Below are 57,671 nucleotides of genomic sequence, written 5' to 3'. Positions count from 1 at the left end.
TGGGACCTCGCGGGCAAGCGCAAGCTGCCGGTCTCCTCGCGGGCGGCCGTCATCGGCGGCGGCGAGACGGCCGGATCGGCGCTGGACGAACTGGTCCGCCACGGCATGCTGTCCATCTCGGTGATCTCGCCGATGGCCACCATCTACACCCGCGGCGAAAGCTATTTCGAGAACTCGCTGTTCAGCGACCCGATCAAGTGGGGATCGCTGAGCACCGAGGAGCGCAGGGATGTCATCAGGCGCACCGATCGCGGCGTGTTCTCGGTCCGGGTGCAGGAAAGCCTGCTCGCCGACAACCGGGTGCACCACATGCAGGGCCGCGTCGTGCGGGTCGCCGATCATGGCGACGGCGTCGCGCTGACGCTGCGCAACGAGATGCGCCCGGACCAGGTGCACAACTTCGATCTGGTGATCGACGCGACCGGCGGGCAGCCGCTGTGGTTCCTGGAGATGTTCGACGCCAACGCCGCCGATCTGCTCGAGCTCGCGGTCGGCGGTCAGCTGACCCAGGCCAGGATCGAAGCGTCGATCGGCTACGACCTCGCGGTCTCGGGGCTGGACGCGAAGCTGTACCTGCCGAACCTTGCCGCGCTGGCGCAGGGGCCCGGTTTCCCGAATCTCAGCTGCTTGGGCGAACTCTCGGACCGCGTGCTGCGCACCGAATCGGCGAAGGCCCGGTCGGCGGTGACGAGAAACCGGGACCGGGCCTTCGGCTGAGGTTCAGAGCCGGATCGCGGGCACGTCCGCCGCCGTGCGCGGCAGGATGTGCAGCGCGATCCGGCGGTCCGGCCGCACGTCGACCTCGCCGAGCTCGACCCAGCCGTTCTTCAACAGCGCCTTGCGCATCGGGGTGTTGCGGTAGTCGGGATCGCAGATCAGGCGCCTGCACTCCGGCTCGGCGGCGAAGAGCGCGGCGGCCAGCCGGTCCATCCATCCCGACATGACGCCGCGGCCGATCAGGTTCAGATCCGCTGTGGCGACGTGGAATCCCATGTCGAGCGGGTGCGCGTCGTAGAGACGGCCGCATTCGTCCTTGGCGGCGCGGTAGATCTCCACGTAGGCGATGTCGCGGCGGCCGAGGTCGGGGCGATCGACCGCGGCGAAGTCGTAGCTGAGAATGCACGGCCGCGAATAGGTTCCGGCCAGCTGGGCGAGGAAGTCGAGCTTGCGGCGCTCCGCGGGCCAGTCCTGTTCCCAGGTCTCCAGCAGGTGCGGCAGCGCCATCCACTCGGCGAGCATGTCCGGATCGCCGCCCTCGGGATCGGCGAGCCGTAGCTCGAAGGGCTCGTCGAAGCCGGGAACCACCGGGGCCGGTGCGCTGCGGACCTCCTCTGCGACATCGGTCAATTCGCGCTTGAGGACGTACGGCGTCCCGGTCTGGTTCATCGTGCTAGGGCTCCCGTTCGCTCGGCGGTTGGTCGCCGTAAGGTTACCCTAGGCTTATATCGGTAAGGTTACCCTATGCTAACGTCGCTGAGTTAGCGTTGCCCGGCCCGTCGCCAGTTCGACGGCGGCGTCGAGCGGCTAGCGCAGCGATACCGTGACGCAGGAGCCGTAATGCCGAAAACCCTTGGTTGGATTCGCAAATTCCACAAGCCGAGCTCGGACTCGAGCCCGACGTTGCTGATGTTCCCGCACGCGGGCAGCGGCGCCTCCGCCTACCGCGCCTTCTCGAAGGCGCTCAGCGAGAATTTCGATGTCATCGTCTTCCAGTACCCGGGCCGTCAGGACCGGGCCGCCGAGCCGATGCCGACGACCCTGCCCGAGGTGGCGGCGGGCGCGCTGAGCGCGTTCCTGGAGTCGGAATACCACCGCGGCGAGCCGGTCACGGTCTTCGGGCACAGCATGGGCGCGATGGTCGGTTTCGAATTCGTCCGCCAGGCCGAGGCCGCGGGCGTCGAGGTGAACCTGTTCGGCGCCTCGGGCGCGGTCGCGCCGTTCCGCGTCGTCGACATGCCGCAGCACCCCACCGAGGACGAGGAGCTGCTCGATCACCTCGCCGCGCTCAACGGCACCGGCGCGGATGTGCTCGGCAGCCGCGAGATCATGCGGATGACACTGCCCGCCCTCAAGGCCGACTACGCCGCCTTCGACCGCTACGTGTGCGGGCCCGAGGTCGAGCTGCGCGCCAGGCTGCACGTCATGGGCGGCTCCGACGACGAGCACGTCACCGCGCGGCACCTGCAGGAGTGGGCGACGCACAGCGAGCAGGACATCACCGTCACCCTTTTCGACGGCGGACATTTCTACCTGAACGACCATGTGGACGGCATCGCTGAATTGCTGACGTCCGAAGTTCTTTCCGCGAGATAGTTCGCGAATTCGCACGTTAGGTTTGGCATGGCACGCGCTGTTTCGGGGGAAGAAGATCACATTGTCATCGCCGGTATGGCGGTGGAGGCGCCGGGGGGCGTCGACAATCTGGACGATTTCTGGTCGGCACTCGCCGAATCGCGAGAATTGATCGGTCCTTTTCCCCGTGACCGGGAATGGCCGCTGCGCGAAGTTTTCTCCTTGCACCGCGAAGAAGGCTGGGGTTCGGTACCCGATGCCGGTGGATTCCTCACTGGGGCAACGGAATTCGATCCGCACTTCTTCGGTATCACGCCGCGCGAGGCGGTCGCGATGGATCCCCAGCAGCGGGTCGCGCTGCGGGTGGCCTGGCGCGCACTCGAGCACGCGGGGATCAACCCCGGCGCACTGGCGGGAGACGAGGCCGGCTGTTTCATGGGCGCCTCGTTCATCGAATACGGCCCGCGCGCAGGCGAAGTCAACGAGTACAACGGTTATCGCGCCGTCGGCACCGCGCTCGGCGCGGTGGCCGGGCGCATCTCGCACGGTCTCGGTCTGGTCGGTCCGTCGGTCACCGTGGACACCGCGTGCGCGTCGTCGCTGACCGCCGTGCACCAGGCGGCCGCCGCGATCCGGAACGGCGAATGCGACTGGGCCCTCGCCGGCGGCGTGTCCGTGATGGGTTCGCCCGGCGCGTTCTACGAGTTCGCCAAGAACAACGCGCTGGCCGTGGACGGTCACTTGCGCGCCTACTCCGCGAGCGCCACCGGAACCCTGTGGGGCGAGGGCGCGGGAGTCGTCGTGCTGGAACGTGAGTCGCGGGCCCGCGAGCTCGGCCACCGCGTGTACGGCAGGGTGCTCGCCACCAGGGTCAACCACAACGGCAAAGGGGCGCCGATCGCGGTGCCCAGCGCGCAGGCGCAGGAAGCGCTGGTGCGCAAGACGATCGACGCGGCGGGCATCGACCCGAGCCTGGTCGGCCTCGTCGAGGGGCACGGCACCGGAACGCCGGTGGGCGACCCGCTGGAGCTCACGGCGCTGTGCAACACGTACGGCGCCGACCCCGAGCGCGGTCCTCGGCTGGGCTCGGTGAAGACCAATGTCGGCCACGCCCAGGCCGCCGCGGGCATGCTCGGGCTGATCAAGGTGCTGCTGTGCGGCGCCAACGGTCACATCGCACCGACGCTGCACGCGGACGACCCCGCCACCGCGGTGGATTGGAGCGCGACCGGGCTGCGTCTGGCCACGAAGCTCGAGCCGTGGGAAGCGCACGAGGGCGTCCGCTACGCCGCGGTCTCGTCGTTCGGCGTCGCGGGCACGAACGCGCACGCCATCCTGGCCATGCCGGTTCTGGAGGATATCGATGCCTGATTACCGTCTCCCGGACGGCGCCGTTCCGGTGCTGCTGTCCTCCGACACCGCCGACGGGCTGCGCGCCGAAGCCGCCGCCGTGCTCTCCTACCTGGAGCGGCACGAACGCGTGACGCCGGATGCCGTGGCGGACATGCTGTTCCGTACCAGGATCGCGCGCCGCCGTCGCGCGCTCGCGATGGTGCGCACCCGCGACGACCTGCTCGACGCGCTGCGCGCCGTCGCCGCGGACGCGCCGCACGCCGCGGTGGTGAGCACCGTCGGCCTCGCCTCGCCGCGCCGGGTCGGCTTCGTCTTCCCCGGTCAGGGCAGTCAGCGGCCGGGTATGGGGCGGTCCTACTACGAGACCTCCCCGGCGTACCGCGCTGAGGTCGACGCTTGCGTCGAGATTCACGAGCAGCGCTACGGCCATATCGCGCCGTTCCACTATCTGCTCGGAAACGAGGGCGAATACCAGGACACCGTCTGGGAAGTGCAGCCCGCGCTGATGTTCCACATGTCCGGCTTGGCCGCCATGTGGCAGGCGTACGGTGTTCGCCCGGTCGCGACGATCGGTCACAGCCAAGGCGAACTGGCCGCGGGCTGGGTGTCGGGCATCATGACTCGGCGCGACGCGGTGCTGGCCGTGACCCACCGGGCGCGGTTCGTGGACGAGATCGTGTACCCCGAGCAGTACTCGATGGCCGTGCTCGGCATGGAACGCGAGGAGTGCGAGGCGATGCTGGCCAGGCATTCCGGCTGGGCCGAACTCGCCGTCGTGAACGCTCCGCACATCCTCGCCATCTCCGGCGATCAGGACACCGTCGCCGACATGGTGGCGATGGCGAACGCCGAGGGGAAGTTCGCCAAGGAGATCAAGGTCGCTTATCCGGCGCACACCACCTTCCTGATCAGGATCCGCAAGGAGATGGAGTCGGTGCTCGGCGACGAGATGAGCGCGCCGACGTTCTCGCCCACCGAGATCACCTGTTACGGCGGCACTCTCGGCGGACCGATCACACCGGACATCACGCACCGGCAGTACTGGTACTGGAACCTGCGCAACCGGGTCCGCTTCGATCGCGCCGTGGTGGCGTCCACCGCCGAGGTCGACACCTTCATCGAGGTGGCCGAACACCCCACGCTGCAGCTGGCATTGCAGGAGAACCTGGCCACCGTGCCGGACGACCCGGCCACCGGACCGCGCGACTTCCAGGTGCTCGGCACCTCGCGGCGCACCGCGGTCGGGCTGGAGGATTTCACGCGCAACCTCGCGACGCTCGCCGTGCACGACCTGAACTACGACTGGCAGAGCCTGCGGGTGGCCGGCTCGGCCGTCCGCCTTCCGCTGCCCAACTTCCCGCACACCCAGATGTCGCCGAAGCGGCTGTGGGCGCCCTACCGATCCGCGGAGACGGCCGGACCCGCCGAGGTCGCGCCGGTTCGCTTGGCGGAGAACTGGACTCGGCTCTCGCGACGCACGCTGACGCCGCCGCGCACGGTCGCGGTCGTCGACCGCGACGGGCGCTGCGCCGAGCTGGCCGCCGCGCTGCGCGAGCGAGCCGAACGGCACGGCGCGACGGTGACGATGTTCGACGGATCGCCCGTCGAACAGGCCGACACCGTCGTGGTGCTGCTGCCCCCGAGCAGCGCGCGAGACGAGGCCGCCGCGGTCGCCGAGTTCGCCGGCTTCGCCACCGATCAGGGCTGGCTCGCGGCGCTCGGCCCGCGCGTCACCGAGTGCTGGCTGGTGACGGCGGGCGCGGAAGCGGTGGCCGAGAACGAGATTCCCGCGCTCGCCGCCGCGGCGGCCGGTGCGGCCTTCCGCTGCGTCGCGCTCGAGCGCATCGGCGTCGCCTTCCGCCGCATCGACCTGCCCGCCGACTATCCGGCGCTGGAGCAGAAGCTGCCCGCCGACCGGATCCTGGAAGCCCTGCACCTGGCGGGTGAGCCCGAGCTCGCGATGCGCGACGGCAAGCTGCACGCCAAGCGACTCGTCGTGGCCGAGCCGGCCCCGACGGCCGCCGCGCCCGACCTCGCCGAAGTGCTGATCCTCGGCGGCACCGGGCACGTCGGCCTGGAGTTCTGCGCGCAGTTCGCCCGCGACGGCGCGCGCCGGATCACCCTGGTGAACCGCGGCGGTGAGACGGCCGCGCTGACCGAACGGCTGCGCGCCGTCCGCGCGCTCGGCGACACCGAGATCGATGTCCTCGCTTGCGATATCAGCGATCCCGCCGCGGTCGCCGAGCTGGCCGCCCGGTACGCGGATCGCCCGGTGAGCCTGCTCGCGCACGCGGCTGTCGACTACGTGTACTCGGCCGCGACGGACGCCGACGCCGCGGCCGTGGCCCAGGCGGGCGCGGCCAAGGTGATCGGGTTCGGCGAGGTGTTGCGGACCCTGCCGATGACGCCCACGGCCACTACGCTGCTGTGCTCGTCCTTCGCCGCCACCCTCGGCGGCTGGGGCCAGGCGCTCTACGCGGGCACCAACCGCATGCTCGACGCCATGGCTCATCGCCTGCGCGCCGAGGGCCGCGCGTGCACGTCGGTGCAGTGGGGTCTGTGGGTGCTGCCCGCCGAGGCCGACGCGGCGGTCGAGGCCAGGATCGAGGGCTCGGGTCTGCTGCCGATGGCGGCGGCCGACGCGGTGGCGGCCGGGCTGGCCGACACCTCCGCCAACAGCCTGGTGCTCGCGGCGGACTGGTCGAAGCTGCGCGGCGTCACCGAAACCGTCGGACTCGAAGCGGTTTTCGCCCCCGCGCTCGACGCGCTGGCGGAACTGGCTCCCGCTCCAGCGCCGACGACCGCACCGGCCGCCGAGCCGGAGCGCGCGGAGAGGACATCGGCCCCAGTGGTTTCCGCGCCGTCGATTCCGGAAGCGGGATTCGCCGAACGCATCCGCAGGGAGCTGGACCGCGTCATGCTCTCCGACGGCAGCGAGGCCATCGACGGCTCGGTACCGCTCGTCTCGCTGGGCATGGACTCGCTGCAGGCGCTCGATCTGCGCAAACGGCTCAAGGCCGAACTGAACCGCGACCTTCCGGTCGCCGCCATCCTCGGCGGCGCGTCCCTGGATGACGTCGTGTCGCTCATGTCCGAGAACAAAGGCTGAGGAGTCCGCTGGAATGTCGGAGACCACGCAGGCGCCCGAGCGCAAGGCGGCCCCGCCGCAGATCGAGGACGTGCTCGCCCTCAGCCCGTTGCAGGAGGGCTTGTTCTCGCTCGCCAAGCTGGCCGGTGACGACGATCTGTACAACATGCAGTTCGTGATCGAGGTCGCGGGCCCGGTCGACGTGGCGCTGCTGCGCCGCAGCGTCGAGGCGATCCTGCGCAGGCACGCCAACCTGCGCGCCGCGTTCTGGGACCGTGACGTACCCAAGCCGGTGCAGATCGTGCCCAGTTCGGTGGAGCTGCCGTGGTTCGAAAGGACCGCCGACGAAAGGGAACTCGAAGCGATCGTGGCCTCCGAGGCGCGCCACGGCTTCGACCTGTCGCGCGGACCCGCGCTGCGCGTCGCGGTGGTCGCGCTGCCAGACGGGTCGCACCGGATGATCGTGACCGCCCACCACATCCTGATGGACGGCTGGTCGCTGGGCGTGTTCTTCCGCGAGCTGTTCGCGGTCTACGAGGCGGGCGGCTCGGCCGCCGCACTGCCGGCCCCGCGCCCCTACCGCGACTACATCGGCTGGCTGGCGGCCCGCGACAACGAGGCGACTCTGCGCGGCTGGGCCGACTATCTCGCCGACGTCGACCCGCTGATTCTCGCCGACCGCGCCGACGCGGCGGTGAACACGATCGTGCCGACCATCCACAAGGTGGTCCTCGACGGCGCCGACACCGACCGGGTGCAGCGCTGGGCCCGCGCGAACGGGCTGACCATGAACACGGTCGTCCAGTTCGCGTGGGCGATCGTGCTCGGCAGGCTGACCGACCGCAGCGATGTCGTCTTCGGCACCACCGTCTCCGGCAGGCCGGACGAACTCGCCGGTGTCGAGACCATGATCGGCCTGTTCATCAACACCATTCCCGTGCGCATCCGGCTCGACGAGCTGGACGCCGCGGGCGGGGTGGCGCAAGGCTGCGCTCATTTGCAGCGCACGTCGGCGACCATGCGCGACAACGGATATCTGAGCTTGTCCGCCATCCAGCGGGCCACCGGGCGCGGCGCCCTGTTCGACACGCTCTTCGTCTACGAGAACGCGCCGGTCGCCGATGTGCTCCAGGCGATCACCACCGCGGACGGCACCACCTTCCGGCCGACCGCGTCGGAGAGCCTGACCCACTACCCGCTCGCGGTCGTGTCCTACCTGCTCGACGGCGAGCTGGCCGTGGTGGTGGAGGCCGTCGAGGCGGTGCTCGGCGAAATCTCGCCCGCCGACCTGGGCGCTCGCCTGGTGGAGGTGCTGCGCCGGCTGCCCGACATCGGTGACGCGGGCCAGGATTCGCTCGACGTGCTGCTGCCGGGGGAGCGGCCGCAACCGCCCGCGCCGCCCGCCGCCGACGTGCTCGGCGTGACGGTGCCGGAGCTGTTCGCCCGCCAGGTCGCCGCGACGCCGGACGCCTTGGCGTTGAGCACCGAAGGCGAGCGCTACACCTATCGGGAACTCTCCGAAGCCGCGCTGCGCCTGGCCGGTGGTCTGGCCGCGCGCGGTATCGGCTCGGAAGACGTTGTCGCCCTTGCCATGCCGCGTTCCGCCGAGTCCATCGTCGCCATCCTCGGCGTGCTCGCCGCCGGCGCGGCCTACGTGCCGGTCGACATCACGCTGCCCGCCGCGCGGATCGAATCGATCGTGCGTCAGTCGAATCCGCGTCTGATCCTGGTGGACAGCGCGGGCGTGCCCGCCCTCGACGAGATCGAGTCGCTGCCGCCCGTCGAGGCGTTCGGCACAGTCGTGACCGACTCCGCGGCGCTCACGGTGCCCGTGGCCACGCGCCCGGAACAGTGCGCGTACCTCATCTTCACCTCCGGCTCGACCGGAGAACCCAAGGGCGTCATGGGCACGCACGCCGCGTTGGCCTCCTACTTCGCCGACCACCGCGATCGGGTGTACCGGCCAGCGACGGCCCGGCTCGGCAGGCCGCTGCGGATCGCGCACGCCTGGTCGCTGAGTTTCGACGCTTCCTGGCAGCCGATGATCGGTCTGCTGGACGGTCAGTCGATCCACCTGTTCGACGCGGAGGAGATGCGCGACGCGCAGCGCCTGGTGGACGGGATCGGCAGGCACGGCATCGACATGATCGACACCACGCCGTCGATGTTCGCCCAGCTGGCCGCCGCGGGCCTGGTGCACGAGCGCGGGTCCGACCTCGCGGTCCTCGCCCTCGGGGGCGAGGCCATCGGCGTGCCGCTGTGGAAACAGCTCTGCGCCTTGCCCGATACCGCCGTGCACAACTGCTACGGCCCCACGGAGACCACGGTCGAAGCGGTGGTCGCGTCCGTCGCCGACCCCAAGGCGACGCCGACCATCGGCTCGCCAACCACCGGAATGACGGGCTACGTCCTCGATTCGCGGTTGCGTCCGACGCCGCACGGCGTCATCGGCGAGCTCTACCTCTCCGGAGCGCAGCTGGCGCGCGGCTACGCGGGCAAGCCGGGCATCACCGCCGAGCGTTTCGTCGCCGACCCGTTCCGGCCGGGTCAGCGCATGTATCGCACCGGAGACCTGGTGCGGCGCTTGCCCTCCGGCGATTTCGCCTACCTCGGCCGCGCCGACGACCAGGTGAAGATCCGCGGCTACCGCATCGAGATCGGCGACATCGAGGCCGCGCTGCACGCGCTGCCCGGCGTCCGCGAGGCCGCGGTCCTGGTGCTGCGCCGCCCGAGCGGACCGGTGCTCGTCGGCTTCGCGGTGGGCGCGGAACTCGAATCCGCCCGGCTGCGTGCCGAACTCGCCGACCGGCTGCCCGGCTATATGGTGCCGCACCGCATTCTCACGGTCGGCGGTTTGCCGGTCACCGGCAACGGCAAGCTCGACGCGCGGCAGCTCGAGGCGCTGGCGACCGCGGCGCTGGAGAGCGCGGCGGCGAGCACCGCGCCGACGACCGACACCGAACGCACGCTGTGCGCGACGGTCGCCGAACTCACCGGCGGCGCCGAGCCCGGTATCGATGAGCATCTCGTCGAGCTTGGTCTGGACAGCATCGTCGCCATCTCGCTCGTGAACGCCTTGCGCCGCAAGGGCATCGCGACGAGTCCGCGTGCGGTGCTGACCGCGGGATCGATCCGCGAGCTCGCGGCGGCCATCGACGCCGGCTCGGGAACCGAAAGGGCGAGTGCCGTCGCCGAATACGGCTCGGTCGGCCAGGTGCCGATCCTGTCCTGGATGCACGAGCACGGCAACTACCGCAGGCTGGCGCTGAACACCCTGCTGGAATTGCCCGCCGAGGTGGACGGCCCCCGCCTGGAAGCGGTGCTTCAGGCCCTGCTCGACGGCCACGACATGCTGCGCGCCCGCTTCGTCGAGACCGCGGCCGGATACGACGTCGTCACCCGCGAGCCGGGTGTGGTGCGCGCCGCGGACATCCTGACCAGAATCGAAGCGGGACCGAACTTCTCGACGGACCTCGGCGCGCACGGTCGAGCCGTCGCGGACGAGATCGACCCGCTCACCGGCGATCTGGTGCGCGCGGTCTGGTTCACCCGCGCCGACGGCCCCGGCCTGCTGCTGCTCAACATCCACCACCTCGCGGTGGACCCGGTCTCCTGGCACATCATCTGCGCGGACCTGGCCGCGGCCTGGGAACAGCTGTCGGCGGGCACGCCGGAACTCGCTCCGCCGGTGGAATACACCTCCTACCGCACCTGGGCCGAGCGGACCCGCGCCCGCGCGGGCAGCGCGGAGGTCGCCGCGCAGCGCGACTACTGGGTCGCGCAGACGACCGCGCCGGACCCGGTGCTGGCCGCCCGGCGGCCGGATCCGCGCACCGACACCTGGTCCTCCTACCGGGTGCAGCCTCTGTTCACCGCGCCGGAGACGACCGCCGCGGTGCTCGACGGACTCACCGGCGAACTCGGCGCGCGCGAGTTCCTGCTTGCCGCGCTGACCGCGACCCTGGCGACCTGGCGCCGCGAACGTGGCCAGGACGCCAGTGGCGGCGCCTATCTCGCGATGGAGGGCCACGGTCGCGAGGACCAGGTGCTCGGCGCCGACATCGACACCGCCCAGACGGTCGGCTGGTTCACCAGCGTCTTCCCCGCGCGTTTCGGCGTGGGCGCGGACGTGGTGGATGTGGCCGCCGCGGAACAGGATCCGGCCGCGGCGCGGGCATTGCTCGCCTCGGTCGCCGCGTCGCTGGCCGCGGTGCCGAACAACGGTGTCGACTACGGCGTGCTGCGCTATCTCCAGGCCGACGCCGAACTCGCCGCGGCTCCCGAGCCGCAGGTGCTGTTCGACTACCTGGGCCGGATGGACCTGGCCGTCACTCGCAAGCCGTGGTCGCCGGTCCACGAGGTCGAACTGTTCACCCAGTTGCCGACCGCACCCGAACCCGATTTCCCCCTCCGGTACGCCATGGACGTCATCGCGGGCGTGCAGCCCACCGACGCCGGGCCGCAGCTGGTCACCCTCCTGCGGTGGAGCGACGCGCTGTTCACCGCCGCCGAGGTGGCGCGGCTCGCCGAGATCTGGGACGCCGCCGTCGCGGCGCTGGCGCGCGCGATCGCGCCCGTCGCCGTCGGCGGATCGCCCGCGTCGCCCGCGTGAACCCGGAACCCCAAGACCGCAAGCCGAATCGAAGGACCACCATGTCAGAGGACATTCTCGAGCGTCGTAAGCAGTTGCTACAGCGCCGATTGCGCGAAAACGCCGTCAAGGCGGCCGCGCCCGCGCCGGTGCGCACTCGCGTCAGCGGCGAGCCGAGCCCGCTGTCGGACGCCCAGCGGCGCATGTGGTTCGTGCAGCGCCTCGATCCGGCCGACACCACGCTGAACGTCTGCGTCGCCTACCGGCTGACCGGCGCGCTGGACGCCGAGCGGCTGCGCGCGGCCTGCGCCACCGTCCTGGCCAGGCACGAGGTGCTGCGTACCACCTACGGCGTCGACGCCGACGGCGAGCCGTTCCAGGTGTCCCGCGACGATGCCGAATTGCCCTGGCAGGAACACGATCTCAGCGCGCTGCCGGAGGCGAGCCGGAACCTGCGGGTCGAGGTCCTCGCCCGCCGCGAGTTCGCGCGCCCCTTCGACCTGACCACCGACCTGCCGTTGCGCGCGACCCTGGCGCGCACCGCGGCCGACGAGCACGTGCTGATCCTCGTCGTGCACCACATCGGCTGGGACGACGACTCGTGGCCGGTGTTCTTCGCCGAGGTCAACGCCGCCTACCGCGGCGCGGACCTGCCGGAACCGCGCGCACAGTACATCGATGTCGAGGTCGGCGCGGACGGTGGCTCGGACGCCGATCTGGCGTGGTGGCGCGAGACGCTGACGCCGTTGCCCGAGCGCCTCGAACTGCCGAGCAAGGCGGCGGTGGCCACCCCGTCCAAGCACGCCGACCGGCGCACGCGGCCGCTCGCGCCGGAGCTGATGGCGCGCGTCACCGAGCTGGCCAAGGAACACTCGGCGACGCCGTTCATGGTGCTGCTCGCCGCGTTCGAGGCGCTGGTCCACCGGTACACCGCCGCAACCGATTTCCTCGTCTCGGTGCCCGTCGTCAACCGGCGCGCGGGCGCGGAAAGCCTCATCGGCTACTTCGGCAACGCCGTGCTTGTCCGCGCCGACCTGGACAGCTCCGCCGATTTCGCCGAGCTGCTGGAGCGGACCCGCGCCGCGTGCGTCGGCGCGTTCGGCCACCAGGGCGTCGGCATCGACCGCGTGGTCCGCGAGGTCGGCCCGGAGCGCGTCGCGGGTCGCGACGCGATGGCGCAGCTGGTGCAGCTCAGCTTCAGCGTGCGCGGCGAGGCCAACGGCTTCGATCTGGCGGGCGTCGAATCCGCCGAGCTGCCGCTGGGCAGCGGGGTCGCCCAGGAGGAACTGGGCCTGATGGTGGTGCTCGACGGCGCGGGCGCGCGGGTCGAGGCGACCTACCTGGTCGACGCGCTGGACGAGCACCTGGTCGCCCAATTCCTCGACCACTACGTGCAATTGCTCGACAGCGCGCTGCGCGACCCCCGGCTTCGCCTGCGCGACATCGACATTCTCGGCGACGCCGACCGGACCGAACTGCTCGAGGCCTCGCACGGCCCGCTCGTCGAGACACCCGCGACCACGTTGGTCGCCGTGCTCGAGGAGCGCGTCGCGGCGGCGCCCGAACACGTGGCGGTGGCCTCCGACGACATCGAGTTGACTTTCGACGCGCTGAACCGGCGCGCGAACCGGTTGGCGCACTGGCTGATCGGCCGCGGTGTCGGCGCCGAGGACATCGTCGCGCTGCGTATGGCGACCTCCGTCGAGTTCATCGTCGCGGCCATCGCCGTGCTCAAGGCGGGTGCGGCCTACCTGCCGATCGATCCGGCCTACCCGGCCGACCGCATCGAGTACCTGCTCTCGGACGCCGATCCCGAGCTCGCGCTCGACGCTGGCGCGCTCGCCGCGGCGGAGGCCGAGGCCGCCGATCGACCCGAGGCCGACCCGTCCGACGCCGATCGCCGCGCGCCGCTGCGCCCGTCGAACACCGCCTACGTCATCTACACCTCGGGCTCCACCGGCAAGCCCAAGGGCGTGCCGGTGCCGCACGACGCCATCGCCGAGCACCTGGCCTGTTTCAACGCCGAATGGGACCTGACGCCGCAGGACCGGGTGCTGCAGTCCACCTCGGTGAGCTTCGACGCCTCGCTGATGGACATCTTCGTCACGCTCGCGGCGGGCGCGCGGGTCGTGGTGCCCAAGCCGAACGCCTATCGCGACATTCCGTACGTCGCGGATCTGGTCACCCGCCACGGCATTTCGGTGCTGCACATGGTGCCCTCGATGCTCGCGACCTTCCTGGTGCTGCCCGAGGTCAACGACTGGCGCACGCTGCGCCACGTGCCCGTCGGCGGCGAGGCGCTGCCCGGCGAGGTCGCCGACCGGTTCGCCACCCAGTTCGACGCGGAGCTGCGCAACCACTACGGCCCCACCGAGGCCGTGGTGTGCTCGACCCACATGCCGGTCGAAGGCCCGCAGGGCACCGGGATCGTGCCGATCGGCGTTCCGAACCAGAACGTGTACCTCTATCTGCTGGACGAGGCGCTGCAACTGGTGCCCAACGGCGTCGTCGGCGAGATCTACCTCGGCGGCCGCCAGCTGGCCCGCGGCTACCTGCATCGCCCCGGCCTCACCGCCGAGCGTTTCGTCGCCGACCCGTTCCTGTCGGGCGAAAGGCTCTACCGCACCGGCGATCTCGCTCGGCGCAACGCGCACGGCGAGATCGAGTTCGTCGGCCGCGCCGACGAGCAGGTCAAGGTGCGCGGGCATCGCATCGAGCTCGGCGAGGTCGAGGCCACCGTCACCGATCACCCCGGCGTCGCGCACTGCGTCGTGATCGTCACCGAGCACGAGTCGCTCGGCCCCATTCTGGCCGGATACGTGGTGCCCCAGCCGGGCGTCGAACTCGATCTGGATGTGGTTCGGGCGTTCGTCGGCGCCCGCCTGCCGGAGTACATGGTGCCCGCGGCGCTCACCGTCATCGACGAGGTTCCGCTGACCGCGCACGGCAAGCTGGACAAGCGCGCGCTGCCGACCCCCGAGCTCGCGGTTGCTCGTAGCTACCGGGAACCGAAGACGCCCACGGAGATTCGCGTCGCCGGGCTCTACGCCACGTTGTTCGGCCAGGACCGCATCGGCGCCGACGACTCGTTCTTCGAACTCGGCGGCCACTCGCTGCTCGCGGCCCGCCTGATCACCATGATCCGCGCCGAGTTCGGTATCGAGATCGACATGCGCGTGCCGTTCGACAAGCCGACCGTCGCCGGGCTCGCGGCTCACCTGGTCGCCTCGTTCCTCGACGAATTCGGTATCGACCTGGACGAACTCGGCGAGACCGAGGCAGCGGACGCCGACCAGGCCGTCGCCGAGGCGCGCAGCTCGCGGCCAGAGCTGGTGCGCAGGGAGCGGCCCGAGCACGTCCCGCTGTCGTACTCGCAGCGCGCGTACTGGTTGCAGCGGCGCATGGAGGGCTCGATCGACGGTGAGAACGTCACCTACCCGATCCGGTTCGACGGACCGATCGACCGCGCCGCGCTGTTCGCCGCGATCGATGACGTGGTGGCCAGGCACGAATCGCTGCGCACCACCTTCCCCGAGCACGAGGGCACGCCGTACCAGCTCGTGCATCCCATCGCGCACGTCGAGGTCCCGGTCCTGGACCTGTACGGTGACGAGGCGAAGCTCGACGCGGAACTCACGGCCGACGCCGACTACGTGTTCGACCTCCAGGCCGAGCCGCTGCTGCGCCTGCGGCTGCTCGTGCTGGACGAGCGGACGACCGTGCTGTCGATCCTGATGCACCACATCATCGCCGACCGCAGGTCCTGCCAGATCTTCGTCGACGATCTCACCGCGGCCTACCGCGCTCGCGTGCGCGGAGCCGCCCCCGAGTGGTCCGAATTGCCGATTCAGTTCGCCGATTTCGCGATGTGGCAACGGGAGATGTTCGACCGCGGACCGGATCGCGAGGTCAGCGCTGCCGGTCAGGCGCAGCTGGACTACTGGCGCGAGGCGCTGGCCGGGTTGCCGGACGAGATCGCCGTCGGACACGACCGCCCGCGTCCGCAGGTGCTGGGCCGCAACGGCATCGGCACCGCGCGCGCCGTGCCCGCCGCGATCTGGGAGAAGGCCAGGGCAAGGGCCGAGGAGGCAGGGGCCACCGAGTTCATGCTGTGCCAGGCCGTCAGCGCGGTGGTGCTGAACGCGCTGGGCGCGGGCGACGATCTGGCCATCGGCGCCGCGGTCGCCAACCGCATCGGCGAGGCGACCGACGACCTGATCGGCCTGTTCGCCAACGTCGTCGTGCTGCGCAACGACGTCTCGGGCAACCCGACCCCGCGAATCGTCCTGGACCGAGTGCGCGATTCGGCGCTGGACGCGATCAGCAAGCAGGGTGTGCCCTTCGAGCGGCTCGTGGAGACCATCAACCCGGCGCGCTCGCTGGCCCGCAACCCGCTGTTCCAGGTGATGATGCACTTCCGGCACCGGCAGGCGCCGGTCGCGTTCAGCGAGGACGGCGCGACGACGCTGAAGGGCATCGCCAAGTTCTACGACGTGTCGTTCATGGACTTTCATTTCGACTACACCGTGGACATCACCGGCGACCTGATCGCGCGCGTCGTGGTCAACCCGGACCTGTACGAGGCCGCGACCGGCGAGATCTTCGCCGACGTGCTGGCCAAGGTGTTCGAGGCCTTCGCCGAGCAGCCGGACCGGGCGCTCACCGAGCTGGACGTGCTGCCCGCCGAATGGGACAAAGCCCGGTCGATCGTGCACATGACGCCCGCGTCCGCCCGCTCCACCGGTGGCGAAAGCGAAGCGCCGCAGACCGATACCGAGCGCACGCTCATCGCCATCCTGGAGGAGCTGCTGGAGATCACCGACGTCGGCCGCGACGACGGCTTCTTCGGCCTCGGTGGCGACAGCGTCATCGCCATCCAGTGGGCGGCCCGCGCGGGCGAGGCGGGTCTGCCGCTGACCCCGCAGCTCGTGTTCGAGTACTTCACCATCGCCGAGCTGGCCGCCGCGGTGGACGAGGCCGCGGCGAACCCGCCCGCCGAGAACGAGGACGAGCACCGGCACGAGGCGATGTCGGTGTCCGGCCTCGACCAGGACGCCCTCGCCGCGCTTCAAAGTTCCTGGGCGGCGCAGAACTGACGCGCACCGGTCGGCCGGTCTCCGATCGGCCGACCGGGCGCCCGCCGCGGCCGGTTGGCGCGCCTCCGACCTGGCGGTACGGTCGGTGGCGATGACCTCGACCTCCACCTCGATCCTCGTTCCGATCCTCGTGGTCACGACCGCGATCATCGGCGCACGGTGGGTTCTGCTGCGCGACACCATGATCGACCGGCTGCTCAACCGCGCGTTGACCTGGAGCGTCGGCGGGGTGTTGGCGTACGGCGGTGCCGTCTGGCTCGGGTTCTCCGACTTCGCGCCGCTGATGTTCATCACCAGCGGGTTGCTCGCGATGGCCAACGTCTACGCGTTGGCCCGGCTGCTCGACAGCGGCGACACCGAGAACGCGCCGCGCCGACTGCGGACCTACCACGTGGTCGCCGTGGCGGCATCGGGCGTCGCCCTGGTCGCCGTGTCGCCGATCGGCGGCGCGCTGTCCATCGATCGGATCGTCGACTGGCCCGCGGTGCTCTGGGTGGGATCCGACGTCATGATCGCGGCGTCCGTGGTGCTGATCGCCAGGGCGTGCGTGCGCGAGCTGCGCGGGTTTGTCGGCACCGTGCAGGAAAGACTGACCTACACCAGCCTGCTGCTGCTCGCCTGCACCTCCGGCGTACTGACCGTCGTCGCGGTGGTCGACATCGTCGCGGGCAGGCCGCCCGCCGAGCCGAGTGCGGGCGGCGGTATCGGCGCGTTCGTCTGTCTGCTGCTCTACGCCGTGCTCCTGGCGGTGCCACTGGTCACCGTGGTCCTCGAACGACTGGGATTGGACAGCGCCGGTCGCGACTGCCGCCGGTTGCGTCCGATGTGGCTCGACCTCACGACGGCGGTGCCGGGAGTGGTGCTCGGTCAGCAACTCCCGCAGGCGGACTCGATCGCGCGGCGTTACCGCATGATGGTCGAGATCTCGGACGCGCTGCTCCACCTCGGAAAACAGGGTCCCGACTCGGCTCGCGCCGCCACTGAGAAGCTTGCGACGCTGCGGTCGGTTCTTCCCGCCACCGATATGGGCAGCGGATTCACACCTGGCGAAGGGCAGGGGGCCGTGGAACTGCGGATGCTGCTGGAACTGGCTCGCGAATGGCCCGCCCTCCGCGCGGATGTCGTCCGGTCGTCGATGCCGTGAACGGGAGTCGGCTCGACAGGGGCGCGTTCACGATGCCGCGTACCCCGGAGTGTTCGGCGTGAGCGGCGCGGCGCCGATGTGGTTGATGGTGCCGGTGTTCCTGCTCCAGGCGCTGGTCACCCTCGGCCGCTGGATGTTGGTGAACGACACGCGCGCCGACCGGCTCATCAACCGCGCGTCGACTTTCAGCGCGGTGTGCGTGTTCTCGGCGCTCCTGGACACCGATCTCGCGGCCGACGGTTACGCGAGCAAGGTCTTCCTCGTCTGCGGTGCGCTGGCGTTGGCCAGCGTGTACGGGCTTGCCGAGCTGTTCGACGGCGCGGAGCCTGCGGCGGTTCGCCGCAGGCAGTGGGCCTACGACGTGCTCGCGGTGAGCGGCTCGGTCGCGCTGTTGGCCGGCGAGGGTTTGGCCGCGCCCGCGACGTGGTGGCGGACCGCGCTCTGGGTCGCGATCTTCCAACTGCCGATGGCCGCGGCCGGGGTGCGCACCGTGCGCGCGTGCCTGCGCGAGATGCCGCGCACCCGTTCGCGGCTGGAGCGCATCGCCTACTCGGCGCTGCTGGTCACCGCCGCCTACTGGTGCGTGGCAGCCCTTTTCGCCGCCGCGACGTCGGTGTTCGACGGCGTCGCCTATCCGACCAAGTGGACCGTGACCTCGTGCCTGGTCTACCTGTTCGTCGCCATGCTCACGGCCGTTCCGCTGGTTCGAGCCCTCGGTGCGCGCAGCGGACTGGATTACACCGGGCGGCAGTTACGCACCTTGCACCCGCTCTGGCGGGACCTCACGGCCGCCGTTCCGGAAGTCGTGCTGCGTCCCGCGGCCGGGCGGATTACCGAACCGGACTCGCGCCTGTACCGCATGGTCGTCGAGACCAGGGACGCGCTCCAACATCTGCGGATGTACATGCCGGGGAGCGATTCCGGTGAGCTCGGCATCGCGGCCTACGCGCGTCGGATCGCGCAAGCCGTCGACGCCAAGGCGGCCGGGGCCGCGCCGTCCGTGGAACGGGCGGCGCGGGAAAACCGGTACGCGGGCCAGGATTTGGACGCCGAACTCGGGCACCTGCTCGAGCTGGCCAAGGCCTGGCCGGGCGCCGTCAGCGAGCCCGCGCGGGCGAACCGACGATGACGCTGCCCACGTTGCACTCCTCCAGCTCGTTCACGCCGGCGGCGGACACGAACGCGGCGGTGTCGCTGAAACCCTGCGCGCACGCGCCGAGACCCATCGCGGTGGCCGCGAGGTACACCGTCTGCATGAGCACGCCGACGTGCTTGAGGATGCTCGCGTAGGCGACCTGCTCGTAGGTCCACATGACCCGCCCGGAGCGCGCGGCCATCAACAGCACCAGCTGCGGTTCGCCGCCGTCGACCAGGGTCGCCGAGGTGGAGCGGATCAGCTTCTGCACGGCGGGCGAGTCGGCGGGAGCGACCGGACGCAGCACGTGGTCGAACGAATCGTAGTGGTACATCCCGGGTTCCAGGCCCGCGACGTTGCGCACGATCGGGTACAGCTCCAGCTCGTACACGCTGCCGCCCGACGGATACGGGCGCGAAGTGAGCTCCTCGCCCTCGGCGACCTGCCGGACCGAACGGGTGCGCGCGGTGCGGTAGAGCAGCTCGGCGAGCTGATCGACCGTCATCGGCGCGGCGTCGTCGAAATCGCGGCAGGAGACCCGGTCTTCGAGCACGTCGGTGAGGCTGGGATCGGCGATGCGCAGCTTGTCCAGGTCGGGTTTCGCCAGCTGGACGGGCTCACCGGGGTAGTTCGGCTTGCGCGCGGGCGGCTGCGGGAAGGACGGCTTGCCCCACTTGGTCGGACCGAAGTGCTCCCAAGTGATGGTGCGCGGGCCGAGCGTGCTGCGGCGGTGGAACCACAGGTCCGGCGCGCTCCAGCTGCGGGTGGTGAACTCGCGCTCCTCGGCCACCGGATCGGCCACCAGGAAACCGCACCAGTGCAGATCGTCGGCGAGCTGGGACTTGATCGCGACCGGCAGCGTGGAATCGGCCGCGCCGGGCCCGTCCAGCAGGGCGAGCAGACGCGGGTCGTGGATGCGCAGATCGCACCAGGCCAGCGGATGCTCCAGCACGAAGCCCTCCGAGTCACGGTGCAGCACCGCGAATTTCGACAGGGTCGCCGACCAGGGCAACGCCGTCTTCGGCCGGGCGGGCGGGTTGGCGAACGGCCGGATCGTGTAGAGATCCCGGCCACCGTCGCGCACGGTGACCGAGAGCCAGCCGCCGTCGGTCAGCCGCTCGACCAGCTCGCCGACATCGGCACCGCCGCCGGGACCGGCCATCTCACCGAGCGTGGACGGGCCCTGGTTCAGCGTCTTCAGCGCCTGCACCTGGGCGGCGCCGAGGTTGGTGAGCTTCTGGTTGTTGGGCGGGTTCAGCAGCACCGCGCCCGTTGGCACGGTGACGCAGGTGACGCCGTCGCGCAGGGCGAACCGGGTCTGGTCGGGATACGTGACGGCGGACACCGGGAAACTCCTATTACTTCTCGCGTTTTCGCTTACTTCGCGGCGTTGGCCAGCGCGGGCGACAGCTTGTCCAGGATGTACGGGGTGGACAGTACGGTCGGCTGGTTGACCGCGGTGATCTCCTGCGTGGTGAGGAAGACGACCGAGTCCTTCCGTACCGCGGGCAATTCCGCGTAACCGGGCAGCTGGCGCCACTTCTCGTCCATACCGGTCGAGTAACCGGCGAGCAGCAGGTCGGCGGTCAGCTCGTTGATACGCTCCGGCGACAGGGCGACGCGGCCCTGGTTGGCGGGCAGGTCGACGAGGTTCTTCGGGATGCCGAGGCCGAGCTGGGCGAACACCTTGGCCGAGCCGTCGTTCGGGTCGTTGAGAACCATCAGCTGGGTCATGCTGGCCAGCCAGGTGCTCGCGAAGGTCTTGCCCCGCAGGCCGGGGTTGGCCGCGGTGATGCCCGCGATCTTGTCGTTGACTCCCGCGACCAGCTTGGCGGCCTCGTCCTGCTTGTGCAGCACCTTGCCGAGCGTGGTCACCAGATCCTGCCAGGGCGTGATGATTTCCTTGCTCAAGCCGGGCAGGGTCGGCGCGACCTTGGAGAACTCGTCGTAGTTCTTCTGGTCGGCGATGAAGGAGTCGGCCAGGATCAGGTCCGGTTCCAGCGCCGCGACCTGCTCGGCCAAATTACCCGTGGTGTTCAGCGGCTTCGCGGACTCGCCCAGCTTCGGCTGCCACGGCGGCGCGCTCTTGCCGAGCACGGCGACGTTGTCGATGTAGGCGGCGGGCGTCACGCCGAGCGCGAGGCTGGTGTCGAGCCACTGGTTGCCCAGCACGACGATCTTCTCCGGGACCCCGGTGATGGTGGTCTCGCCCCTGACGTGGCTGACGGTGATCGACTCGCCGTCCCCGCCCGTCGCGTCGCTCGACGAGCCGCATGCGGTGACGCCGAGGGCCATGGCGCCGGCCAGCACGGCCACCGCCGCCCGCGCCCACCCGCGGGACGCTCGAACAGACCTCATCGTTGAACCCTCCTTCACCGAGGAACTCCTCGACCGGCCCTCACCGAGCCACCAGAACAAGTCAGCCAAGCCTAACCTATCCATATCTCGCGTCCGCCCCTGGTCGGATAGATATGCCGCCGCTTCGGCTCGGTACGTTGCTGCCATGACCACGGAGCTGCCGGAGCGGCTGCCGCACGAGATGACCGAAGAGCAGTACCGTCGGCTGCCGGAGAACATCGCCCGCGAGATCGAGGTGGTGCACGGGCACGTGATCGTTTGCGAGTCACCGGCGCCCGAACACAATCGGGTCGCGCGCAGGCTAGCGAGCGCCATGGAGCAACTGCCGAGCACCGAGCCGTGCATTCGGGCCGAGACCGATATCGACGTGGTGCTGTGGCGGGTGCCGAAGTTCACCTTCCGTCGACCGGACGTCACCGTCTACCGCTGCCTACCCGAACGCGGCGCGAAACCAGAGGCCGCCGACGCCCTGATCGTGGTCGAGGTGTCGGCGCCTTCGACGGCGGCCGAAGACCTGCTCGACAAGAAAGCGCAGTACGCCCGGGTAGGAATCCCGCTGTACCTGGTGATTTCACTCGACACCAAGTACGAGATCGAAGAGGTGCGCGAATTCCGTCTCGACGCGCACGCGGGGGAGTACCGCCTGCACCGGCTGCACCGGGAAGGGTTCCTCGAGCTCGAGCATGTCGTCGTCGGCGAAATCGGCTTCGCCGACCTCGTTCGCTAGTCGACCAGGCGAATCGCTTCCGGCTGCTGGCGGATTAAAGTGCTGGCGTGAGTACTGTGCCGCTCGTTGTCGTGGCGGCGGTGACCGTGTTCCTCGCCGCGATCGTCGGGGGGCGCTGGTTCCTGGTGAACGAGTTGCTGATCGATCGGCTGATCAACGCGACGTTGAGCTGGGACCTGGCGGCGATAGTGCTGTACGAGATCGCGAGCGTGCTGGGCATGCGCGATCTGGGGGAGCGGTTGTTTCTCGGAGTCGGCGCCATGACGCTGGCCTACGCGTACGGGTTCGCCAGGCTGCTCGACGGTATGGACGCCGAGACGCTGCGATCCCGGCAGCGGAGGTACAACAGGGTCGGTGCCGCGACCGGCGCGGTCATCCTGCTGGGTCCCGCGCTGGTCGACCTGCTCGGCTGGCCGCTCGGCACCCCCGCCGCCCAGAACAGGGTGATCTGGACGGCGGGCAGTTTCGTCGCCATCAGTTGCGGAGCGCTGATCGCCAGGGCGTGCGTGAGGGAACTGCGCACACCTGATCCGACGCCGCGGGAGCGTTGGGCATACTTCGCTCTGCTCGCCTTCGGGCTGTACTGCTGCTTCGCCTCGGGCGTCGGGGCGCTCCGCATCATCGCGGGCATGCGGACCATCGAGCCCGGCTTACCATGGGCCGTAACTACTTTCGTGATGCTTGCGGTGGTGACGGCGTTGATCGCGATCCCGCTGCTGAGTGCGGTGCTGGTGCGCAGCGGGTTCGATCGCGACGGCCGTGCGTGCAGGCGGTTGCGTCCGCTGTGGCGCGATCTCACCGCTGCCGTCCCGGAAATCGTGTTGCTGCCCGACGATTCGCATCGCGGCGAGCCGATGTCGCGGCTGTACCGGATGACGGTCGAGATCCAGGACGCGCTGATGCACCTGCGCCCGTACGAGCCCGCGTCGTCGGACGAGCCGGGCATGGATGCCTACGCGAGGCGAATCGCGCACGCCGTACGGGCGAAAACTTCCGGTATGCCGCCGCGCGCACGCGACGGCATCCACACCGCTGCCCCGGAATTGATCAGAGCCGACGACCGCACTACGGGCCTGCGCGATCTGCTCCGGCTCGCCAAGGAGTGGTCGAAGCAGGGCGTCGGCGTCACGGGGTGACGCGCTCCTGACGGGTTCCGCCACGCAGACCGATGGACATGACGGTCGAGGGTCGATCGAGTTCGATGCGGTGCCAACGGTTTCGCGGAACGACGAAGGCGGCGCCCGCGCGCAGGGGAACCACGGTTTCGGGATCGCCAGGGTGCTCCGGGCGCAGGTAGAGACGGAACCACCGGAGAGGCAGCAGACGGCTTCCGCGCTGGACGGGTGGATCTCCCAGTGGTCGGCGTGCACGTCGGCGTCGGTTTCCACCTGGAAGGCGGCCAGCTGCCAGCCGCCGGAGTCGTCGGCCATGCGGCGGGGGCCGACCTCGACGTTGCCGTCGGGGTGGAATCGGAGGGCGCGGGCGAACAGGTCGATCGGTGTCATGGATTTTCCTTTCATCGGTTCGACTCGGAAAGCTCTTCCGAGAGTGGGTTTTCGAAGTCCCGCGGGCTCGTCGCTCGGTCGTTCCGGGGTAGCGCGAAGGCCGCTACCATCGCCGCCGTCACGAAGAGCAGGGCGGCCACGGTCAGACCGAGCGCGTAGCCCTCGTTGAGGCCGACCGGGTCCATCCGGTTGCCGGTGCGGGTGGCGGCAAGCGTGGCCAGCGCGGCGACGCCGATGCTGCCGCCCAGCTGCCGCGCGCTGTTGAAGACTCCCGAGGCCATTCCGGCTTCGGTGCGCGCGACGCCCATCGTCGCCGCGGTCGCGACCGGCGCGAGGCACAATCCGAGTCCGAACCCGCCGATCAGCGACGGACCGAGCACATCGGCGAGGAAGTTGCCGTCCGGACTGATCAGCGCGAACCATCCGATGCCGACGGCCGTGATCGCACCGCCCGCGACCAGCGCGCCGCGCGGCGACCGACGCGCGCCGAGCTTGGCGGCCGCCACGGTGCCCGCGATCACCGCGAGCGAGAACGGCACGAACGCCGCGCCCGCCACTCCCGCCCTCATCCCGAGCACCTGCTGGAGGTACAGCGACATCAGGTAGAAGGCCGCGAATTGCCCTGCGCTGGCTAGGAATACGAACAGATTCGCGCCGCTCACCCAGCGATTGGCGAACAACCCGATGCGCAGCAGCGGATCCGCCGCCCGCGCTTCCCAGCCGACGAACGCGGCGAGCGCCACCGCCGCGACCGCCAACGTCGCGCCGGTGGTCGCCGAGAGCCAGCCGTGGCGCTCGGTGCCGATCACGCCGAGCACCAGCAGACCGACACCGCCGGTGGCCAGCACCGCGCCGACCATGTCCAGCCGTTTCGCCGCACCGCCCGCCGCGCCGGGCGCGACGCCCGCCAGCACCGCGCCCACCGCGACGACCACGATCGGCACGTTGATCAACATCACCCAGCGCCAGCTCAGATATTCGGTGAGCAGCCCGCCGACCAGCACGCCCATCGCACCGCCCGCCGCGTTCACCGCACCCCACACACCGAGCGCCCGAACCCTGGCGGGCCCTTCGGCGAAGGTGGTGGTGAGCGTCGCGAGTGCGGCGGGTGCGACCGCCGCGGCGGCGAGGCCCTGAATCGCCCTCACCGCGACCAGTTCCCACGGCGCCTGCGCGAAACCGCCTGCCAACGAAGCGATTCCGAAGACGACGAGACCACCGAGGAAGAGCCTGCGCCGCCCGAACACATCGGCGGACTTGCCGCCGAGCAGCAGAAAACCGCCGAAAGTCAGGGCGTAGACGTGGACCACCCACGCCAGATCGAGCGGCGCGAACCCGAGCTCGGCCCGGATCGCGGGCAGCGCCACATTCACCACCGCCATGTCCAACGCGACCATGAACTGCGCGACAGCGACCGCCGTCAACGCCACGCCCGGTCGCTGATTCGAGTTTTTATACACGTATAAAAACTAACCGCGCGGCGCATCTCTGTCCACACCTTCGTCGCGTAGTGGGCGAGCTGCGCACCGCGCCGACGCCTTTGTCGCACGGCGCACCCCAGGCCCGCGTTCTGCCGCCGTGGGCGAAGATGGAACCCATGCCCCCTTCGTCTTCGCAGCGCGAACCGTCCGGCGAGCGCGCCACCGCAGGACGACGCAAGCCGTCGGGTGCGCGTGTGCAGGCGCCCCGCAACGAGCCGTCGGGCGAGCCTGCGCAGGCAACCGGCGACGAGTCGGGCAAGCGGAGGGAGACGGCCGACATCGAGTCGTCGGGCGAGCGTGCGCGATCCGTCGGACGCGCACCGTCGGACCGCCGCACCGGCCGACCCGCCCGCATCTCCCGCGCGGAGATCGTCGCGGCCGCGCACAAGGTGCTCGACGCGGAAGGCGTCGAGAAGCTGACGATGCGCAGACTCGCCACCGAACTCGGCTGCACGCCGATGGCGCTCTACCACCACGTGCGCGACAAGGACGACCTGCTGCGCATGTTGCTGAACGACTACGCCGACCAGGTCACCTGGCCGGACCTCCCCGATGACCCGAAACAGCGAATCCTGGTCGCCGCCACCGCGATGCACGACGTGCTCGCCGCTCGGCCGTGGATCGTCGAGGTGCTCACCGAGGGCGATCTGTTCGGCCTGTCCGCGCTGTGGGTCAGCGAAAACATCATCGACGCCGCCGTCGCCGCGGGCCTCACCCTCGACCGCGCGGCGCACGCCTACCGCGCCATCTGGCACTACACCGCGGGCGAAATCCTGATCCGCGGCAACGCCGTTCGGCGCGCCGCCGACCAGCGGCCCACCTACCGCGATCAGGTCTTCGCCGACCTCGACCCCGAAACGCTGCCGCGCCTAGCCGAACTCGGCCCGCGGTGGGCCGCCCTCAGCGCCACCGACACCTACGCCGATGGCCTGCGCGCCCTCGTCGACGGCTTACTCGCGCCGCGATCGGGCACGCGCTGACGCCGTCGACGGCAAACTTCCGGCCGTCCTACAGACTGACCCGCTGGTCCGGCGGCAGGAACAGCTCGTCGCCTTCCTTCACCTCGAAGGTGGTGTAGAACTCCGCGATGTTGCGCACCACCTGGTTGCAGCGGAATTCGTTGGGGGCGTGCGTGTCCTGGAGACGGGAGATGGCGGCCTCTTCGGTTTGCTTCTCCCGCCAGGTGCGCGCGTGCGAGAAGAACATCTCGCGGTAGTCGGGCGCGACGCCCTCGCGTTCCGCGGCGATCCGGTAGGCGGCCAGTGCGATCTGCAGGCCGCGCAGGTCGGCCAGGTTCTCGCCGACCGTCAGCTTGCCGTCCACCTTGTACTTGGGGTCCAGACCCTCGGGCACCAGACCGTCGTACTGCGCGATGATCTGATCGGTCTTGGTCTTGAACGCGGCCAGATCCTCCGGGGTCCACCAGTCGCGGCGGTTGCCGTCGCCGTCGTACTTGGCGCCCTGGTCGTCGAAGCCGTGACCGATCTCGTGGCCGATGGTCGCGCCGACCGCGCCGTAGTTCACCGCGGTGGTCGCGTCCTTGTCGAAGTTCGGCGGCTGCAAATACGCTGCGGGAAAAGCGATCTCGTTGTTGGTGGGGGAGTAGTAGGCGTTCACCGTCTGCGGCGACATCGCCCACTCCTCCTTGTCGACCGGGGTGCCGAGCCGGTCGAACGCCCGCTTGACCTCGAAGGCGTTGACCGCGCGCAGCGACTCGATCAGCTTGCCCCTGGTGATCTTCAGCTCCGAGTAGTCGACCCACTTGTCCGGATAGCCGATCTTGACCGTGATCTTGGCGAGCTTGGCCAGCGCGGCCTCCCGGGTGGGCTGCGACATCCAGGACGACTTCGTGAAGTCGTCCCGGTAGGCGGCCATCAGGTCGTCGACCATCTCCTGAGCGCGCTTCTTCGCTTCCGGCGGGAAGTGCTCGTCCACGTACAGCTTGCCGAGCTGCTCGCCGAGGTTGTCGTCCACCACGCCCACCGCCGACTTCCACAGCTCGGGCCGCTCCTCCAGACCGCCGAGCACCTTGCCGACGAACTCGAACCGCGCGTCGGCGATGGCCTTGGGCAGGAAACGCGCGTAGGCGTTGGTGACGTGCACGCGCAGGTACTCCCGCCACTGCGCGATGTCCACCTCGGCCCACAGCTGGCCGGCCGCGGTGACGAACGACGGCTGCCTGACCACGATCTGCTCGAACAGCGACCTCGGCCGGTCCGTGTTACCCGCCATCCACTGGTCCCAGTCGAATTGCGGTGCGAGAGCTGTCATCTCGGTCCAGCTCATCAGGTTGTAGGTGGCGTCGGTGTCGCGCACGCGCACGTTGTCCCAGTGCGCGGCGGCGATCCTGGTCTCCAGATCGAGCACCCGCTGCGCCAGCCCCGCCGGATCGGCGAAGCCCGCGCCCGCGGCCATCTTCTCCAGGTAGACCTTGTAGCCCGCGAGCTGGGTGGCGAACTCGGGCTTGCGGTAGTACTGCTCGCCGAGGACCAGGCCGGACTGCCCGATCGTGGGAATGTAGGCGCTGGAGTTCTTGCGGTCGATGTTGATGCCGAGGCCGATCAGGCCGCCGATCGGCAGCTCGGCCATCACCTTGGCCAGCTCGGCCTTGGTCGCCGCGCCGTCGATCTTCGCGAAGAGATCCGCCAGCGGGCTCATGCCGAGTCGCTCGATCTCCTCCAGGTCGAGCCGGGCGTCGTACAGATCCCGGATCTGCTGCGCCTCGGAACCCGGCTCCGGGTTCTGGATGCGCTCGATGATGGCGCGCAGCTGTTCGGTGGTGCGGTCGACCGCCTCGCTGATCGCACCGACCTCGGACTTGTCCGGCGGTAGCTGGTAGTCGCGCAGCCACGCGCCGTTGACGTGCCGGTACAGGTCGTCCTGCGGCCGGATCAGCGGGTCGGCGCCGCCCATGTCGACACCGGTCAGCTGTACGGTGTTCGCGTTGCCGTCGTTCGAGCAGGACGCGAGCAGCGCCGCGGCGGGAGCGGCGACCCCGAGCGCGACCAGGAAGGCGCGACGGTCCAGCTGGGCGCGACGACCGGTTGATGTCACGTGAATCCTCTCCCCGATGCGGTCCACGCCCGCACGTTGTGATCGATGGCGACGTTCGTTCGGCCGAGGCTACCGGCGCGGCGGGTCGGCGGCACGGATTCCTCACCGGGCGGCCCCGATTTGGGAACGACCTGGGGATTCCCATACACTAGACCGGTTGCCTGCGGGAGCTGTGCCCGCATCCTGGCCGCGAACCCCCAGTGGTCGGCTCTCGAGTTCTTGCTCAGACCGTACGAAACCGCTGGTAGGCGCGCGTTCGGGTGGTGACACGACCATGTCCGTCGGGTCGGCAATCCGGCGTGCGTATACGTCCAGGTCAAGGAGGCTGAAGTGATTCAGCAGGAGTCGCGACTGCGCGTCGCCGACAACACGGGTGCGAAGGAAATCCTCTGCATCCGCGTTCTCGGTGGTTCGTCGCGTCGCTATGCCGGTATCGGCGACATCATCGTCGCCACCGTGAAGGACGCCATCCCCGGCGGCAACGTCAAGCGTGGTGACGTGGTGAAGGCCGTCGTCGTGCGCACCGTCAAGGAGCGTCGTCGTCCGGACGGTTCCTACATCAAGTTCGACGAGAACGCCGCCGTTCTCATCAAGGCGGACAACGATCCGCGCGGCACCCGTATCTTCGGCCCGGTCGGCCGCGAGCTGCGCGACAAGAAGTTCATGAAGATCGTCTCGCTGGCTCCGGAGGTGCTCTGACATGAAGGTGCACAAGGGCGACACCGTGCTCGTCGTCTCGGGTAAGGACAAGGGCGCCAAGGGCAAGGTCATCCAGGCCTACCCGGCGACCAACAAGGTCCTCGTCGAGGGCGTGAACCGGATCAAGAAGCACGTCGCGAACTCCGCCACCCAGCGCGGCGCCTCCTCGGGCGGCATCGTGACCCAGGAAGCCCCCATCCACGTGTCGAACGTGATGGTCGTCGACTCCGACGGCAAGCCGACCCGCATCGGCTACCGGACCGACGAGAACGGCAAGCGGGTCCGGATCTCCCGTAAGAACGGGAAGGACATCTGACATGACCACCTCTGAGAAGACCCAGCCGCGCCTCAAGGAGCGCTACCGCGCCGAGATCAAGGACGCGCTGAACAGCGAGTTCAACTACGCCAACGTGATGCAGATCCCGGGCGTGGTGAAGGTCGTCGTGAACATGGGTGTCGGCGACGCCGCCCGCGACGCCAAGCTGATCAACGGCGCCGTCGAGGACCTGGCCCTCATCACCGGTCAGAAGCCGCAGATCCGCAAGGCGACCAAGTCCATCGCGCAGTTCAAGCTGCGTGAGGGCATGCCGATCGGCGCGAAGGTCACCCTGCGCGGCGACCGCATGTGGGAGTTCCTGGACCGCCTGGTCTCCATCGCGCTGCCCCGTATCCGCGACTTCCGCGGCCTGTCGCCGAAGCAGTTCGACGGCAACGGCAACTACACGTTCGGCCTGAGCGAGCAGTCGATGTTCCACGAGATCGACGTGGACAAGATCGACCGCCCGCGCGGTATGGACATCACCGTGGTGACCACCGCGACCAACAACGAAGAAGGCCGTGCCCTGCTGAAGCACCTCGGCTTCCCGTTCAAGGAGAACTGAGCACATGGCTAAGAAAGCACTGGTCAACAAGGCCAACGCCAAGCCGAAGTTCGCGGTGCGCGCCTACACCCGCTGCCAGCGCTGCGGCCGCCCGCACGCTGTCTACCGCAAGTTCGGCCTGTGCCGCGTGTGCCTGCGCGAAATGGCGCACCGCGGCGAGCTGCCGGGCGTGCACAAGAGCTCCTGGTGAGCTCGCGCTCCTCGTGAGCGCGCCCGCACAACGCAACAAAGGCACGGACTCCGAACGAGTCCGTGCCTTTGTGCGTTCGGCACTGCCAGAAAGCGATAGTTACCGCGCTCCTTATTAAAGGTTGAATGCTAACCTTAAATAAGGGAGGTGTGATGGCAAAACTTGTGCGGCGGCAGTGGACCGGAAACCTGGACGGTGGCGGTCTGTCTCGCAGAGACCGCGGCTCGGGCACGTACGAGGCGTACCTGCCCGACCCGTTGGCCGGCCGCCCCATCGTGCTGACCAGCGAGACCGCAGCCGACGTCGTCGATGCCGAGGTCGCCATCGCCCGACTCGACACCGAAGCGAAAGCACTGGTCGAGACGGAAGCACTGTTTCGATTGCTGCTACGCGCCGAAGCTGTCGCATCGTCGAGGATCGAGGGGCTGGAGATCGGTGCTCGGCGGCTTTTGCGCGCGGAGGCGGCGCGGCAGTTGGAGGGCGAGACCTCGGATGTGACCGCCACTGAGGTGCTGGCGAATATCGACGCGATGGCGGTGGCCACCAATGCCGTCGGTCGCGGCGAGCCGATCGGCGAGGACGTCATGCTCGAGGTCCATCGTCGGTTGCTGGCAGGAACCAAACTCGCTCACCACGGCGGATGCCTACGTGACGTGCAGAACTGGATCGGCGGCAGCTCCTTCAACCCGTGCTCGGCCGCATTCGTTCCGCCGCCGCCGGAGTACGTGCCCGAGCTGATGAAGGATCTGATCGACTTCTGCAACAGCGACGACTTGCCTGCCGTCGCACAAGCCGCGATCGCGCACGCCCAGTTCGAGACGATTCACCCGTTCATCGACGGCAACGGTCGCACGGGGCGAGCGCTGATCCATCTCGTGCTGCGCCGCCGCGGTGTCGCCGAACGCGTCGTCGCGCCGGTGTCGCTGGTGCTCGCCACTTGGAGCGACAGTTATGTCGACGGCCTGAATCGCTTCCGGCACATAGGTTCTGCGGGATCAACACGAGCCATCGACGATCTGAACACCTGGGTGGGGCGCTTCGCTGCGGCATGCACCCGCGCGGCCGAGGACGCAACGGCGTTCGAAGTCAAAGCCGCCGATCTCGAGCGCTCGTGGCGGGAACGAGTGGCGCCAGTGCGCGCGAACTCCGCACTCGACCTGCTCCTCGGCAAGCTCGTCGGCGCCCCGATCCTCACCGTCTCAACCGCGGCAACGCTGACCGGACGCAGCTTCCCCGCCGCGAACGCCGCCGTCGAGCGCTTGACGGAAGCCGGAATCCTCCGCCAGCTGACCATCGGCCGCCGCAACCGAGCCTTCGAGTCCACCGAAGCGATCACCGCGTTCACCGCTCTCGAACGACGCCTCGCCAGTCCGGACGGTGACACGCGGACTTCGGATCCAAACCGCCCTGTACCCCGCCGCCCCTTCCGCTGACTCGCAGGGCAATGTCCGCCTCTGAAACCGAGCGGGGTGGCTCGGGTCCCTGATCGGTGTTGTCGCCCGGGCAATGTTAAGAACAGCTTCGGATCGGGGCGTTATCTCAATTTGTAGTAACAATCGTTTCTGATTGCCGATCTTCCGTGTGGACTATCACATGGAGGATGAAATGACCCATCTCGCAACAAAATTCGTTGTCGCCGCCGCGTCCGTGGCCATCCTGGGCGCGGGTGCCGCGCCCGCGATGGCGGCCCCGGCTCCGGTGGCGCCGCAGGCCGCACCGGTCGCCGATTCCGGTTCCTCGGGCACCGGCTCCGCGGCCCTCGACTTCCCGCTGGGCCTGCTCAAGCTGCTGATGTGTGGTCCGTGGGGCAGCACGCAGCAGCACCCGAACCCGGCTTGCCGCTGAGCGTCAGCCAGGTGAGGCGAAAGCGTGGACTCCCGGAGTCCGCGCTTTCGCGCGTTCGATGCCATCGCGCGGCTAGAGGTGATTGCGAGCCGGATGGCCCGCTTGCGCCATGGCCGGTGCCGCGACGGGTCTCCGACCCCGATTTTGTCCTGGTCAGACCATTGCCTACACTAGAGCGGTTGCCTGGGCACCCCCATGTCCGCATGTGTACCGATCCGGGCGATACGTACCCCGCCGGTCGGCAGTTGCCGACCGGACCAGCCGAATTGTTGTAGGCCCACCATCGGCGCGCCCTCGGGCGCGCGGGTGCTGTATGGGAACCGCAGCGAGAAAGGTGTCGAGGTCGAACTATGACCATGACTGATCCGATCGCAGACTTCCTGACCCGTCTGCGCAACGCCAACTCGGCGTACCACGATCAGGTGAAGGCTCCGCACTCGAAGCTCAAGGCGAACATCGCCGAGATCCTCAAGCGCGAGGGTTACATCGCCGATTACCGGACCGAGGACGCGCAGGTGGGCAAGACGCTCATCGTCGACCTCAAGTACGGCCCGAGCCGTGAGCGCAGCCTCGCCGGCGTGCGCCGCGTCTCCAAGCCCGGTCTGCGTGTGTACGCGAAATCCACCAACCTGCCCAAGGTCCTGGGCGGCCTCGGCGTGGCCATCATCTCCACGTCGCAGGGTCTGCTGACCGACAAGCAGGCGGCACAGAGCGGCGTGGGCGGCGAAGTCCTCGCTTACGTCTGGTAAGGGAGGTCAGGACAATGTCGCGCATTGGTAAGAAGCCCATCGCAATCCCGTCCGGTGTCGAGGTGAACATCGACGGCCAGAACGTGTCGGTGAAGGGTCCCAAGGGCACCCTGTCGCACGTGGTCGCCGAGCCGATCACCGTCGCCCGCGGCGAAGACGGCCAGCTCGAGGTCGTCCGCCCGAACGACGAGCGCCGCAACCGCTCGCTGCACGGCCTGACCCGCACGCTGATCTCGAACATGATCGAGGGCGTGACCAAGGGCTACGAGAAGAAGATGGAAATCTTCGGCGTCGGTTACCGCGTGCAGGCCAAGGGCTCGAACCTCGAGTTCGCGCTCGGCTACAGCCACCCGGTGCCCGTCGAGGCTCCCGAGGGCATCACCTTCGCGGTGGAATCGCCCACCAAGTTCTCCGTGTCCGGAATCGACAAGCAGAAGGTCGGCCAGATTTCGGCGGTCATCCACGGCCTGCGCAAGCCCGACCCGTACAAGGGCAAGGGCATCCGCTACGCAGGCGAGGTCGTTCGCCGCAAGGTCGGAAAGACGGGTAAGTGATCATGGCGCAAACCGAAAACCAGAAGGCCAAGCGCATCCCGCTGGGCAAGGACTCCTCGACCCAGCGTCGTCTGTCGAAGACGCGTCGTCACTTCCGCCTGCGCAAGAAGGTCGCCGGCACCACCGAGCGTCCGCGCCTGGTGGTCAACCGCTCCTCGCGCCATCTGCACGCGCAGTTGGTCGACGACTCGCTCGGCAAGACCATCGCCGCCGCCTCCTCGATCGAGGCCGACGTGCGCGCGGTGGAGGGCGACAAGACCGCCAAGGGCAAGAAGGTCGGCGAGCTGATCGCCGCCCGCGCCAAGGCTGCCGGTGTCGAGGCCGTCGTGTTCGACCGTGGTGGCCACGACTACCACGGCCGCATCGCCGCACTGGCCGATGCCGCTCGCGAAGGCGGGTTGAAGTTCTGATGATGAAGATTGCGAACGGAAGGAACGTCTGATGCCGGGACGTCAGCGGCGTGACGGCGGAAACGGACCCGCCGGACAGAATGGCAGCAACCCCGAGGGCGGCCGCGGCGATCGTCGCGGCGGTGGCGATCGTCGCGGTGGCGGCGACCGTCGGGACAACGCGGCCGAGAAGAACCAGCTCGAGCGCGTCGTCGCGATCAACCGCGTCTCCAAGGTCGTGAAGGGTGGTCGTCGCTTCAGCTTCACCGCCCTCGTGATCGTCGGTGACGGCAACGGTCTGGTCGGCGTCGGCTACGGCAAGGCCAAGGAAGTTCCCGCGGCCATCCAGAAGGGTGTCGAGGAGGCTCGCAAGGGCTTCTTCCGCGTCCCGATGATCGGCTCGACCATCACCCACCCGGTTCAGGGTGAGGCGGCGGCCGGCGTGGTCATGCTGCGCCCGGCTTCCCCGGGTACCGGTGTGATCGCCGGTGGCGCGGCTCGTGCCGTGCTGGAATGCGCTGGCATTCACGACATTCTGGCCAAGTCGCTCGGTAGCGACAACGCGATCAACGTCGTGCACGCGACGGTGGCCGCGCTCAAGCAGCTGCAGCGTCCGGAAGAGGTCGCGGCCCGTCGTGGCCTGCCCCTCGAGGACGTCGCTCCGGCGGGCATGCTGCGTGCGCGTGCGGGACAGGGAGCCTGACAATGGCAGATCTCAAGGTGACCCAGATCAAGAGTTCGATCGGCGCCAAGCAGAATCAGCGCGACAGCCTGCGGACCCTCGGTCTGCGTGGCATCCGCAAGTCCGTCGTGCGTGAGGACAACGCCCAGAACCGCGGGCTGATCAACGTCGTGCGCCACCTCGTGACAGTTGAGGAGGTCTGACATGACCATCAAGTTGCACCACCTGCGTCCGGCTCCCGGCGCCAAGACCGAGAAGACCCGCGTGGGTCGCGGTGAGGGCTCCAAGGGCAAGACGGCGGGCCGCGGTACCAAGGGCACCAAGGCGCGCAAGAACGTCCCCGCCGCCTTCGAGGGCGGGCAGATGCCGCTGCACATGCGGCTGCCCAAGCTGAAGGGCTTCACGAACCGGTTCCGTACCGAGTACCAGGTCGTGAACGTCGGCAAGATCGCCGAGCTGTTCCCGCAGGGCGGGGAGATCGGCAAGGCCGAGCTGGTCGCCGCGGGCGCGGTCCGCAAGAACCAGCTGGTCAAGGTTCTCGGCGACGGCGAGATCGGTGTCGCGGTCCAGGTGACCGTCGACAAGGTGACCGGCGCCGCCAAGGAGAAGATCACCGCCGCCGGTGGCACTGTCACCGAGCTGGGCTGACGGTACTCTGACAAGCGGTGGCACCGGACGAGTGACGAGCTCGTCCGGTGCCACTGTTAGAGTTCAATTGTTGTCTGCCAAGCCACGTCATGGTTTTCGGCGTCCCCCTGTCCGCCAGGGAATCGGGCAAAGCTGAAACAGCCATGTCATGACCATGTCGTTCGCGCCAGGAGGATCTGTGCTTTCCGCCTTCGTATCGGCCTTCCGGACTCCGGACTTACGGCGGAAGATTCTCTTCACGCTGGGGTTGGTCGCGCTGTACCGTGCCGGTGCCGCGTTGCCGTCGCCCGGCGTGGACTACAAGGCCGTCCAGGAATGTGTCGACCTGGTCTCCGGCGGTGAGAACGCAGGCATCTACCAGCTCATCAATCTGTTCTCCGGTGGTGCGCTGCTGCAGTTGTCGGTCTTCGCGATCGGCATCATGCCGTACATCACCGCCAGCATCATCATTCAGCTGCTCACCGTCGTCATCCCGCGGTTCGAAGAACTGCGCAAGGAAGGCCAAGCGGGCCAGACGAAGATGACGCAGTACACGCGGTACCTGTCGATCGCGTTGGCCGTGCTGCAGGCGACCGGTCTGGTCGCGCTCGCGGCGCGTGGCCAGCTGCTCCAGGGCTGCCAGCAGGACATTCTCGCCGACACCAGCATCTTCGGCATGATCATCATCGTGCTCGTGATGACCGCCGGCGCGGCGCTCGTCATGTGGTTCGGTGAGCAGATCACCGAGCGCGGCATCGGCAACGGCATGTCCCTGCTGATCTTCGCGGGCATCGCCGCGCGCATCCCCACCGAGGGCAAGGCCATCCTGGACAGCCGCGGCGGTCTGGTCTTCGGCCTGGTGTGCGCCGCCGCCTTCGCCATCATCGTCGCGGTGATCTTCGTCGAGCAGGGCCAGCGCCGCATTCCGGTGCAGTACGCCAAGCGCGTGGTCGGCCGCAAGATGTACGGTGGCTCCTCGACCTACCTGCCGCTGAAGGTCAACCAGGCCGGTGTCATCCCGGTGATCTTCGCTTCGTCGCTGCTGTATCTGCCCAACCTGATCGCGCAGCTGACCTCCTCGCAGAACAACCCTGACCCCAGTTGGTGGCAGGAGATCATTCAGAAGTACCTGGTGAACCCGAGCAACCCGGTGTACATCGCCATCTACTTCGGCTTGATCGTGTTCTTCACCTACTTCTATGTCGCGATCACCTTCAACCCGGAGGAACGCGCCGACGAGATGAAGAAGTTCGGTGGCTTCATCCCGGGGTACCGTCCCGGTAAGCCGACGGCCGACTATCTGAACTTCGTCCTGAGCCGCATCACCCTGCCCGGCTCCATCTACCTCGGTCTGGTGGCAGTCCTGCCGAACCTCTTCCTCGATATCGGCAACACCGGTGGCGTCCAGAACCTCCCGTTCGGCGGTACCGCGGTGCTGATCATGGTGAGCGTCGGCCTGGACACCGTGAAGCAGATCGAAAGCCAGCTGATGAATCGAAATTACGAAGGGTTCCTCAAGTGAGAGTTGTACTGCTCGGTCCGCCGGGTGCCGGCAAAGGCACCCAGGCCGTCCTGCTGTCGGAGAAGCTGGGCGTCCCGCACATCTCCACCGGGGATCTCTTCCGCGCGAACATCGGCCAGCAGACGCCGCTGGGTCGCGAGGCGCAGAAGTACATGGATGCCGGCGATCTGGTGCCGAGCGACGTGACCAACCGCATGGTCGAGCAGCGGGTCAACGAGCCCGACGCCGCGAACGGCTTCGTGCTCGACGGCTACCCGCGCACCATCGACCAGGCCGAGGCCCTGGAGAAGATCCTCGGCGACATGGACAAGAAGCTGGACGCCGTCCTGTGCTTCGTCGTGGCGGAGGACACCGTGGTCGAGCGGATGCTCGCGCGGGGTCGCGCCGACGACAACGAGGACGTGATCCGCAACCGGCTACGGGTGTACCGCGAGGAGACCGAGCCGCTGCTACAGCACTACGACGGTCTCGTCGTCACGGTCGACGGCGTCGGCGAGGTGGACGAGGTCAACGCCCGCGCGCTGCGCGCACTGGGACACTGATGTCCCTGTCTCGGGAGCGCTGAGCCGTCATGGTCTTCGGCCGCAAGAAGAGCAAGAAGGTGGTGCCGTTCCGCACCGCCGGTGAGCTGGACGCCATGGCGGCGGCGGGCGCGGTGGTCGGCCGCACCCTGGTGGCCGTGCGTGCGGCCGCCAAGCCCGGGGTCTCCACCCTGGAACTGGACGAGGTCGCCGAGCAGACCATCCGCGACGCGGGCGCCGTGCCCTCCTTCAAGGGCTACCACGGCTTCCCCGCCTCGATCTGCGCGTCGGTGAACGACCGGGTGGTGCACGGGATTCCGACCGCGGAGGAGATCCTGGTCGAGGGCGACCTGATCTCGATCGACTGCGGCGCCATCCTGGACGGCTGGCACGGCGATTCCGCGTGGACTTTCGGCGTCGGCGAGATCATCGAGGCCGATCGGCTGTTGAGCGAGGCGACCCGCCTGTCCATGGAGGCGGGCATCGCCGCCATGCTGCCGGACAACCGGCTGACCGATGTGTCGCACGCCATCGAGATGGGCACCCGCGCCGTCGAGGAACTGCACGGCCGCGCCTACGGCATCGTCGACGGTTACGGCGGACACGCGATCGGCCGCGAGATGCACATGGACCCGTTCCTCGCCAACGAGGGCGCGCCGGGCAAGGGCCCGAAGCTCGTGGTCGGCTCGGTGCTGGCCATCGAACCCATGCTCACCCTCGGCACCACCCAGACCAAGGTGCTCGACGACGACTGGACCGTGGTCACCCTCGACGGCAGCCGCGCCGCCCACTGGGAGCACACGGTCGCGGTCACCGAGGACGGACCGCGCATCCTCACCCCGCGCCCGGAGTAGGGCGAAGTTTCGCACGGCGGCTCCCGATAGGATCGGGGGCCGCCGTTTCGCTTTCTCGGCGACCGCACCCTTCGCGCAGACAAGGAGCACGCCGTGACGTTGCGTTTCGGGATCCAACTGGCACCGAAGGCCACTGACCTGCAACGCATTCGGGAGCTGGCCAAAATCGCCGATGCCGAAGGTCTCGATCTGCTCGGCATCCAGGATCACCCCTACTCCGGCGCGCTCGTCGACACGTTCGCGTTGATCGCGACGGTGCTGGCGGAAACCGAACGGCTGCGGGTGTTTCCGGATGTGGCGAGCCTGCCGCTGCGCGGACCCGCGATGCTGGGCAAGCAGGCCGCGACGTTGGATCTGCTCAGCGGCGGACGGTTCGAACTCGCCCTCGGCGCCGGCGCGTTCTGGCCCGCCATCAAGGCGATGGGCGGCCCGGAGCGCACGAATCCCGAAGCGCTCCGCGCGCTAGAGGAGGCCACCGAGATCATCCGCGCCATGTGGCGGCCGGACGCCAAGGCCACCGTCGCCGGTACGTACTACGCTGTGCACGGCGTACAGTCCGGGCCCGTACCGGCGCATCCCGTCGGGATCTGGTTCGGCAGCGTCGGACCGAAGGCCAACGCGCTGACCGGACGGCTCGCCGACGGTTGGGCGGCGCCGATCCCGCACTATCTGCCGTACGAGAAATGGCAAGGGGCGCAGGACACTATCTCCGCGGCCGCCGTCGACGCCGGACGTTCCCCGGCGGACATCACCCGCATGGCACAACTGGTCGGAACGATCACCGACACTCCCGGTTCGGCCGTACGCTTGCGCGGCGAGGACCCGATTCGCACCGACGCCGCGGGCTGGGCCCGCATCCTGGTCGATCTCGCCGTGGAGACCGGCTTCGACACGTTCGTGTACTGGCCGGAGTCGCCCGACGATACCCAGCTCCGCCGCTGGATCGGTGACGTCGTTCCTTGCACCCGCGCCCTGCACGCCTGACCGAAACCTTCGGCCGTGCTGCGGATTCGGCGGTTCCGCGTTCCGCACCTCCCTCGCTCCGCGGTGAACCTCGCACCGCGGTTGATCTCGCTCCGCGGTGAACCCTGTTCCGCGGTGGACTCTGACGATGCAGTCAGATTAGGTTCCACGCGAGGGGTGACTCGCGAGTAGCGAACTACTCGAATCGCGCTGGAGCGAACCGCAGTTGGCATCCGAGCCACGCGCGAGGCGCGGCACGCTACCCGGAATGAATTGCAGCCGAGAGGGTTTCAGCTCTGACCGGTTTTGCGGAAAAACAGCACGTGATCATGGTCGATCAGCGTCATCGACTTGCGCAGCTGCCGGATGCCCGCGCCGGGCAGGTAGGTCAGGTTCGCGAAGGATTGCGTGTTGCCGAACGCCGACCGCAGTTTGTTCTCGGTGGCGTGGCTGGCGCCGTAGGCGGCGAGCACGCCGAAGTCCAAGGGCGCCAGCGGCTCGTCGAGCGTGGCGGGTCCGGCCGGGCGGCCGAGCGCCGCGTACTGGGTCGCCTTGCCGTGCTCGTAGCGGCACAGCTCGTAGGACATGTTCGCGGTGGCCGTCACGCTGACCACCGGCCACTGCTGGGAAAGCCGCAGGGCCAGCGGGTGTTTGCCGACGGGAGCGAGCTCCCAGTTCAGGCTCATCACGGTCACCCAGCCGCCGTAGGACATCTCGATCAGCACCACGTCGTCGCCGAGCGTGCTCGCCGTGTTGAGCTCGGCCTCGCCGATCTCCCAGTCCTCGTCGTCGGAGTTGTGATAGGTGGCGCTGTCGACAGGCTGGATGTCGTCTTGGGCGTAGGCCTCGATGATGGCGGCGCGCAATTGGGTCATCGCGTCGCGATCCGGGCAGCGCACGCCGAGTGCGCCGAAGGTGGGGCCGATCTCGACCGGCGTCGACGGCGGCTCCGGATCCTCGCCCGGCGCGAGCGGCCGCAGGCCGACCAGCGCCAGCCGCCAGTTGATCTCCTCAACCGTGGACAGGTCGCCGGAGGACTTGCGCACGATCTGCTGCTGGGTCAGCCGCCCGGCCTGCTCCAGGGTGCGGCACTCCAGTTCGACGAGCGCGTTGTAGGACTTCGGTGTGAGGTCCAGATCGCGAATACCGCAGGCGCGCAGACGAATAGACATGGTCGTCGAGGTGAACGCGGCATACCGTTCGCGGTACATCGCCAGCGCCTGCTTGCGGGAGCGGCCGACCATGAGGGTGCGCAGCAGCGTGCTCAGGCTGGCCAGGTACTTGCCCGCCAGATCGGGGTTGGCGGCCGCCAGCTCGGCGCGGATGCGGGCGGCGTCCTCGACGGCGGCGACGGCCGCGTCCTGGTCCAACCTGCCCAGCCACACGCCGCACTTGCCGAGTCCGTCGGCGCACATACCCGCCACGTGCGGATGCGTCTGCGCGACTTGGCGGTACGTGGCGCAGGCGCCACGGATGGTCGTCGTCGCCAGGTCGCGTCGACCGGCCGCCCTGGTCACCTGTTCGAAGACCCGCAGCGCCTCTTGCAATTCACCGGCGAACCGCGCTTCCACCATGCCTGCGGCCAGCCAGTTCAACCGGATGCCGACCGCTTCCTGCGCCGGGGCGGGCGCCTCCAGGGTTCGGTCCCGGCGCGCGGTGGGATCGTTCTTCGTGGCGACCAGCGCCTTGGCCAGCTCGACGAGCGAAGTGGCCAGGCGGAGTTCGGATTCGACCGTTCGGTCTCGGGCCGCACTGCGATCGACCGCAACCTGTCGTTCGACAGCACTCAGATCCATCGCGAACCCAACTCCCGCATCACCTTCCACAGACGGTCGTTCTCTCGGCCGCATCTGTTCTCGCGAAAAGTCTGCCACAAATCGGATGCGGTCGCCCGAGAACGATCGGGCTCGCTGCTAGCTGTCAGCTAACTCGGTGCGAACCGCGTGCTCAGGCCTCCAGCAGGAGCGTGACGGGGCCGTCGTTGGTGAGATCGATGTGCATGTGCGCGCCGAAACGACCTGTCGCGACGGTCGCCCCGAGGGCGCGTAGCGCCTCGGCGAAGGTGTCGACGAGCGGTTCGGCGACCGGGCCCGGCGCGGCCGCCGACCAAGAGGGGCGGCGGCCCTTCGCGGTGTCGGCGTAGAGGGTGAATTGGCTGACGACGAGGACGGGCGCGTTCAGGTCCGCGGCGGAACGCTCGCCGTCCAGGATGCGCAGTCGCCACAGCTTGTCCGCCAAGGCTTTCGCGGTCGCTTCGGTGTCGTCGTGAGTGACGCCGACGAGCGCGACCAAGCCCTGCGGGTCGGGATCGATCCGCCCGACGAGTTCGCCGTCGACGGTCACCTGCGCGGCGGTCACTCGTTGTACAAGAACTCGCATCGGCTGATCATCGCACTCGCGATCGCGGGCAGACCGGTGTGCCACGGACCGGGTGGCGGCTGGGCGGCGGTCGCTAGGCGCCGACGGTGGTTGCCAAGGTGTTCCCACGCCTCGATGAACCGGGTGTGAACGGTGATGCCGGGAAATCGAGGCGTGTGCCAATGCTTTTGTGCGACAGGTCATCAGGTGTTCCAGAAGCTATCGACTTGTCCGTGGTTGCGCATCTGTGCGTCACTCCCACGCTGTCTCAAGTTCATGTAAAGGTTACTGACGAGTTGCACTGGACTGTCATCGTCGGACGAGTTCGAACCGTAGTCGAGCGGTGGGTCCACCACCCGGGGGTAGAGGTGCGAGATGACGACTGAGAATTACTCCGAGAAGCTGAGGACCGCGGGGTACGAGACCGACAAGGTCCGGGCTCGGTTGGAGAGCATCTCAGGTCGGGTCCAGGACCAGCTGAGCACCTTGCTCGCCGTGATCGGCAGCGACAACTTCGGCAGCAAATACGTTCAGGGCAACGGGAGTCCGGGACTGACGGAGCGGCTGCAGGGCGCGGTGGACGGCACCAGCACCATGGCCGAGTCCTGGGCGAACCTGTCGAAAGGGCAGTACGAGGCGGCGGTTGCCGCCGAGCGGAACGAGGACGCCGCTCGGCAGTTGATCGAGCAGGTCTAGCAGCGGCAGTGGTGGCCGGCGGGCTTTCCGGGCGCCGCCTTGGAGTTCGGAGTGGGTGACATGACGTCTGGGCGTATGGAGGGGGAGATCGCCGGGCTGTTGGAGGACTTCCGCAGCCGTATGCGGGATATCGCGGAAGCGCAGCGTGAGCGCGTCAAGCTGACGGCGACCGCGACCACGCGCGACAAGACGGTGTCTGTGACGGTGAACGCCAACGGCGTCGTCATCGAGACGCGCTTCTCCGACCGCGTCGACGAACTGAGCTACGACCAGATCGCCAAGGCGGTCACCCGGATGGCGCAGCAAGCGGCCGAGGAGGTGTTCGCCAAGAGCAAGGCGCTCGCGGCGCCCCTGTTCGACGAGCAGGCACGGCTGCCGAAGTTGTCCGATGTGATCGAGGGAATGCCGGATATCGAGGCCGAAATCCCGGTGGAGCCGCCGGTTTCGCTGGCGCCCCCCGGTTCGTCGGAACGCGACGGGGTGATGACGTTCACCGATGTCGAGAGCTACGACCACGGTGGTGGCAGGGGGCCAACGGAGACTGTCGCCGGCCAAGCCTGGTGACGTCTGAATCGGCCTCTCGATGGGTTATTGGGCGATTCCGCCGGAGCTCGCTTGGCTCGAATGGGTAGCGGGCTCGGAGATCACACGCATCGATCCCGACGATGTGGTCAAGGTTTCCGCTGTCCTGCGGGAGATCGCCGACGAGATTCTCAATGAGGCGATAGCGGAGGCTGATGTCGCCGCCGCGGCGGTGGTCAACGCGTATCCGCAGGGCGAGGGCGGGCAGCAGATCGTCGATTCGCTGCGTGCGGTGATTCACGACGACACGCCCAAAGGCGGGACGCCGCAACACGGTTCGATCGAGTTGATGGGCAACTCGTTCAACGACCTTGCGGTCTCGGTCGACGATTTCGCGGGTGCGGTTCACGCGAATCACCTGAACGCGATCTTCTCGCTGGGTTGGTTGGCGGCGGAGCTGGCCCTGTCCTTCTTCGCCGGTCCCGGGGCGGGGGCCGTGCAGGCCGGGGCCATCGCGGCGACGCGAGCCGTGTTTCGCGCGATGGCAAGGTGGTTGGAGGGCCGGATCGCCGCCATGCTCGCCAGGACATTCCTGTCGGATGCGGCGAAGCAGGTGGTGTCGAAGCTCGTCTACGAGATCGTCCAGGAAGCGATCGTCGAGGTCTTCCAGGGCACCGCGCAAGAGGTGGCGGTGCAGGGCATCGTCATCGCCGAGGGTCTGAACAGCCAGGGTTGGGATACCGGCGCGATCTGGGAGAACGCCTGGGTCTCCGCGCTGGCCGGTGGCGCCGGTGGTGGCGCGGGTTTCGGATTGAACCGCGCGATGAACCGGATCGCGCCCAGTCTGATGAACAACCGCGGCGTCCGTGGATTCATGGGCGGGTCGATCGTCGGCGCGGGTGCCGGTCTGGCCGGCGCTTTCGTCGCGGCATGGGCCACAGGGAACTGGGATCCGCGTTCATTCGTGGGTGGCGCGGTCTCCGGCGCCGGGCCGAGCGGTGTTTACGGTGCGCGGGGGACAACTCAGCACAACGGCCCGGTGAACTTCAATCAAGACCCCGTCCGGGTCGGCACTCTGCCCGGATCCGGACCGGCCGCTGACGGAACGTCCCCGGTTCCCGCACCGAATACCGCCGATGGCACGGGTACCACCGGCGCCGCCGACGGTGGTGGAGCGAACGGCGGCGGGACGAATGGAGCCGGGACCACCGGCGCTGGAACGAATGGCGCCGGAGCGAATGCCAACGGCGGTAGTGATGCCGGTTCTCCGAGCACCACATCCGCGTCCGCGGGGCCGTCCACGTCGGCCGACGCCGGCCAATATGCCGGAGACACAGGCACTTCCGATTCCGGTGCGGCGGCCACGAGTCAGACCGGTGGCGACTCGGCGGCAGGCCAGCAGAGCGCGGCCCCTGGCGGTCAAGGCAATGCGAATTCCGGTGCCAACGAGGGCAATACGGACACCTCGAACGGTGGTTCCGCTGCCCAGAACGGCAGCGCCCCCGCAGCGGGCGCGCATTCGGTTGCGCCGAGCGGAGATTCCGCGCAAATGGGCGCCGATTCAGCGCAAGCGGGCGGGGGCTCGGTTTCCACGGGCGGCGCGGATTCCGCGGCACACACGGATTCACCCGCATCGGTTGCTTCGGATTCTGCTGTGCCAGAGGGCGATTCAGCTGCGGATGGTCGGCCGATAGCCGACGGCTCGACGCCGGGGACTTCAGCCGTCGGCGTCCCCGATTCGGGGACCGGTACCGGTACGACCGGGGCGGCTGTCGGCGGAGCGTCGCCCGCGGCGCAGGCGCCCGGCGCCGCTCCCGTGAACGCCGGACCGGTCGCGGCCGGGATGCCCGGCGCGCCGACGGCTGTCGGCGCCCCCGGTGCGGCCGTGCCCGGTTCGACGTCCGCGGTCGCCGGGCCGACCGCATCGAACGTCGCCCCCGGTGCGTCGTCGCCGGCGTCCTCGTCGCCGACCTCGTCCGCTGCTCCGGCGCAGCAGTCCGCCCCCGCGTCGAACGCTTCCCGGACCGCCGACGCACGGGGAAGTTCCGCCGCGCTGGACGGCAGCACCCGCGCCGTCCCGCCCGATACGGTCGGCGCCGCGCCGACGGGCGTGGATCGGACGGAGGTCGGCGCGGGCCCGGCCCGGGCGGCCGGTGTTCCCGGCGCGTCGCCGGACCAGGCCGGACCGGTTCAGGCGCGAGTCACGGATTCCGAAGCGCCGCAAGCCCGATCGCACGCGGACGCGGAGGGCGACGCCGCGGCAAGCGCCGATCAGCAGCAGGTGCAGGTGGGCCCTGCCGATCTGGTTTCGCCCGACCCGGCGCCGACACCGCCGGACGGCACGGCGGATTCGACTTCCCGCCAGCCGGATACGGACGATGCGGCCGATCCGGACGGGGCTCTCGCGGTGGACCCGGCCGCTGCCGCCCTCTTGCTGCCGCCCGCACCGCCCGGCCGACCGGAAGCCGCACCGAGCGGCGCACGCCCGACCACCGACGGCGACCGGGCGGACGCCGAGCCCGACACTAGTTCGAGCGCCGCCCCCGATACGCGGCCGAACCCCGCCCGCGACCCGGATCTGGATCCGGACGCCGCACCTGCCGCGGACCCCGCCGCCAACCCGGACTCCGACGCGGACTCCGACAACACCGGCACTCGTGACCCGCGCCGTGTCCTACCGGACGACAGCAGCGAGGCGACCAGGGCGGAGATCGACGAGGCCGACGCCATCCTGAACCGGATGGAACCGGGCCTGCGTGCCCAGGATCTGCTGCTCGGAGACACCGACGCCAATCCCGCCACCGACGACGAGGCCGCGGCGAAGGCGGACGAGAACGCCCGGCGGTGGAACGCGCTGACCGACGCCGAACGAGCCACCCTGATTCGCGCGTATCCGGACGTGATCGGCCGAGCGCCCGGCATCGACTCGCATTCCGCCGACACCGCCAACCGGTTGCGGATCGCCCGGGACATCGCGGATCTCAGCGCACGCGACAGCCTGAACCGCCAGGAACGTCAGCGGCTGCGCGACTTGCGGCGCACGGTCGCGGACTTGCGGCGGGCGCAGCTGCGGGCCGCGCGGATCGATCCGAACCTGCCGGTGCGCCTGCTCGCCTACGATCCGAGCGCCTTCGGTGGAAAGGGCAGGGCGCTCGTCGCGTTCGGCAATCCGAACACGGCGACGCTGGTGTCGTTGCACGTGCCGGGCCGGGACGCGACCGTGGCGGATCTCGGCGCAGTCCTCGAGGCGACCGCCGCCAGGCACGCCGCCGCCGCGGGCCGCCTGCGCGCGGGCGAGTCGCTGGCATCCATCGCCTGGCTTGGCTACGACACACCGGGTCGGGGATCGGCGATGGTGAACTGGCGCGCGAAGAAGGCGGCGGAGCTGCTGCGGCGCGATATCGCGATCTTCGACGCGACCAGGGCGGTGGCGGGGAACAAGCCGTCCGTCCGGATCATCGCGGGCGGCTACGGTGTCGACGTCGCGGCGGCCGCGGGCCGTAAGGGCCGGTTGTCGAACCTGGTCGACGATATCGCGCTGGTCGGCATGCCGGGCGATCCGATTCTGCCGTCGAAGCACTTCGGTGACGGCGTCCGGGTGTTCGTGCCCCATGAAACCAACGGTCTCTACCACCAGTGGAACGCGCCGGAGACCGAGGGGGCGAAGCCGCCGAGTGGGGTGCCCGTCGATGCCATGTACCGGGTGTCCGATATCGAGGCCGACCGTGCCGGAACCGCGGTGCACCAGCCGGATGCCGATCCGGCACAGCCGGATTCGCAGCAATCGGATCCGCCGCAACCGGTTTCGCCGCGTCCCGAGCTGACCGAGGGCGGCTGCGGTGTGCAGGCGCTGTGGAAGGCGGCCGAGGTGACCGGCAACCCCGCGATCACTGTTCCGGCGCCGGACAGTGTCGGCCCGGACGGCATGGACTGGCGCGTCATCGAGCGCCACGCCGATGCTCAGCTGACTCCGTTGTGGCGGCGAGGACGCCTCGCCGCGTTGAACCTGCTGGGGCCGGGACGCAGGCGGACGGGACAGCACGCGATCGCCGATGCGCTGCGGTACATGCGCGGCAAGTCCGCCGTGATCGTCATCAACCAGCAGCGGGGTAGCGTTCCCGACGGTGAACCGGGTGCGCACGCGTTCACCATGTACTACGACGCCGCGACCGACAAGGTCATGGTCTACGACCCACTGCGGCAGCCGGATCCGTTCGAATTCGATCCCACCAAGGTTCCGGACGCGAAGGCGACCTGGGGCATTTTCTACGACAAGAACGGCATCGCCACACGTCCGCTCGGCGACGAGCGCGGGCACGGGCTCGCGGCCGGAAGCGGCGCGCGGAACGACGATCTCGACCGGCGGATGCCGCCGCGAGCGGGCACGAGCGATCCGGCCGACCCGATGGCCGCGCTGCGGCGCCTCCTCGACGAATCGCGGATACCCGAGCGGCAGGACCAAGATCCGCTGACCGACCCCGAGCCCGATTACGTCGACGATCTGTCCGCCGCTCTCGGGCTGGATGATTCGCTGTCCGGCAATCCGGATCCGTTGCGGGCGCTGGCCGATCTGGCGCGGCGAGTCGCGCCGTCTCCGCAAATGGCTTCGGATCCGGGATCACGACCCGATCCCGCGCCCCCGTCGCCGGACACCTTCGTCCCGCAACCCTTGTCGCCGGAGTTGACGCGGGCATGGCTGCTTCGCCAGATGAATGTGCCCCTCGACGCAGGGCTCGACGCGCGTCTCACCGAGGCGATCGCCGAGCAGCGGGTTCGAACACTGCTGCGCGCGGGCGCGATCGAGGCGCTCGCCCTCGCGGTCCGGTCGCCGATCGATTCCGCCGACCTCGACCTGAGCGCAGCGGAACTCGCCCACTGGGCCGGTGCGCTCGAGGTGTCCGCCGTCGATCTCGCCACCGATCGCGGCGTCGCCGATACGCTGGCCAGGTTGCGCGCGGAAACCCGCGATTTCGCCGCCACCATCGCCCAGCTTTCCGATGCGCCGCCGCAGCGAGCGGACGCGGGTCCGGCCGGTGGGCGGTCGCCGGAATCCACGTCGCGTTCGGTGGCCGCGCGCAATCGTGGCCGTTGCGCGGAACTGTCGTTGCGGTTGATCAAGGCGTTGACCGGCAGTTCGGTGATCAGGCTGCCGTCGGAGGCTGCCGGGCTGGACGGAATGACCGCGGCCGAACTCCAGGACGCGGCGGGCGGGCGGTTGCGTCCGGTGTCCGGTCACGAGGAGATCGATCGGGCGCTGCTCGACATGCCGGAGGGGTCTTCGGCGTTGGTCGTCGACGCCTATTCCCGCCCGGTGGACGAGCACGGTGTCGGTGCTCATGCCTATGTGCTCCGGCGCGAGGAGAACGGCGTCGTGGTGTACGACGCGGGCGCGGGCACCGTGCGGGGCTTCCCGCCGCGACTGCCTTCCGATATCGGCTCGACGCACATGATCCTGTTCGACGACCGCGGCGTTCCGGTGCACCCCATCGCGAGAGACGGATCCGGCCACCCGACCGTCGATCTGCCGATGCGCATCGGCCTTTCGCTCGGCGAACACTCCGATCAGGTCACTGCTCTGCTGGAGCTGACCAGCGTGGGTAGGGAGATTCTCGCTGTTCTCGGGGACGGCGATGTCTCGATCGACTTCACGCACCAGATGACGAGCGAATTCGCCGACGGCACGTACGACTCGGAATCGGTCGTTGCCGAAATCCGGGTCACCGAACGGCATCTCATCAGCCAGGCGCTGACGCTGGTGCACGAAGGCGTGCACGCGCAGATGGCCTGGGGCGGCGAAACCAGCAACCGGCTGAACCGGATTCGCATGCTGGGCCGGGACGAGTACGTCGCGACGATGGTCCGCGAGGAAGCCCTCGCGGCCGGACGGGAGTTCGAGTTCGCCCGGGAGCTACGCAGGCTCGGTTACGCGGTCGACGACGACAGCCGGCCTGCCGAGCGTTACCTCGCGGCCTTCGACGCGAGGGCCGCGCAGGCGTCGCGCGACGACCTCGGCCTCACCGACGAGGAGATCCTGACCCGCGCACGCGAAGCGGGCGCGGCCGCCATCGCGGACCACATCGCCACCTATCGGTGGGCGGATGGCAACAACTACCTCGAGTACTACGGCGACGCATGGGACGCCGTCATGATCGGCGGTTCCGATGTGCACGGGTGGAGTTCGCCCGAGGCGGAGGCGGAGGTCGCCGAGAACGCGACGCGGCGGGTCGTCGCCCAACGGCGTCGGAGGGAGCTGGCCGGCCAGATCAACGATCTCGCCGGCAGTCTCGGCATCGACACCATCGATGCCATCGACCCGGAACTGCGCGCGGAGACGCTGCCGAGGCTGCGCGAGGCGAACGAGCAGGAATTGGCCGAGCTCGCCGAACGGCTCGGTGTGGATCGGGCCGATGTCGGCCGGGACATGCTGCCCGACGCGGCGATGGAGACACAGCGCGCCGAGTTGCTCGGGCGTGAACTGAAGATTCGGTTGTTGTCCGATCTCGGCGATCAGTACCACCTCCAGGGTGAGTTGATCAACCGTGCCGACACAGCAGCGAATGCCGCCGTGGCAAGGGATGTGCTCGCGTCCGAACTCGAGGAGACCGGACTCGACGGGGCCGAGGCGATCACCCCGCACGTCGCGCTGCTCGACGGAACGCCGCCTCGGGTGGTCGTCGTCGCGCTCGAACGTGAGCACGCCGCCGCGCTCGCCGAGGCCTTGGCGCGCCGCCCGGAACTCGCGTCGGTGCTGCGTCGTCCCGATCTGGATCTGCGGTTGATCGAGGTCGAGGAACCGGGGCCGGACGCGAATGTCGAGGTGACGTCGCTCGGTCCCGACGCCGCCACGGACGTCGTCGACGATGCGTTGAATTGGACTGCCGAGGACGAGCCTGCCGTACCGGTGGGGATGCCGGGTGATTCCGCGGGCGAGACGTCGGCGGATCGGATCGCGCGGGTCCAGCGTCTGCTGGAGAGCAGCGAGATCGGCCGATGGGCCGATGACATGCTGCGGCGCAACAACCTTCGCGTGGTGCACGAACTGGACGTCGAGCCGCGCTACTACCCGGAGCGCAGGACGCTCGTTCTCGGCTACGGCACCTCGGAGGTGCGGCAGGCCATCGATATGGTGCATGCCGCCGCCCACTTGCGTGATGCCGCGGAGGGATTGTCACCGCATCCGCTGACGACGGAGCGTGGCGACTACGTCGACGCGATGGTCCGGCAGGAGAGCCGTGCGCACGCGCTCGAGGCCGAGTTCGTCAAACAGTTGCGGGCCCGTGGACACGTGGTTCCGGTCGGCGATCTGGAAGGCGCGAGCGATGCCGCACGTCTCGGGATGTCGCGCCGTGCGCTGAATCGGATGGCCGAGTTGTTGCGGCCGCGGCACCTCCGTGATCCCATGCGGGACCCGGCGCTCGACTTCGGTGCGGCGGGCATCCGGGCGTACCTGGGGACCTCCGACGGAGGCGTCGCCGACTACGTCGGCGTCTACACCAGGGACTGGAACGACGCGAACGGCGTGGCGGCCGACGGCACGGTCGACGTCGCCGCCCTTCCCGATGCCGATATTCATCAGCATGTCGACGACGCGGAGTTCGTCGAGCATTCCGACGACGACTCGCCGGATGCCCTCGACGGGCCTCAGGACGCCGAGGACGCGCCGCTCGCCGAGCCTTCCGACGCTGTCGCTTCGCACACCGCCGAGGCGAACCGCGGCCGTTGCGCCGAACTCGCGCTGCGCCTGATCAAGCGCCTGACCGGCAGCACGACGATCGAGCCGCCGGACGGCCCGGTCGGACTCGATGGCATGTCGGTCGCCCAAGTGCAGGAGGCGGCGGGCGGGCAGCTGCGCCGGTTCGCCGATCACGAGGCGATCCAACGGCAGCTCCTCGACATGCCGGAGGGCTCGACAGCACTGGTGGTCGACGAGTACGCGGGTCCGGTCGACGAGTACGGCGTCGGCGCGCACGCGTACGTCCTGAGACACGAGAGGGACGAGGACGGCGCGAGCATCGTCGTGGCCCGGGACCCGGGTGCGGACTACACGAAGCGGTTCCCGCCCATCGTGCCGCGGGAAGTGCTCGGCACCTATGCGATCCTGCTCGATCCGCAGGGAAACGCGGTGCACCCCCTGGGAGCCGACCCCGATTCGAACCCTGTCGCCGACATCGATGTCCGCGTCGGTCGTTCACTCGATTCGCATTCCGATCAGGTGCGCGCGCTGCTGCGGGGTACCGAGACCGGCGCGGATGTGCTGCGGGTGCTGGACGACGCGTCGGTACGGGTGCGATACGAACGGGCGGCCGCGGACCGGCGCAGCGGTGGGTTCGCCGCCGAGTCGTTGACGGCCACCGTCTACACCGGCCGCAACGACCATGTGCGCCAAGCATTGTCGCTGGCGCACGAGTCCGTCCACGCCGAGCGGTACATCCGCGGCGAATCGGGCCATCTCGGTATGGACCGTGCGACGTTCATCCGCACCATGGTCGCCGAGGAGGCGGCGGCGGTGGCACAGTGGATCAGGCTTGCCGGACAATTCCGTGCCGACCCGCAGCTCGGCGACTATTTCGGCGATCGGCACTACCTCGAGGACGCCTACGACGCCGCGTACGCCGCACAGCCGGAGCACGGGGAAGACGGAACGCCGCTGAGCGAGGCCGAGATCGCGCGTCGGGCACACGAACGGGCGACCGAAGCGCTCATCGCGGAAATCGAGACCCACGTCTGGCCGAACGGCAGGAACTACTCCGACTACTACGGAGCCGAGTGGGATCGTTCCCGCACCGATCACGGCCAGTTCTACGACGCTGAGATCGCACCCGAACCGGCACAGCCCGCGGCCGCGGCATTGCGGACCAGCGCGGCCGATCGTGTCCGCGCGCACCGCGATCTGGTCGAGGTGTCCGACGAAATCAACAGCGGCACAGCAAGGTACGGCATCCGTCCGCATCTGCCGGCGGACTCGTTGTCCCGGGAGATCGCCGATCGTCTCGGTCCGGTCCGTGCCGAGATGGCCGATCCCGCGACCACACCCGAGCGGCTGGCGGACCTGCGCCGCACCGAGCACGATCTGCTGTCCCTGACCGATCTGATCGCGCGGCGCGAGAACGCGCAGGTGGCCTACGACCGGGAGGTCGACACGCTTGCCGCCTTGGCCGCCCGCGAGGTGCTGGCCACCTACGCTCCGGACGCGCGTCCGCTCGGCGACCACTACGTCTACGTTCCGGGCACACCGAACCGGATCGTCGTCGCGGGGATGCCTTTCCAGCACCAGGCCCTGCGCAATGCGGCGACGGCCGATCCGCGCGTGCGCACGCTCCTGCGCGACGGTCCCGTCGAGTTCGAGCACCTGTCGCTGGGCATCGACGACTTCGGCCAGGTCCGAGCGCGCCGGGTCGACTCTATCGATCCGCGGGTGTTCGAGTCCTCCGGCCGCGCGGTCGCCGAGTCGGATCTGGCGGGCGACGCGACCAGACAGCGCATAGAGCCGATCACGACGGCATTGTCGGACAGCGCGGTCGGCACGTGGGCGCTGGAGACTCTGCGGCGGCATGGCGTCACGATCGAGCACAGTTCCGGCGGGGCGACGCAGTTCTTCCCCGCGCGGCGGGTGCTTGTCATCGATGCGGGCGCCACCGACGGCGAGCACATGCGCGCCATCGTGAGCGGCGCGATACACGCCGAGTTCGCGGGCAGGCAGGATGCCGCGGTCGACGCCCGTGACCGGATCCGTTCGGAGCGACGGGATTACGTCGATCGCAAGATCGACGAGGAGACCTCGGCTCGCGTCTGGGAGATCGTCGCGGCCGTGCAGTTGCGTGGCGCGGTAGAGCTCACCGCGGCCGATCACGTCTACCTCGACGCCTACCGGAAGGCGCGCGCGGACGCGGCGAACGAGATCGGCGGTCCGGCAGACGAATTGGACCGCATCGCGAACCAGGCCGGTTTCGACGCGCTGCGCCCGCACGTCGCGGCGGACCGCCCCTCGGGCTCCGGTCCGACCAACGCCGAGTTCTACGAGCGGGCGTGGCGGGAAGCGCACGGCGAGCCCGCCACCGCGCCGGCCGATCAGCGTCTCACGCCGCCCTCGGGCAGCCCGGAATTCCGCCATGACGCCGATGCGCGGACCGAATCCACCGGGCCGCTGGGGGAGTCGTGGACGGTGCGTCCCAGCCTGCCCGGTGCGAACGACGTACAAGGGGTGCTCGGGTTCGGTGCCTTCGGTCGCGATGCGATGGCGACGCTGCGCGACCTCGGCGCCGACGTGCGTTTCGACGCGAACGGGTCCGTCGATGTGTTCGACGGCAGAACGATGGAGGTGTCGGTCGGGACACGGGATCGCAGCCATCCCGCCCAGGCCGCCGCTATCGTCCGCGCCGCGACGCTCGCCGACGCCGTGCGGACCGGTCTGCTGGAGGTGACACCCGCGCGTGTTCGTGCCCAGGATCGCGCCGACTTCATCGCCGCGCGTGTGCGCGCCGAGGCGCTGGCACTGGGCAGGCAGGCCGAGTTCCATCGCGAACTCGAACTGGCCGGATACGACACCGCCGCGAATCCGGTCACCGATCCCACCGCACGGCAGCGGCTCGAGGCGACCTACCTGGCCGCCTTCGATGCCGAAATCGGCGTGCGAGAGCCGGATTCGGAAATCGATCCGGCTCTGCTCGAACGGGCGCGGCAGGCGGGCGTCGACGCACTGCTCACGGGCGGCGAATTCGACGCACCGGACGGTTCCGGACCCGCACGCGCCCACCGGGACGCCGCGGCCGAGTTCTGGGACGCCCAGCACCGCATCACCGCACCGGACGGGTTGCGCGAATACGCGCCGACCACTCGGGACGCGGCGCGGGCACTGGAGGACATCGGCAGGAAGCGCGCCGCCGTCGAACGCGAACTCGCCCGGGTCGAGGCGGATTGGGATCGCGTCGCGGCGCGACTTGGCGATGTCTCGCTGCTGCGCGGGGACGCGGACAGGCTCGACCGGCAGGACGTGGTGGCGCGGCTGCACGGCCCGGACGGTCCGCGCAGGTACGGTGCCCAGACCGATTTGGCCGTGCTCGCCGAACTGACCGCCCGCCACGGCGAACTGACCGAGCGGCGCCGCGCGCTCGGCGTCGATCTCGCGGCGGCGGTGCGGCGAGATCTCGGTGTCGAGGAACCGATCGCGATCCATGTGGCCCAGGACGGCGTCGTGTTCATCGGCGGTGACCACACGGATGTGGACCTGTCGCCGCGGCCTTCCGATTCCGCCGCGCCCGCGGTTGGTCCCGAAGACGACGCAGCGCGAACGGATTTGGCGGAACTGGTGGCGAAGGCATCGGATCGGGTCGCCGAGCTGCTCGGGGATCACCGCCACGACATCGGTCGATGGGCGGCCCAGACGTTGCGGCGCCACGGTGTGCGGGTGCTCTACACCTCCGAACCGCGCTCGTACCACGCCAGCCGGGACCACGTGGAGGTGGGACTGGAGGAGTCCTACGACCCGTCGACGAACACGGTGGTGCTGCGCGAAGGCGACAATCCGCGCCAGCGGGCCATCGCGCTGATCCGCGCCGCTCGACTCGCCGAGCTGCACGCTTCCTCGCCCCACGGGCCGATACCGCGACTCGGCATGTCGCGCGCGGAGTACATCGACCTGATGCTCGATCACCAGGCCGATGCCGCGGCGCTGGGATTCGCGGCGAACAACCAGTTCACCGACGACAACATGATCGGGTCCATGGCGGGCTCGTTGGCGAAGGCCTACCTCCGGGCGTTCGCTCAGGCCGGTGACGTCCTCGCCCGGGCCTACCGCAACGACTCGGCGATCACCGGGCAGCTGCTCGACGCCGCCTCCCATCGAGCCGCCGTCCGCGCGGTGCGCGACAACCTCGACGAGCTGGTGCCCGAAGTCGACGGCCGGAACTTCACCCAGCGGTTCTCCGACCAGTGGTATCGGGCGCACGGCATCACCCCGGGCGCGGCCGCGCCGCTCGGCGACACGGACGCGCCCGCTCCGCTGCGGCGGCGCATCCACGACCTGGTGGCCGAGCTCGAGCAGGTGCGTGAACTGCGTGCCGACGGCAAGGGCTCGGGCATACCGCGCAGCCCGATCGAAGAGACGTACTCCGATGCCTACGACCGCGCGTATCGCAAGGCGGAGCGGGCACTGGCACGCGAGAAGTCCTCGCGGCCACCGGCGTTGGCCGCAAGGGAGGCCGCAGAGCTCGCGATCCGCCGCCACGTCGACAAGGTGGGGATCGAGAACGCCGAACTGATCGTCGACGTCGTGCGGGCCGCTCGCGCGGACGAGTCCGACGGCGCGTACTGGGGTAACCCGCGCGCGAGCAGGACACCCGAGCCGCTCGGCGACGGGTCCGTCCAGGACAGCACGAGCCCCGCCGACCCCGAGGTGGAGGACGCCGCAGCCGAGGCTGCCGACGCTTCTCCCTCGGTCCCCGTGGCCGCGCACGCCGAGCCGGATGGTCTGAGTTCCTGGCGCGCCGCCGCGGCGGATCGTCGGTACGCCGAGGTCTTGGAGGTGCTCCGCGGCAGCGAAACCGGCCGTGCGGCAGTCGAACTGCTCGCCGAGATGCGTGCGGGCGTGCGTTTCGACGCTAGCGAGTCGGGCGGTGTCGATGCCTTCGATGGGCTGACGATGGATGCCGTCGTCGGTGCGCGTGATCGTGGCCAGCAGATGCAGGCGGCCGCGGTGGTGCGGGCGGCGGCGTTGGCGGAGGCGGTGCGCACCGGGCAGCTCGAGGTGATGCCGTCGCGTATCCGGGCGATGGACCGGGACGCCTATATCGCGGCCCGGTTGCGCGCCGAGGCCGACGCATTCGGCAGGCAGGCCCTGTTCCACCGGGAGTTCGGCACTCCCGAAGTCGGCCCGTCCGAATCACTGGTGGATCGCAACTTCCGGAGCGAGCTGGAGCAGCGGTATCTGGCCGCGTACGAATCCGCACTCGCCGCCGCTCGGCGGCCCGGCGGAGATCCGGACGCGGAGCGGCTCCGGGCGATCGCCCGCGAGGCGGGTATCGCGGCGCTGTTGGCGACCGACCTGTTCGACTCGCCGCATCTTACCGACAGCGGCGCGAGTCTCCGTGACATCGTCGCTGGTGAGTGGGATGCCGCGCAGCACACCGTCGTTCCCGAGGGGACGGACGAGTACGTGCCGTCCACCCCTGAGGCGGCGCGTCGGGTCGAGGGCCTGATCCGCGAGCACGCGGACGTCCGGCGGGCGCAGGCGCTCGTCCAGTTCTCCTTCGATCAGACGGTCGAGCAGCGCAGGGGGCGGATGCGGATTCCCGACGACGTCGATCTCGGATCCGATCGGGCATCGATCATCGCCGAACTGCGGAAGATCGCCCGCAAGCGAGCGGTCGTCGATGACGGCTCCCTCGCCGACGCGTTGCTCACCGAGCTGTCGCAATGGCACGCCCGATTGGACGACGAGCTGGCACGGCTCGAGGGCGAGATCGCCGACGCCGTCGGTCGAGACCTGCCGCAACCGACCCGGGACGGCGGCACGGGGATGCGACGTCCCCGCGTCCATCTCGGCGAATCGGGTGCGGTGTTCGTGCGCCGACCGGACGCGAGCACGCCGGAAACTCCCGAGTCCGGACAGCGGGCCGAACCGGCCGACCCCGACGCTGCCCCGACGAGCAGGCTGGAAAGCCTCGCCGCCTCCCGAAACGAAAAGCTGCTCGCGGATCTGACGAAGGGGGGCAGGCAGATCGGTGACTGGGTGGCGCACACCCTGGCGCGCCACGGCGTGCGGATCCGCTACGCCGATGATCCGGCCGTCGTAGTCGAGCAGCAGGAGGGCGCCGGGCGGACGCCGGGCTACGATCGCGCGACGAATACCGTCGTCCTCCCGTTCTACGAGGGCGCGCAGACGCAGATGGCGGCGCTGGTACGCGCCGCGGTCGCGGCCGAATTGGATGCCCGTGGCGCGGGTCGGGCTTCGGACAGGTTGTCGCTACAGCGAGACGCTTACATCGCGGCCCAGCTGAACCGCCGGGCCGAGGCGTACGCGCTGGACTTCCAGCACCGTCGCCTCCAGGCGGCCACGGCCGGAATCGACCGGTACCACGTCGGAGCGGGGCGCACCAAGGGCAGCAGGCGCATAGACGATCCGCTGGAACAGGCCTTCCTCGACGCGTTCACCGAGGCGAGGAAGATCGCCGAGCAGGTGTACGGCAAGAACAGCGCGGTGGGCAGGGACATGCTGAACGCCGCCGCCTACCGTGCGGGTCTGCGGGCCGTCCGCGCGGCCCTCGACACCTCGGAAACGCGCATCGACGGGCTGACACCGGCCCAGTACGCCGGGGCGGAATGGGACCGGGCCCACGGACTTCGTCCCGATCTCGCGCCCGAGGGGGAAGCGGAGCGCGCGCCGGTCGCCGACGACAGCCCGCAGGCGCTCGACCGGCAGGCCCGCACCTTCACCGACGAGATCCGGCGATTCGCCGAGAAGCGGGCCGAGGGTCGCTACATTCCGTTCGGTCCGGCCGAGGCGGCGTACACGGCGGCCTACGACCAGGCGTACCGCAAGGCCGAGGGTGCGCTCGCCCGCGATCCCCAGGCGCCGTCGCCGCACAAGGCCGCCGAGGAGGCGGGGCTCGCCGCGGTTCGCAAATATGTGGAGAAGGTGGGCGCCCAGCGCGCCTGGATCGCCTTCGACGTCATCCGTTCGGCCGACCTGACAGAACAGGACGGTCTGCACTGGGGTTCGCCACGCATCGCCGCTGTGCCCGAGGCGGATTCGGCGCCGCCGACCGAATCGACGAGCGACGAGCTGGTGCGCCGCGTCGTCGAGGACCAGCTGCGAGCGCGTCCCGACGGTGCGCGGTCGAGCCCGAATGTGCTGCGGTTCAAGCCGGAGTCGAGCACGCCGGAGTTGCTGGTCATCGCACCGAAGGGTGAGCACCTCGACGCGCTGGACCAGGTGAGCCGCGACGATCCCGCGCTGCGCGACGCCCTGTGGGACGGGCATCGCATCCGTTACCTGGCGGTCGAGCCGGGACCCGACGGCAACCCGTCCACGGTCGAGCTGTCCCGCGACGTGGCCGAGGGAGCGCGCCGGTACCCCTCGCTGCCCGACGCCGTCGCCACATTCCTCTCGGAGTACCTGCGGTTCCGGGCCGAGGGCAGGATCAGGGAGGGATTCGCCGACTGGATCACCCGGCTGGGTGAGGAGGCGTTCTTCCACCGGAACGAGCCCCGGCTCGCGTTCCGGATGGAGAACCGGTGGGTATCGACCCCGGTCCTCCTGCAACCCGACGTGGTCGAGGTGGGATTCCTTGCGGCGCAGAACAATCCGCAGTTGCCGGAGACCGATCCGGCCGCGGTGGCCTACCGCATGCACACGCGCCGGATTCCGCAGCCGCTCGTCCGGGTGCGCGAACCGTTGCCGAGCCCGCAGTTCCTCAACAGGCAGGTGCGGGTCGGCCCGGTCCGGGTGGACATCTACCTGGAAAACGACGGCAAGGGTAACTGGCGGGTGCCGCTGACCGGTCGCGACGGCGGCACCGACGTGCTGGCCAGGTACTTCCCCACCATGACCGACACCGATCCGGATCGGTTGGTGGAGCGGATCGCTCGGAAACTCACCGACGGAACCGCCGAAATCGGCGACGGCACGCTGCCCGAGGACACGCGCGACACGGACAACCCGCTGTCGCACGAGCTGGACGACAACACATCCGCGCCCGGCGGCGCGAGCTCCGCGGATGCCCCGCCCTCGGTTCCGGTCGCCACGCGCCCCGCCCCCGACGGGCTGAGCCGGTGGCTCGTCGGGTCGCCGGATCGTGG

At 69.4% G+C, this 57,671-nt stretch carries 37 protein-coding genes (2 of these 37 cut by a window edge); 30 read left to right on the top strand and 7 right to left on the bottom strand.

From position 1 onward, the window contains the following. Positions 1 to 717 carry the 3' portion of a SidA/IucD/PvdA family monooxygenase gene (locus tag FB390_RS01830; protein WP_246123810.1) on the top strand. The gene continues 570 nt to the left of window position 1, outside the view, so the window shows 717 of its 1,287 coding nt (coding positions 571-1,287); its start codon lies beyond the left edge, outside the window; its stop codon occupies positions 715 to 717. 3 nt (positions 718 to 720) lie between these two features. On the opposite strand, the gene FB390_RS01825 is transcribed toward FB390_RS01830, so the two are convergent. Next, a complete protein-coding gene (locus FB390_RS01825; RefSeq protein WP_141807384.1) occupies positions 721 to 1,386 on the bottom strand; it encodes a GNAT family N-acetyltransferase in 666 nt (221 codons plus the stop codon). Positions 1,387 to 1,557: 171 nt separating this feature from the next. Between FB390_RS01825 and FB390_RS01820 the strand changes: the two genes are divergently transcribed. From FB390_RS01820 to FB390_RS01790, 7 genes are all read left to right on the top strand, one after another. Further along, complete coding sequence (locus FB390_RS01820) at positions 1,558 to 2,313, top strand: thioesterase II family protein (protein WP_141807383.1); 756 nt, start codon at positions 1,558 to 1,560, stop codon at positions 2,311 to 2,313. A gap of 27 nt (positions 2,314 to 2,340) precedes the next feature. Beyond that, a complete protein-coding gene (locus FB390_RS01815) occupies positions 2,341 to 3,663 on the top strand; it encodes a beta-ketoacyl [acyl carrier protein] synthase domain-containing protein (RefSeq protein WP_141807382.1) in 1,323 nt (440 codons plus the stop codon). After that, positions 3,656 to 6,754, top strand: a complete 3,099-nt coding sequence (gene nbtC / locus FB390_RS01810; protein ID WP_141807381.1) for a nocobactin polyketide synthase NbtC — start codon at positions 3,656 to 3,658, stop codon at positions 6,752 to 6,754. Before FB390_RS01815 ends, nbtC begins: the two co-directional genes overlap by 8 nt. Before the next feature lie 13 nt (positions 6,755 to 6,767). After that, a complete protein-coding gene (locus tag FB390_RS01805) occupies positions 6,768 to 11,345 on the top strand; it encodes a non-ribosomal peptide synthetase (RefSeq protein WP_141807380.1) in 4,578 nt (1,525 codons plus the stop codon). Positions 11,346 to 11,386: 41 nt separating this feature from the next. Continuing rightward, complete coding sequence (locus FB390_RS01800; protein ID WP_141807379.1) at positions 11,387 to 16,420, top strand: non-ribosomal peptide synthetase; 5,034 nt, start codon at positions 11,387 to 11,389, stop codon at positions 16,418 to 16,420. A gap of 91 nt (positions 16,421 to 16,511) precedes the next feature. After that, positions 16,512 to 17,564 (top strand): DUF6545 domain-containing protein, encoded by a 1,053-nt coding sequence (locus FB390_RS01795; RefSeq protein ID WP_141807378.1) that lies wholly within the window; start codon positions 16,512 to 16,514, stop codon positions 17,562 to 17,564. Positions 17,565 to 17,622: 58 nt separating this feature from the next. Then, the gene (locus tag FB390_RS01790) at positions 17,623 to 18,693 is read left to right on the top strand and encodes an MAB_1171c family putative transporter (RefSeq protein WP_141807377.1); all 1,071 of its coding nucleotides are present in this window, start codon (positions 17,623 to 17,625) and stop codon (positions 18,691 to 18,693) included. Here the strand turns inward: FB390_RS01790 and FB390_RS01785 are convergent. Both FB390_RS01785 and FB390_RS01780 read right to left on the bottom strand, forming a co-directional pair. Beyond that, positions 18,662 to 20,044, bottom strand: coding sequence for a SagB family peptide dehydrogenase (locus FB390_RS01785; RefSeq protein WP_141807376.1), 1,383 nt, complete (start codon positions 20,042 to 20,044; stop codon positions 18,662 to 18,664). The two genes, FB390_RS01790 and FB390_RS01785, sit on opposite strands and share 32 nt — an antisense overlap. Positions 20,045 to 20,076: 32 nt before the next feature. Then, the gene (locus tag FB390_RS01780; RefSeq protein ID WP_141807375.1) at positions 20,077 to 21,057 is read right to left on the bottom strand and encodes an ABC transporter substrate-binding protein; all 981 of its coding nucleotides are present in this window, start codon (positions 21,055 to 21,057) and stop codon (positions 20,077 to 20,079) included. A 145-nt stretch (positions 21,058 to 21,202) separates the two neighbouring features. Between FB390_RS01780 and FB390_RS01775 the strand changes: the two genes are divergently transcribed. Further along, positions 21,203 to 21,784, top strand: a complete 582-nt coding sequence (locus tag FB390_RS01775; protein WP_185756916.1) for a Uma2 family endonuclease — start codon at positions 21,203 to 21,205, stop codon at positions 21,782 to 21,784. 47 nt (positions 21,785 to 21,831) lie between these two features. After that, positions 21,832 to 22,920, top strand: a complete 1,089-nt coding sequence (locus FB390_RS01770; protein WP_141807373.1) for an MAB_1171c family putative transporter — start codon at positions 21,832 to 21,834, stop codon at positions 22,918 to 22,920. Positions 22,921 to 23,300: 380 nt separating this feature from the next. Here the strand turns inward: FB390_RS01770 and FB390_RS01760 are convergent, their stop codons facing one another. Continuing rightward, on the bottom strand, positions 23,301 to 24,749 hold the full coding sequence (locus FB390_RS01760) for an MFS transporter (RefSeq protein ID WP_185756915.1): 1,449 nt from the start codon (positions 24,747 to 24,749) through the stop codon (positions 23,301 to 23,303). A 137-nt stretch (positions 24,750 to 24,886) separates the two neighbouring features. On the opposite strand from FB390_RS01760, the gene FB390_RS01755 reads away from it, so the two are divergent. Beyond that, positions 24,887 to 25,750 carry a TetR/AcrR family transcriptional regulator gene (locus FB390_RS01755; RefSeq protein ID WP_141807372.1) on the top strand — a complete coding sequence of 288 codons (864 nt, stop codon included), beginning with the start codon at positions 24,887 to 24,889 and terminating at the stop codon, positions 25,748 to 25,750. Positions 25,751 to 25,778: 28 nt separating this feature from the next. Here the strand turns inward: FB390_RS01755 and FB390_RS01750 are convergent, their stop codons facing one another. Continuing rightward, on the bottom strand, positions 25,779 to 27,824 hold the full coding sequence (locus FB390_RS01750) for a M13 family metallopeptidase (protein ID WP_246123809.1): 2,046 nt from the start codon (positions 27,822 to 27,824) through the stop codon (positions 25,779 to 25,781). Between the two features lie 330 nt (positions 27,825 to 28,154). On the opposite strand from FB390_RS01750, the gene rplN reads away from it, so the two are divergent. The 16 genes from rplN to FB390_RS01670 all read left to right on the top strand — a co-directional run bounded on the left by rplN (position 28,155) and on the right by FB390_RS01670 (position 38,321). Next, complete coding sequence (gene rplN / locus FB390_RS01745; protein ID WP_014981702.1) at positions 28,155 to 28,523, top strand: 50S ribosomal protein L14; 369 nt, start codon at positions 28,155 to 28,157, stop codon at positions 28,521 to 28,523. 1 nt (position 28,524) lies between these two features. Beyond that, positions 28,525 to 28,839, top strand: coding sequence for a 50S ribosomal protein L24 (gene rplX / locus FB390_RS01740; RefSeq protein WP_067785240.1), 315 nt, complete (start codon positions 28,525 to 28,527; stop codon positions 28,837 to 28,839). A gap of 1 nt (position 28,840) precedes the next feature. Beyond that, positions 28,841 to 29,404: a 50S ribosomal protein L5 gene (rplE, locus tag FB390_RS01735; protein WP_141807371.1), complete on the top strand. Its 564-nt coding sequence runs from the start codon at positions 28,841 to 28,843 to the stop codon at positions 29,402 to 29,404. 4 nt (positions 29,405 to 29,408) lie between these two features. After that, positions 29,409 to 29,594, top strand: coding sequence for a type Z 30S ribosomal protein S14 (locus FB390_RS01730; RefSeq protein WP_014981705.1), 186 nt, complete (start codon positions 29,409 to 29,411; stop codon positions 29,592 to 29,594). 152 nt (positions 29,595 to 29,746) lie between these two features. Next, positions 29,747 to 31,027 (top strand): Fic family protein, encoded by a 1,281-nt coding sequence (locus tag FB390_RS01725; RefSeq protein ID WP_141807370.1) that lies wholly within the window; start codon positions 29,747 to 29,749, stop codon positions 31,025 to 31,027. Positions 31,028 to 31,199: 172 nt separating this feature from the next. After that, entirely contained in the window at positions 31,200 to 31,439 is a 240-nt protein-coding gene (locus tag FB390_RS01720) for a hypothetical protein (RefSeq protein ID WP_141807369.1), read from the top strand. Between the two features lie 350 nt (positions 31,440 to 31,789). Further along, entirely contained in the window at positions 31,790 to 32,188 is a 399-nt protein-coding gene (gene rpsH, locus FB390_RS01715) for a 30S ribosomal protein S8 (protein ID WP_067785212.1), read from the top strand. 14 nt (positions 32,189 to 32,202) lie between these two features. Continuing rightward, entirely contained in the window at positions 32,203 to 32,742 is a 540-nt protein-coding gene (gene rplF / locus FB390_RS01710; protein WP_141807368.1) for a 50S ribosomal protein L6, read from the top strand. Between the two features lie 2 nt (positions 32,743 to 32,744). Beyond that, positions 32,745 to 33,152 carry a 50S ribosomal protein L18 gene (gene rplR / locus FB390_RS01705; RefSeq protein WP_067785206.1) on the top strand — a complete coding sequence of 136 codons (408 nt, stop codon included), beginning with the start codon at positions 32,745 to 32,747 and terminating at the stop codon, positions 33,150 to 33,152. A 31-nt stretch (positions 33,153 to 33,183) separates the two neighbouring features. Then, the gene (gene rpsE / locus FB390_RS01700) at positions 33,184 to 33,834 is read left to right on the top strand and encodes a 30S ribosomal protein S5 (protein WP_068056958.1); all 651 of its coding nucleotides are present in this window, start codon (positions 33,184 to 33,186) and stop codon (positions 33,832 to 33,834) included. Between the two features lie 2 nt (positions 33,835 to 33,836). Further along, the gene (gene rpmD, locus FB390_RS01695; protein WP_014349110.1) at positions 33,837 to 34,016 is read left to right on the top strand and encodes a 50S ribosomal protein L30; all 180 of its coding nucleotides are present in this window, start codon (positions 33,837 to 33,839) and stop codon (positions 34,014 to 34,016) included. A 1-nt stretch (position 34,017) separates the two neighbouring features. Continuing rightward, a complete protein-coding gene (rplO, locus tag FB390_RS01690; protein ID WP_067833562.1) occupies positions 34,018 to 34,461 on the top strand; it encodes a 50S ribosomal protein L15 in 444 nt (147 codons plus the stop codon). Between the two features lie 178 nt (positions 34,462 to 34,639). After that, entirely contained in the window at positions 34,640 to 35,962 is a 1,323-nt protein-coding gene (gene secY / locus FB390_RS01685) for a preprotein translocase subunit SecY (RefSeq protein WP_141807367.1), read from the top strand. After that, positions 35,959 to 36,504, top strand: coding sequence for an adenylate kinase (locus FB390_RS01680; protein WP_097246897.1), 546 nt, complete (start codon positions 35,959 to 35,961; stop codon positions 36,502 to 36,504). Before secY ends, FB390_RS01680 begins: the two co-directional genes overlap by 4 nt. A gap of 29 nt (positions 36,505 to 36,533) precedes the next feature. Further along, positions 36,534 to 37,337 carry a type I methionyl aminopeptidase gene (map, locus tag FB390_RS01675; RefSeq protein ID WP_141807366.1) on the top strand — a complete coding sequence of 268 codons (804 nt, stop codon included), beginning with the start codon at positions 36,534 to 36,536 and terminating at the stop codon, positions 37,335 to 37,337. A 93-nt stretch (positions 37,338 to 37,430) separates the two neighbouring features. Beyond that, complete coding sequence (locus FB390_RS01670; protein ID WP_246123808.1) at positions 37,431 to 38,321, top strand: LLM class flavin-dependent oxidoreductase; 891 nt, start codon at positions 37,431 to 37,433, stop codon at positions 38,319 to 38,321. Between the two features lie 269 nt (positions 38,322 to 38,590). On the opposite strand, the gene FB390_RS01665 is transcribed toward FB390_RS01670, so the two are convergent. After that, complete coding sequence (locus tag FB390_RS01665; protein WP_141807365.1) at positions 38,591 to 40,096, bottom strand: hypothetical protein; 1,506 nt, start codon at positions 40,094 to 40,096, stop codon at positions 38,591 to 38,593. A 151-nt stretch (positions 40,097 to 40,247) separates the two neighbouring features. Next, complete coding sequence (gene dtd / locus FB390_RS01660) at positions 40,248 to 40,679, bottom strand: D-aminoacyl-tRNA deacylase (RefSeq protein ID WP_141807364.1); 432 nt, start codon at positions 40,677 to 40,679, stop codon at positions 40,248 to 40,250. 354 nt (positions 40,680 to 41,033) lie between these two features. Between dtd and FB390_RS01655 the strand changes: the two genes are divergently transcribed. The 3 genes from FB390_RS01655 to FB390_RS01645 all read left to right on the top strand — a co-directional run. After that, positions 41,034 to 41,354, top strand: a complete 321-nt coding sequence (locus tag FB390_RS01655; RefSeq protein WP_141807363.1) for a hypothetical protein — start codon at positions 41,034 to 41,036, stop codon at positions 41,352 to 41,354. Positions 41,355 to 41,429: 75 nt separating this feature from the next. After that, complete coding sequence (locus FB390_RS01650; protein WP_185756914.1) at positions 41,430 to 41,918, top strand: YbaB/EbfC family nucleoid-associated protein; 489 nt, start codon at positions 41,430 to 41,432, stop codon at positions 41,916 to 41,918. A 19-nt stretch (positions 41,919 to 41,937) separates the two neighbouring features. Then, positions 41,938 to 57,671, top strand: partial view of a hypothetical protein gene (locus tag FB390_RS01645; RefSeq protein WP_141807361.1) — the 5' portion only. 26,989 nt of this gene lie beyond the right edge of the window; 15,734 of the gene's 42,723 nt are visible here — the first part of the coding sequence; it begins with the start codon at positions 41,938 to 41,940; the stop codon falls past the right edge of the window.

It is taken from the genome of Nocardia bhagyanarayanae, assembly GCF_006716565.1.
Taxonomy (GTDB): domain Bacteria; phylum Actinomycetota; class Actinomycetes; order Mycobacteriales; family Mycobacteriaceae; genus Nocardia; species Nocardia bhagyanarayanae.
This window is presented reverse-complemented; position numbering and strand designations above follow the sequence as displayed.

What these genes read in the sequence shown, in the direction of transcription:
- FB390_RS01730 (WP_014981705.1), top strand. Translation starts at nt 29,409, where the DNA reads ATGGCTAAGAAAGCACTGGTCAACAAGGCCAACGCCAAGCCGAAGTTC.
- map (WP_141807366.1), top strand. Translation starts at nt 36,534, where the DNA reads ATGGTCTTCGGCCGCAAGAAGAGCAAGAAGGTGGTGCCGTTCCGCACC.
- FB390_RS01800 (WP_141807379.1), top strand. Translation starts at nt 11,387, where the DNA reads ATGTCAGAGGACATTCTCGAGCGTCGTAAGCAGTTGCTACAGCGCCGA.
- rplF (WP_141807368.1), top strand. Translation starts at nt 32,203, where the DNA reads ATGTCGCGCATTGGTAAGAAGCCCATCGCAATCCCGTCCGGTGTCGAG.
- rpsE (WP_068056958.1), top strand. Translation starts at nt 33,184, where the DNA reads ATGCCGGGACGTCAGCGGCGTGACGGCGGAAACGGACCCGCCGGACAG.
- FB390_RS01795 (WP_141807378.1), top strand. Translation starts at nt 16,512, where the DNA reads ATGACCTCGACCTCCACCTCGATCCTCGTTCCGATCCTCGTGGTCACG.
- FB390_RS01655 (WP_141807363.1), top strand. Translation starts at nt 41,034, where the DNA reads ATGACGACTGAGAATTACTCCGAGAAGCTGAGGACCGCGGGGTACGAG.
- rpmD (WP_014349110.1), top strand. Translation starts at nt 33,837, where the DNA reads ATGGCAGATCTCAAGGTGACCCAGATCAAGAGTTCGATCGGCGCCAAG.
- FB390_RS01825 (WP_141807384.1), bottom strand. Translation starts at nt 1,386, where the DNA reads ATGAACCAGACCGGGACGCCGTACGTCCTCAAGCGCGAATTGACCGAT.
- FB390_RS01780 (WP_141807375.1), bottom strand. Translation starts at nt 21,057, where the DNA reads ATGAGGTCTGTTCGAGCGTCCCGCGGGTGGGCGCGGGCGGCGGTGGCC.
- rplR (WP_067785206.1), top strand. Translation starts at nt 32,745, where the DNA reads ATGGCGCAAACCGAAAACCAGAAGGCCAAGCGCATCCCGCTGGGCAAG.
- dtd (WP_141807364.1), bottom strand. Translation starts at nt 40,679, where the DNA reads ATGCGAGTTCTTGTACAACGAGTGACCGCCGCGCAGGTGACCGTCGAC.
- FB390_RS01665 (WP_141807365.1), bottom strand. Translation starts at nt 40,096, where the DNA reads ATGGATCTGAGTGCTGTCGAACGACAGGTTGCGGTCGATCGCAGTGCG.
- FB390_RS01720 (WP_141807369.1), top strand. Translation starts at nt 31,200, where the DNA reads ATGACCCATCTCGCAACAAAATTCGTTGTCGCCGCCGCGTCCGTGGCC.
- FB390_RS01755 (WP_141807372.1), top strand. Translation starts at nt 24,887, where the DNA reads ATGCCCCCTTCGTCTTCGCAGCGCGAACCGTCCGGCGAGCGCGCCACC.
- rplX (WP_067785240.1), top strand. Translation starts at nt 28,525, where the DNA reads ATGAAGGTGCACAAGGGCGACACCGTGCTCGTCGTCTCGGGTAAGGAC.
- rplE (WP_141807371.1), top strand. Translation starts at nt 28,841, where the DNA reads ATGACCACCTCTGAGAAGACCCAGCCGCGCCTCAAGGAGCGCTACCGC.
- rplO (WP_067833562.1), top strand. Translation starts at nt 34,018, where the DNA reads ATGACCATCAAGTTGCACCACCTGCGTCCGGCTCCCGGCGCCAAGACC.
- FB390_RS01650 (WP_185756914.1), top strand. Translation starts at nt 41,430, where the DNA reads ATGGAGGGGGAGATCGCCGGGCTGTTGGAGGACTTCCGCAGCCGTATG.
- nbtC (WP_141807381.1), top strand. Translation starts at nt 3,656, where the DNA reads ATGCCTGATTACCGTCTCCCGGACGGCGCCGTTCCGGTGCTGCTGTCC.
- FB390_RS01820 (WP_141807383.1), top strand. Translation starts at nt 1,558, where the DNA reads ATGCCGAAAACCCTTGGTTGGATTCGCAAATTCCACAAGCCGAGCTCG.
- FB390_RS01815 (WP_141807382.1), top strand. Translation starts at nt 2,341, where the DNA reads ATGGCACGCGCTGTTTCGGGGGAAGAAGATCACATTGTCATCGCCGGT.
- FB390_RS01725 (WP_141807370.1), top strand. Translation starts at nt 29,747, where the DNA reads ATGGCAAAACTTGTGCGGCGGCAGTGGACCGGAAACCTGGACGGTGGC.
- rpsH (WP_067785212.1), top strand. Translation starts at nt 31,790, where the DNA reads ATGACCATGACTGATCCGATCGCAGACTTCCTGACCCGTCTGCGCAAC.
- FB390_RS01805 (WP_141807380.1), top strand. Translation starts at nt 6,768, where the DNA reads ATGTCGGAGACCACGCAGGCGCCCGAGCGCAAGGCGGCCCCGCCGCAG.
- FB390_RS01775 (WP_185756916.1), top strand. Translation starts at nt 21,203, where the DNA reads ATGACCACGGAGCTGCCGGAGCGGCTGCCGCACGAGATGACCGAAGAG.